Origin of the sequence: Paraburkholderia sp. RL18-085-BIA-A (assembly GCF_046027075.1) — a bacterium.
Taxonomy (GTDB): domain Bacteria; phylum Pseudomonadota; class Gammaproteobacteria; order Burkholderiales; family Burkholderiaceae; genus Paraburkholderia.
Genome location: NZ_JARESU010000052.1, coordinates 1 through 56,455 on the forward strand (window position 1 = coordinate 1; position 56,455 = coordinate 56,455).

Annotated in this window: 55 protein-coding genes and 4 pseudogenes (1 of these 59 cut by a window edge); 20 read left to right on the forward strand and 39 right to left on the reverse strand. The window is 61.5% G+C overall.

The features are described from left to right. Positions 1-368: 368 nt before the first annotated feature. The 3 genes and pseudogenes from P0D89_RS28430 to P0D89_RS28440 form a co-directional block, all read right to left on the reverse strand. Positions 369-784: pseudogene (locus P0D89_RS28430) on the reverse strand (DDE-type integrase/transposase/recombinase). A gap of 93 nt (positions 785-877) precedes the next feature. Next, positions 878-1,771 carry a LysR family transcriptional regulator gene (locus P0D89_RS28435; RefSeq protein WP_408377553.1) on the reverse strand — a complete coding sequence of 298 codons (894 nt, stop codon included), beginning with the start codon at positions 1,769-1,771 and terminating at the stop codon, positions 878-880. Positions 1,772-1,775: 4 nt separating this feature from the next. Further along, positions 1,776-2,723 carry a LysR family transcriptional regulator gene (locus tag P0D89_RS28440; protein ID WP_408363027.1) on the reverse strand — a complete coding sequence of 316 codons (948 nt, stop codon included), beginning with the start codon at positions 2,721-2,723 and terminating at the stop codon, positions 1,776-1,778. A gap of 171 nt (positions 2,724-2,894) precedes the next feature. On the opposite strand from P0D89_RS28440, the gene P0D89_RS28445 reads away from it, so the two are divergent. The 6 genes from P0D89_RS28445 (at position 2,895) to P0D89_RS28470 (ending at position 7,521) form a co-directional block, all read left to right on the forward strand. Further along, positions 2,895-3,719, forward strand: coding sequence for an ABC transporter substrate-binding protein (locus P0D89_RS28445; RefSeq protein WP_408363029.1), 825 nt, complete (start codon positions 2,895-2,897; stop codon positions 3,717-3,719). 32 nt (positions 3,720-3,751) lie between these two features. Beyond that, positions 3,752-4,450 (forward strand): amino acid ABC transporter permease, encoded by a 699-nt coding sequence (locus P0D89_RS28450; RefSeq protein WP_408363031.1) that lies wholly within the window; start codon positions 3,752-3,754, stop codon positions 4,448-4,450. A 3-nt stretch (positions 4,451-4,453) separates the two neighbouring features. Further along, positions 4,454-5,191 (forward strand): amino acid ABC transporter permease, encoded by a 738-nt coding sequence (locus tag P0D89_RS28455; RefSeq protein WP_408363033.1) that lies wholly within the window; start codon positions 4,454-4,456, stop codon positions 5,189-5,191. Next, entirely contained in the window at positions 5,169-5,894 is a 726-nt protein-coding gene (locus P0D89_RS28460; protein ID WP_408363131.1) for an amino acid ABC transporter ATP-binding protein, read from the forward strand. The genes P0D89_RS28455 and P0D89_RS28460 overlap by 23 nt, the downstream gene beginning before the upstream one ends. 147 nt (positions 5,895-6,041) lie before the next feature. Continuing rightward, entirely contained in the window at positions 6,042-7,073 is a 1,032-nt protein-coding gene (locus P0D89_RS28465; RefSeq protein ID WP_408377555.1) for an alanine racemase, read from the forward strand. Positions 7,074-7,134: 61 nt separating this feature from the next. Continuing rightward, complete coding sequence (locus tag P0D89_RS28470; RefSeq protein ID WP_408363037.1) at positions 7,135-7,521, forward strand: RidA family protein; 387 nt, start codon at positions 7,135-7,137, stop codon at positions 7,519-7,521. 230 nt (positions 7,522-7,751) lie between these two features. Here P0D89_RS28470 and P0D89_RS28475 read toward each other — a convergent pair whose 3' ends face one another. Then, positions 7,752-7,979: a hypothetical protein gene (locus tag P0D89_RS28475; RefSeq protein ID WP_408363039.1), complete on the reverse strand. Its 228-nt coding sequence runs from the start codon at positions 7,977-7,979 to the stop codon at positions 7,752-7,754. A gap of 92 nt (positions 7,980-8,071) precedes the next feature. Between P0D89_RS28475 and P0D89_RS28480 the strand changes: the two genes are divergently transcribed. Together P0D89_RS28480 and P0D89_RS28485 are read left to right on the forward strand one after the other, a co-directional pair. After that, entirely contained in the window at positions 8,072-8,305 is a 234-nt protein-coding gene (locus P0D89_RS28480) for a sigma factor-like helix-turn-helix DNA-binding protein (protein WP_408363041.1), read from the forward strand. A 248-nt stretch (positions 8,306-8,553) separates the two neighbouring features. Further along, on the forward strand, positions 8,554-8,805 hold the full coding sequence (locus P0D89_RS28485) for a hypothetical protein (RefSeq protein ID WP_408363043.1): 252 nt from the start codon (positions 8,554-8,556) through the stop codon (positions 8,803-8,805). Here P0D89_RS28485 and P0D89_RS28490 read toward each other — a convergent pair. Both P0D89_RS28490 and P0D89_RS28495 read right to left on the reverse strand, forming a co-directional pair. Beyond that, positions 8,792-9,697 (reverse strand): MurR/RpiR family transcriptional regulator, encoded by a 906-nt coding sequence (locus P0D89_RS28490; protein WP_408363045.1) that lies wholly within the window; start codon positions 9,695-9,697, stop codon positions 8,792-8,794. The genes P0D89_RS28485 and P0D89_RS28490 overlap by 14 nt on opposite strands. 266 nt (positions 9,698-9,963) lie before the next feature. Then, positions 9,964-12,114: a phosphocholine-specific phospholipase C gene (locus tag P0D89_RS28495; protein ID WP_408363047.1), complete on the reverse strand. Its 2,151-nt coding sequence runs from the start codon at positions 12,112-12,114 to the stop codon at positions 9,964-9,966. Between the two features lie 988 nt (positions 12,115-13,102). Here P0D89_RS28495 and P0D89_RS28500 point away from each other — a divergent pair. Continuing rightward, positions 13,103-13,405: a putative quinol monooxygenase gene (locus P0D89_RS28500; protein WP_408363049.1), complete on the forward strand. Its 303-nt coding sequence runs from the start codon at positions 13,103-13,105 to the stop codon at positions 13,403-13,405. Positions 13,406-13,763: 358 nt separating this feature from the next. Here the strand turns inward: P0D89_RS28500 and P0D89_RS28505 are convergent, their stop codons facing one another. From P0D89_RS28505 to P0D89_RS28575, 15 genes are all read right to left on the reverse strand, one after another. After that, positions 13,764-14,366, reverse strand: a complete 603-nt coding sequence (locus P0D89_RS28505; RefSeq protein WP_408363051.1) for an ANTAR domain-containing response regulator — start codon at positions 14,364-14,366, stop codon at positions 13,764-13,766. A 671-nt stretch (positions 14,367-15,037) separates the two neighbouring features. Continuing rightward, positions 15,038-15,874 carry a nitrilase family protein gene (locus tag P0D89_RS28510; RefSeq protein ID WP_408363053.1) on the reverse strand — a complete coding sequence of 279 codons (837 nt, stop codon included), beginning with the start codon at positions 15,872-15,874 and terminating at the stop codon, positions 15,038-15,040. Then, on the reverse strand, positions 15,871-17,268 hold the full coding sequence (locus P0D89_RS28515) for an amidase (protein ID WP_408363055.1): 1,398 nt from the start codon (positions 17,266-17,268) through the stop codon (positions 15,871-15,873). The genes P0D89_RS28510 and P0D89_RS28515 overlap by 4 nt, the downstream gene beginning before the upstream one ends. After that, positions 17,265-18,188, reverse strand: coding sequence for a DUF1028 domain-containing protein (locus P0D89_RS28520; RefSeq protein ID WP_408363057.1), 924 nt, complete (start codon positions 18,186-18,188; stop codon positions 17,265-17,267). The genes P0D89_RS28515 and P0D89_RS28520 overlap by 4 nt, the downstream gene beginning before the upstream one ends. Positions 18,189-18,208: 20 nt before the next feature. After that, positions 18,209-18,919 (reverse strand): branched-chain amino acid ABC transporter ATP-binding protein, encoded by a 711-nt coding sequence (locus tag P0D89_RS28525; protein WP_408363059.1) that lies wholly within the window; start codon positions 18,917-18,919, stop codon positions 18,209-18,211. Further along, entirely contained in the window at positions 18,916-20,748 is a 1,833-nt protein-coding gene (locus P0D89_RS28530; RefSeq protein ID WP_408363061.1) for a branched-chain amino acid ABC transporter ATP-binding protein/permease, read from the reverse strand. The genes P0D89_RS28525 and P0D89_RS28530 overlap by 4 nt, the downstream gene beginning before the upstream one ends. After that, positions 20,741-21,574 (reverse strand): branched-chain amino acid ABC transporter permease, encoded by an 834-nt coding sequence (locus tag P0D89_RS28535; RefSeq protein WP_408363133.1) that lies wholly within the window; start codon positions 21,572-21,574, stop codon positions 20,741-20,743. Before P0D89_RS28535 ends, P0D89_RS28530 begins: the two co-directional genes overlap by 8 nt. 25 nt (positions 21,575-21,599) lie before the next feature. Next, positions 21,600-22,712 carry a substrate-binding protein gene (locus tag P0D89_RS28540; RefSeq protein WP_408363135.1) on the reverse strand — a complete coding sequence of 371 codons (1,113 nt, stop codon included), beginning with the start codon at positions 22,710-22,712 and terminating at the stop codon, positions 21,600-21,602. 135 nt (positions 22,713-22,847) lie between these two features. Then, positions 22,848-23,618 carry an SDR family NAD(P)-dependent oxidoreductase gene (locus P0D89_RS28545; RefSeq protein ID WP_408363063.1) on the reverse strand — a complete coding sequence of 257 codons (771 nt, stop codon included), beginning with the start codon at positions 23,616-23,618 and terminating at the stop codon, positions 22,848-22,850. A 12-nt stretch (positions 23,619-23,630) separates the two neighbouring features. After that, entirely contained in the window at positions 23,631-24,626 is a 996-nt protein-coding gene (locus P0D89_RS28550) for an acetamidase/formamidase family protein (RefSeq protein ID WP_408363065.1), read from the reverse strand. Between the two features lie 60 nt (positions 24,627-24,686). Continuing rightward, positions 24,687-25,391, reverse strand: a complete 705-nt coding sequence (urtE, locus tag P0D89_RS28555; RefSeq protein ID WP_062086627.1) for an urea ABC transporter ATP-binding subunit UrtE — start codon at positions 25,389-25,391, stop codon at positions 24,687-24,689. A gap of 2 nt (positions 25,392-25,393) precedes the next feature. Beyond that, the gene (gene urtD, locus P0D89_RS28560) at positions 25,394-26,149 is read right to left on the reverse strand and encodes an urea ABC transporter ATP-binding protein UrtD (RefSeq protein ID WP_408363067.1); all 756 of its coding nucleotides are present in this window, start codon (positions 26,147-26,149) and stop codon (positions 25,394-25,396) included. Further along, positions 26,146-27,282 (reverse strand): urea ABC transporter permease subunit UrtC, encoded by a 1,137-nt coding sequence (gene urtC, locus P0D89_RS28565; RefSeq protein ID WP_408363069.1) that lies wholly within the window; start codon positions 27,280-27,282, stop codon positions 26,146-26,148. Before urtC ends, urtD begins: the two co-directional genes overlap by 4 nt. Continuing rightward, positions 27,279-28,889, reverse strand: a complete 1,611-nt coding sequence (gene urtB, locus P0D89_RS28570) for an urea ABC transporter permease subunit UrtB (protein ID WP_408363071.1) — start codon at positions 28,887-28,889, stop codon at positions 27,279-27,281. The genes urtC and urtB overlap by 4 nt, the downstream gene beginning before the upstream one ends. A gap of 85 nt (positions 28,890-28,974) precedes the next feature. Beyond that, entirely contained in the window at positions 28,975-30,222 is a 1,248-nt protein-coding gene (locus P0D89_RS28575; protein WP_408363072.1) for an urea ABC transporter substrate-binding protein, read from the reverse strand. Between the two features lie 404 nt (positions 30,223-30,626). On the opposite strand from P0D89_RS28575, the gene P0D89_RS28580 reads away from it, so the two are divergent. Beyond that, complete coding sequence (locus P0D89_RS28580; protein ID WP_408363074.1) at positions 30,627-31,814, forward strand: transporter substrate-binding domain-containing protein; 1,188 nt, start codon at positions 30,627-30,629, stop codon at positions 31,812-31,814. Further along, positions 31,811-32,413, forward strand: coding sequence for an ANTAR domain-containing response regulator (locus P0D89_RS28585; protein ID WP_408363075.1), 603 nt, complete (start codon positions 31,811-31,813; stop codon positions 32,411-32,413). The genes P0D89_RS28580 and P0D89_RS28585 overlap by 4 nt, the downstream gene beginning before the upstream one ends. A gap of 105 nt (positions 32,414-32,518) precedes the next feature. On the opposite strand, the pseudogene P0D89_RS28590 reads toward P0D89_RS28585, so the two are convergent. Further along, positions 32,519-32,728 (reverse strand): annotated as a pseudogene (locus P0D89_RS28590) (IS6 family transposase); the annotation flags it as partial. A gap of 487 nt (positions 32,729-33,215) precedes the next feature. Here P0D89_RS28590 and phaP point away from each other — a divergent pair. The 3 genes from phaP (at position 33,216) to P0D89_RS28605 (ending at position 35,922) form a co-directional block, all read left to right on the forward strand. Continuing rightward, a complete protein-coding gene (phaP, locus tag P0D89_RS28595; RefSeq protein WP_408363077.1) occupies positions 33,216-33,710 on the forward strand; it encodes a TIGR01841 family phasin in 495 nt (164 codons plus the stop codon). Between the two features lie 299 nt (positions 33,711-34,009). Beyond that, positions 34,010-34,537, forward strand: a complete 528-nt coding sequence (locus P0D89_RS28600; RefSeq protein WP_408363079.1) for a hypothetical protein — start codon at positions 34,010-34,012, stop codon at positions 34,535-34,537. A gap of 1,145 nt (positions 34,538-35,682) precedes the next feature. Then, positions 35,683-35,922, forward strand: coding sequence for a recombinase family protein (locus tag P0D89_RS28605; protein ID WP_408363137.1), 240 nt, complete (start codon positions 35,683-35,685; stop codon positions 35,920-35,922). A 534-nt stretch (positions 35,923-36,456) separates the two neighbouring features. Here the strand turns inward: P0D89_RS28605 and P0D89_RS28610 are convergent. From P0D89_RS28610 to P0D89_RS28620, 3 genes are all read right to left on the reverse strand, one after another. Further along, entirely contained in the window at positions 36,457-37,209 is a 753-nt protein-coding gene (locus tag P0D89_RS28610) for an SDR family NAD(P)-dependent oxidoreductase (protein WP_408363081.1), read from the reverse strand. A 19-nt stretch (positions 37,210-37,228) separates the two neighbouring features. Then, the gene (locus tag P0D89_RS28615; RefSeq protein ID WP_408363083.1) at positions 37,229-37,972 is read right to left on the reverse strand and encodes an SDR family oxidoreductase; all 744 of its coding nucleotides are present in this window, start codon (positions 37,970-37,972) and stop codon (positions 37,229-37,231) included. 751 nt (positions 37,973-38,723) lie between these two features. Continuing rightward, a complete protein-coding gene (locus P0D89_RS28620; RefSeq protein WP_408363085.1) occupies positions 38,724-39,950 on the reverse strand; it encodes a porin in 1,227 nt (408 codons plus the stop codon). A 763-nt stretch (positions 39,951-40,713) separates the two neighbouring features. On the opposite strand from P0D89_RS28620, the gene P0D89_RS28625 reads away from it, so the two are divergent. Beyond that, positions 40,714-40,944 (forward strand): hypothetical protein, encoded by a 231-nt coding sequence (locus tag P0D89_RS28625; protein WP_408377558.1) that lies wholly within the window; start codon positions 40,714-40,716, stop codon positions 40,942-40,944. 183 nt (positions 40,945-41,127) lie between these two features. On the opposite strand, the pseudogene P0D89_RS28630 reads toward P0D89_RS28625, so the two are convergent. The 8 genes and pseudogenes from P0D89_RS28630 to P0D89_RS28665 form a co-directional block, all read right to left on the reverse strand. Further along, positions 41,128-41,208 (reverse strand): annotated as a pseudogene (locus P0D89_RS28630) (IS6 family transposase); the annotation flags it as partial. A gap of 163 nt (positions 41,209-41,371) precedes the next feature. Next, positions 41,372-42,283 carry a LysR family transcriptional regulator gene (locus P0D89_RS28635; protein WP_408377559.1) on the reverse strand — a complete coding sequence of 304 codons (912 nt, stop codon included), beginning with the start codon at positions 42,281-42,283 and terminating at the stop codon, positions 41,372-41,374. Positions 42,284-42,343: 60 nt separating this feature from the next. Further along, positions 42,344-43,132 (reverse strand): enoyl-CoA hydratase/isomerase family protein, encoded by a 789-nt coding sequence (locus tag P0D89_RS28640; RefSeq protein WP_408363091.1) that lies wholly within the window; start codon positions 43,130-43,132, stop codon positions 42,344-42,346. Between the two features lie 28 nt (positions 43,133-43,160). Further along, positions 43,161-44,054, reverse strand: a complete 894-nt coding sequence (locus P0D89_RS28645; RefSeq protein ID WP_408363093.1) for an alpha/beta hydrolase — start codon at positions 44,052-44,054, stop codon at positions 43,161-43,163. A 33-nt stretch (positions 44,055-44,087) separates the two neighbouring features. Further along, on the reverse strand, positions 44,088-45,260 hold the full coding sequence (locus P0D89_RS28650; RefSeq protein ID WP_408363095.1) for an alpha/beta fold hydrolase: 1,173 nt from the start codon (positions 45,258-45,260) through the stop codon (positions 44,088-44,090). Positions 45,261-45,386: 126 nt separating this feature from the next. Then, entirely contained in the window at positions 45,387-46,097 is a 711-nt protein-coding gene (locus tag P0D89_RS28655; protein ID WP_408363097.1) for a flavin reductase family protein, read from the reverse strand. 92 nt (positions 46,098-46,189) lie between these two features. Then, on the reverse strand, positions 46,190-46,642 hold the full coding sequence (locus P0D89_RS28660) for a MaoC family dehydratase (RefSeq protein ID WP_408363099.1): 453 nt from the start codon (positions 46,640-46,642) through the stop codon (positions 46,190-46,192). A 490-nt stretch (positions 46,643-47,132) separates the two neighbouring features. Further along, positions 47,133-47,636, reverse strand: coding sequence for a tautomerase family protein (locus tag P0D89_RS28665; RefSeq protein ID WP_408363101.1), 504 nt, complete (start codon positions 47,634-47,636; stop codon positions 47,133-47,135). 838 nt (positions 47,637-48,474) lie between these two features. Here P0D89_RS28665 and P0D89_RS28670 point away from each other — a divergent pair. Beyond that, positions 48,475-48,852 (forward strand): hydroxyacylglutathione hydrolase C-terminal domain-containing protein, encoded by a 378-nt coding sequence (locus P0D89_RS28670; protein ID WP_408363103.1) that lies wholly within the window; start codon positions 48,475-48,477, stop codon positions 48,850-48,852. A gap of 162 nt (positions 48,853-49,014) precedes the next feature. Beyond that, positions 49,015-49,995: a helix-turn-helix domain-containing protein gene (locus P0D89_RS28675; protein ID WP_408377560.1), complete on the forward strand. Its 981-nt coding sequence runs from the start codon at positions 49,015-49,017 to the stop codon at positions 49,993-49,995. A gap of 39 nt (positions 49,996-50,034) precedes the next feature. On the opposite strand, the gene P0D89_RS28680 is transcribed toward P0D89_RS28675, so the two are convergent. The 5 genes from P0D89_RS28680 to P0D89_RS28700 form a co-directional block, all read right to left on the reverse strand. Next, positions 50,035-50,430, reverse strand: a complete 396-nt coding sequence (locus P0D89_RS28680; RefSeq protein WP_408363107.1) for a VOC family protein — start codon at positions 50,428-50,430, stop codon at positions 50,035-50,037. 53 nt (positions 50,431-50,483) lie between these two features. Next, positions 50,484-50,630, reverse strand: coding sequence for an SDR family oxidoreductase (locus P0D89_RS28685; RefSeq protein WP_408363109.1), 147 nt, complete (start codon positions 50,628-50,630; stop codon positions 50,484-50,486). A gap of 81 nt (positions 50,631-50,711) precedes the next feature. Beyond that, positions 50,712-51,068 carry a nuclear transport factor 2 family protein gene (locus P0D89_RS28690; RefSeq protein WP_408363111.1) on the reverse strand — a complete coding sequence of 119 codons (357 nt, stop codon included), beginning with the start codon at positions 51,066-51,068 and terminating at the stop codon, positions 50,712-50,714. 72 nt (positions 51,069-51,140) lie between these two features. After that, positions 51,141-51,578, reverse strand: coding sequence for a cupin domain-containing protein (locus P0D89_RS28695; RefSeq protein ID WP_408363113.1), 438 nt, complete (start codon positions 51,576-51,578; stop codon positions 51,141-51,143). Between the two features lie 376 nt (positions 51,579-51,954). After that, positions 51,955-52,902 (reverse strand): pseudouridine-5'-phosphate glycosidase, encoded by a 948-nt coding sequence (locus P0D89_RS28700; protein ID WP_408363139.1) that lies wholly within the window; start codon positions 52,900-52,902, stop codon positions 51,955-51,957. 167 nt (positions 52,903-53,069) lie between these two features. On the opposite strand from P0D89_RS28700, the gene P0D89_RS28705 reads away from it, so the two are divergent. The 3 genes and pseudogenes from P0D89_RS28705 to P0D89_RS28715 form a co-directional block, all read left to right on the forward strand. Then, positions 53,070-53,867 (forward strand): alpha/beta hydrolase, encoded by a 798-nt coding sequence (locus P0D89_RS28705; RefSeq protein ID WP_408363115.1) that lies wholly within the window; start codon positions 53,070-53,072, stop codon positions 53,865-53,867. 3 nt (positions 53,868-53,870) lie between these two features. Further along, on the forward strand, positions 53,871-54,212 hold the full coding sequence (locus tag P0D89_RS28710; RefSeq protein ID WP_408363117.1) for a hypothetical protein: 342 nt from the start codon (positions 53,871-53,873) through the stop codon (positions 54,210-54,212). A 486-nt stretch (positions 54,213-54,698) separates the two neighbouring features. Next, a pseudogene (locus P0D89_RS28715) lies at positions 54,699-55,355 on the forward strand (DUF2242 domain-containing protein); the annotation flags it as partial. 130 nt (positions 55,356-55,485) lie between these two features. On the opposite strand, the gene P0D89_RS28720 reads toward P0D89_RS28715, so the two are convergent. Next, positions 55,486-56,455, reverse strand: the 3' portion of a protein-coding gene (locus tag P0D89_RS28720; protein WP_408363119.1) for a YncE family protein. The gene runs 509 nt beyond the window's last position; 970 of the gene's 1,479 nt are visible here — the last part of the coding sequence; its start codon lies beyond the right edge, outside the window; the stop codon is at positions 55,486-55,488.

The following is a 56,455-nucleotide window of genomic DNA, read 5'->3' on the forward strand; positions in this document are numbered from 1 at the left end:
CTCTTCTCCGGTCGCCTTTTGCGGGACCTTCTGTGGACCACGAAGATTCCCGAAAGCTCTATGCTGAACGCGCTTTGTCCGCCCACAGTGACCTTGAAAGATGGATCAGCGGTGATCGGAATACGAATAACCCTTGGCGCCCTTCCTGATACGCGCCTCATCAAGGCCAATTGACGCGATCCGGCGATGTACGACACGCGCATAATGCCGTTTTGAAATATGCGGCGAACCTTGGATTTGGTTGGGGAAAATAAAATCCGAGAGCGCCTGCTTCGCTGACTTGATCCAGGCCTCCACACCTTCGTCGCAGATTGGTTCTGTCGCGGCAAGGCAGTTGAATCGTACAAAGCCGATATGCTGACGATAGGTTACGTCACTACCGAGTAGAACTGGCAGGCTGCAGATGGCTTGATTTTCTCTGTGTGTTTCATCTGGCCTTTGGCGATCATATGCATGATCTCAATGCCACGCAGAATGACACGTGCGCAGCGGAAGTTCTTGAACCCGAGCATCGGTCGCGTGATGCGTTTGATGGTCCGATGGTCCTGCTCACCTACGCAATTGCCTCCACTTTTGTCGATCGTCACCGTCTCGGGTACGCCGTTATGCTGGATCGATCTTTCGAAATAACGCCTGGCAGCACCCTGGTTCCACCTGGCTCGCAGAAGAAAGTCGGCAAGCCAAGCGGATAGGCGACGTACCAACGCACGCAGGTCAGGATCACCTCCAGCGGATAATGTAGCCGTTTAAGTATGCGGGCTACACCCAGGTGCAGTGTCTTCATTTCTTCACCCACGCAACCATCTTGATTCATCCAGATTACCAGAACGCCTTATTTCGACAAAACCGCTGATTGCACTTAACGCTCTTTCCGTTGTTAGGCATCCGAACTGAAGTTGCAGCAGCGCCGCGCAACATCGGCGACCGTGTATCCCAACGCGGCATGTGACTGTTTCAGGAAAACTGCATCGTAGCGAACCGCCGGTACGGCCGGGTCAGTCGTCACGATCTGCATCAATCCGCTCTGGATTTGCTGCCTGAAGAGATCGACTGGCAGCAAGCTTACGCCCACGCCGGCCGCCACCAAGCCGCCCACCGCGACGGCATTGTTGCCGCCGCAAATACGCTCGGGATCGACACCCGCGCTCTCGAAGCCCCTCGAACTCAGGATAGTCACGATGGAGAGGGGGATCTGCTCGATCACGGGGACTGTGCCCAGTTCGCGCAGCGACACCGTGCGCTGGCTGTCGAACTGGCCGGGGCGGCAAAACCAGGCGAAACAGGCGCTGCCCAGCGCTATCCGGGCGACGAACGCGGGTAGCTCCGGCTCGGGCAGGATAGCCAGGTCGAGGCGTCCGTCGATCAATTGCTCTTGCAGCGGTCCGGACATATCGACGTAGGGTCGCAGAATGAGATTCGGAAAAAGTTCGTGCATCTCCTTCAAAAATGCCGGAAACCATGTCAGCGCTACAAGCTCCGTCAGTCCGATATGCAGCACGCGGGCCATGTGCCGGTCAGTGTCCCGATAGGCTTGTAGTCGCCCGATGCTGTCCAGCAAGTTCTCGCACAGTGTCAACATCTCGTGTCCTTTCGCGGACAACCTTGCTTTCTTTCCTCCCCCTTCGAACAAAGGTGCCGCGGACTTCGCCTCGACATCCTGCAGGCGCTTGGTCGCGGCCGACTGAGTGATATGGAGCTTGTCGGCTGCCCGCTGTACCGTGCCGAGCTTCGCTACCCAATAAAACGTTTCGATCTGTTTTACGCTCAGCATCGCACTATTGATCCTCATTGCCCAGCGATTCGCGCGCATCGGCATCCTGATAGCGCGTCCCGTAGTCGCACGTCGCACGCGCGAGCGCAACGACCCTGCGGTGAAAAGGCGTCAATCCATCGTGCCGCGCGACGGCAACATATCGCACCGGCGGCATCACCGGCGTCACGTGGACTTCCCGCAACCTGCCGAGCGTCACGAGCTCGCCGGCAATGGCATTCGGCAGACAGGCGACACCCAGTCCGGCACTCGCCATGCCGCCAAGCGCAGAAAAGCTATTGCAGGTCATGATGTTGCGCGGTTGCACGCCGTTGCGCTCAAGCCATTCGCTCATCGCATGTCCGGCCGCCGAGTCCGCGGCCTGCGACAGCAGCGTCAACTGGCCAAGCTCCGACACGGCCAGCCTGCGCCCCTTCAGCTTGAACGCGGGACTGCAATACCAGCCGTTACGCACGGTGGCGAGCGGAAATCTCAGCATGTCCGTCCAGCGCGGCGTGTCGGGCAAGATTGCCAGATCCAGCTGCGCCAGCCTGAGCTTTTCGTAAAGATCCGCAGCGACGCCGCCCACTTCCAGCTCGACGTCCACCAGCGGGTAGGCAGATCGCAGGGCATCGATGAAACCAGGCAGCCAGGTTAGCGCGGCAAGCTCGGTCATCCCCAGCCTCAACGAGCGCCGCAGTACTTTCTCGCTCGCATACTGGCTCAGCAAGACGTCGCGTTGCTGAAGAATCGTGCGCGCTTGCGAGAGCACCTCGAGGCCATCGACGGTCAGCCGGGCCGATCGCGCAACGCGGTCGAACAGCGGCCGTGGGAATTGACTCTCCAGTTCGCGAACGTGGCGCGACACGCCAGACTGGACGCTACCAAGCTTGCGCCCGGCTGCCTCGAACGAACCCATGTCCGCAATCGCAACCAATGCTTCGAGCTGTAGAAAAGTGATCTGATACGCCACGCCGTCACCCTGAATTCATCTAGTTTTGGAATGAAGAATTATGCACAAATATCTCTTTATTCTGGATTTGTTTCCACCAAGAATACGGTCTCCAAGTCCCCCGCAATGCTGACCGAGCACCTCGAGGGCGCTCGCGGTGGCGTTTCGAAGCATCCTGTCTACGGAGATTGCATGAACTCGCTCAATAAACTTACCGCAGCATTGCTTGGACTTACATTAGTCCTGCTGGCGGGTACTGCACGGGCCGACCAGCTCGCCGACATCAAGGCGCGTGGAACGCTGGTGTGCGGGGTATTGGCTAATTTCGAGCCATTCGGATACCAGGACCCTGCATCGCGCGAGATCGTCGGATACGACGTGGACTACTGCAAGGGCATCGCGAAAGCGCTGGGTGTCAAGCCCGTGTTGCAGGTGGTGTCGATGGAAGCGCGCGTTCCCGAACTGCTGCAAGGCCGTATCGACGTGCTCGCCGCGGTGCTCGGCTACTCGCCGGCACGCGCCGCTCAGCTCGACTTCACCCACCAGTATTACGTCGCCAGGCAGATCCTCGCGGTCAAAAGCGGCGGCCCGTTCAAAGTACGGGACGATCTCAATGGCAAGCGCGTCAGTACGATCAAAGGCTCGAGCAACATCGCGATCATGGGTCGGGTCATGCCGAGCGTGCAGCTCGTGAGTTATGACGACGCGCCGTCCGCGTTCCTGGCCATGGTGCAGGGCAAGGCCAATGGCTTTGTGGTCTCCGAGCCGATCATGCACCGCTTCGCCGCCAAACTCGGCACTAGCGTCAATGTCGAGGCGCTGTCGCCGCCGGTCGGTCTCGAGCATTGGGGGCTTGGCATCAAGAAGGGCGAGCCCGCATTGCTCGACGCGGTCAACAACGCGCTGGACGGCATGGAGAAATCGGGCGAATCGCAGCAGATTTTCGACAAGTGGCTGGGAGCCAGGACGATCTACCAGATGCACCGCGATTTCAAGACCGGGCCGGTCCAGGGCTGATCTCGACACCGCCCGTGCAATAAGGATTACTCATGCTGGCGCATCTCAACTTCTCGAGCATCTTCGCAGCCCCAAACCTGCAGCATCTCGTGTGGGGATTGCAATACACCGCCCTGCTCACGCTGACGAGCTGGCTGCTCGCGGCCGCACTCGGCACGGCGATGGCGACGCTGCGCACGATGGGTAATCCGTTCGTCGAGAGGCTCGTTGCCGGCTACGTTGCGTACCATCAAAACGTGCCCATGCTCGCGCAGTTGTTCCTGTGGTACTTCGGATTCCCGACGCTGCTGCCGGACAGCGCGCAGACATGGATCAACGCGCATGGTGGCGAATTCATCTTCGCTTCGCTTGCGCTCGGCCTGTGCATGGCCGCGTACTACTCCGAGGATATTCGCAGCGGCTTGCGCGCGGTGCCGCATGGTCAACATGAGGCAGCCCGCTCGCTTGGTCTGAGCTATGCGAAGTCAATGCGATACGTGATCCTGCCGCAAAGCTTTCGCATTGCCATGCCGCCTTTCATCAACCACACGGTGGTGCTCTTCAAGAACACCAGCCTGGCAATGGCAATCGGCGTTGCCGAGCTGACGTACACGGTGCGCGACATCGAGAACCAGACCTTTAAAACCTTCGAAATATATCTCATTGGAACGGTCGTCTATCTGGCCATTTCTTTGAGCTTGATGGGTGCAGGCGCAGCCATTACACGGCGTACCCGTATTGCGGCGAAATGAACCATGCTCGACATACTGATCCACAACTCGCATTTCCTCCTGCTCGGGCAATATCCCGATGGCCCGATCGGCGGACTTGCGCTCACGTTGATCCTCTCGCTGACCGGTCTTGCTTTTGCCTTCCCGCTTGGCGTACTGCTCGCGCTGTGCCGGGTTTCGCCCTACAAGGCGCTCAGCGTGCCTTCGGCCGTGCTCATCTACATCGTGCGCGGCGTGCCGCTCGTGATGCTCGTGTTCTGGAGTTATTTCCTGGTGCCTGGATTGATCGGCCACCTCGTCAGCGCGTTCACGACGCTCGTGGTCACGCTGGTGATCTATCAGGCGGCCTATTTGTGCGAGATTGTCCGCGCGGGCATCGAGTCGACACCCAAAGGTCAGACCGAGTCCGCACGCTCGCTCGGACTGGGTTACGGCGCGACGATGCGCCACGTGATCCTGCCGCAGGCACTGTACAACATGCTGCCTAGCATTCTCAGCCAATGTGTATCGACAGTGAAAGACACGTCGATCGGCTATGTGATCAGCGTCCAGGAACTGACCTTTTCCGCCCAGCAAATCAACGCCAGTCTTCTTACACAACCGTTTCAGGTTTTCTCGATTCTCGCGCTGACCTATTTCGCGGTGTGCTACGCGCTCACCCGATGCGCGCATGTCATCGAACGGCGCATCGCGCGCCGGCGTGCTTCAGGAAAAATGCCAGATGTCAGGAGCGTCATCAATGATTCAGTTTTCCAGAGTTAACAAGTGGTATGGCGAGTATCAAGCGCTCGTCGATGTAACTGCAGAGGTGAAGCGAGGCGAGGTGGTGGTCGTGTGCGGCCCTTCAGGGTCGGGCAAGTCCACGCTGATCCGTACTGTCAACCGGCTGGAGGAGATTCAGGGCGGCGAGATCACAGTCGACGGTACGAGCATCCATCAGGCTTCGTTGAACCTCAACCGGTTTCGCAGCCGTGTCGGCTTTGTGTTTCAGCAGTTCAACCTGTTTCCCCATCTATCGGTACTAGACAACATATGCCTGGCGCCGCTGAAGGCGGCCGGTAAAAGCCGTGTGGATGCGAAGCGACAGGCGTTGGCGTTGCTCGACCGTGTTGGACTGGCGAGCAAGGCGAACGCCTATCCGCAGCAGTTGTCGGGCGGACAGCAGCAGCGCGTCGCCATTGCGCGAGCGTTGGCCATGGAGCCGCCAGTCATGCTCTTCGACGAACCGACCAGCGCGCTCGATCCCGAGATGGTCGGCGAAGTGCTCAACGTCATGAAGTCACTGGCGAGAGACGGCATGACCATGATGTGCGTGACCCACGAGATGGGGTTTGCGCGTGAGGTGAGCGACAGCGTCTGGTTTATGGACCGCGGCGAGATTCTCGAGGTAGCCGACCCACAAACTTTTTTCCGGTCGCCCGTCCATCCGCGCGCGCAGGCATTCCTGTCCGACCTGCGTCACTAACCAACCTTTCCCGTTTCGAAAGCCGCGCCGGGCGATGCAGCAGCCGCCCGACACGGATGCGTCGTAACCGATCACCCTATGACAACACCTAACATGATCAGCCCAATTACCGCGGACCTGGCGCCGGCGGTCGCAACACCTTGCTTCGTGGTGGCGGAAGACCGCGTCCTGCACAATCTGGCGGTCACCGCAAAAGCGTGCGGTGGCGTCGAGCGCCTGATGCCGCACGTGAAGACTCATCGCGCTGCGTGGCTCGTTCGCCTGTTGCTGGCGCATGGCGTCGGCGCGTTCAAGGCCAGTACGCTCGCTGAAGTCGAGATGGTACTGGCGGCTGGCGCCACAAGAGTCACATGGGCATTTCCGACCGTCAATCCGCAGAACATCGGCCGCTTCGTCGAACTGGCCAAAGCATTTCCGGACGCCGAACTCACGGGTCTTGTCGATTCTCGCCAAGGGCTGAACGTGTGGACCGGGCTACTGGACGGCGCCCCGCGCTCGGTCAACCTGCGTGTCGACCTTGACCCCGGGATGGGCCGCACGGGAATCCCGATGGACGAGAGCGCACTGGAACTTGCATGTGCGGTCGCCGGGCTCGGCCGACTTGCAGGCTGGCATCTCTACGATGGCCACATCCGGGGCGCTTTGGAAGAGCGCCAGGCAAAGGTGCACAGGCTTGCCGAAACACTCGAGGCGCTGCAGTCAACTCTGCGCCGGGACGGCATCGATGTGGATGCAGTCGGAGGCTGCAGCTACACATTCGACCTGTGGCCGCGCTCGGCGATGCCCTATGTCTCGCCGGGCACCTGGGTCTACTCGAACGCGCAGCACCTGCGAGAGCTCGCGCAGCACGACTGGATTGCTGCCGGATTTGTATTGACGACGGTCGTGTCGACGCGCAATGGCACGTCCACGCTGGATGCCGGCAGCAAGGCGATCTCCCCGGACAAGCCACAGGCACAACGCTTTCAGGGCGTCGGCGAGATCGTGATGATGAACGAAGAGCACACCGTCATCCGCAACAACACGCTCAATGTCGGGGACCGGCTGTTGCTGGTTCCGGAGCACACGTGCACCACGGCCTACCTGTATAGCAACGCGCTCGTTCGTTCCCTCGACGGTCGGTGGGAGTACCGGGATCAGCTCGGTAACGAGCGCTCCGTCGTACCGTTGCCCCGGTGACTGTCACGAGCCGAGCAAGCGGGAACCCCTGTCGAGATATTCTTAAAGGCTGAAATTGCAAATGATCGAGTCAAACAAACAACCGTCCCGGGGCGGTCACTACAGTCTCTGGCGTCGGGCCGGCGGCCTGATTTTCGTGGCGGGCCAAGTCCCGCGAGATTCCGAGCGGAACGTTCTCGGCGAAACGATCGAAGAGCAAACCATCGCCGTACTCAATAACTTGCGTCTTGTGTTGGAAGACGCCGGCACCGATTTCAGCCGACTGGTCCGCGTCCAGGCGTATCTGTCGGATATGGGCGATTTCCAGCGGTTCAACGCTGTCTATGCCGAAGTGATGGGCACCGCCCCCCCGGTACGGACCACTATTGGATGCGCGCTCAACGGCGTGCGTGTGGAAATCGATGCCATTGCGGAACCGGGAGACGGTTCCGTTGATCCGCAACAGTAACGAGGCCACTCGTTCTGCGAGCGGATAGAAGACGAGCCTCCAGGTACGGCCGGAACGAGATCGCGAGCATCACGTATGCGCAGATGAACAGCAGCGCGGTCATCAGGAACGGCTCGTTGTCGCGACGCCGTCTGACGCCGGTCAGGGTGCCTGCGATTGCACCGAGCGCGACCGACGGCACAAGAAAAAGACAGGGACAGACGAGCCAGCGGTGCATGATCGCGAAGTTTTCATAAAGTGCATGAAAGAACAGCACGATCAAACAGAACGAGCACCACCAGAAGCCAAGGAGCAATCGCGCGATACGCAGCGTCGCGCGCATCCGCCTCGCATTTCTTGACGACCCAGCTCGCACCGGGCAAAACATAGCCGGCGCATAACACCACACCGCGCTGTGCCGAAACGCTGCTGCACCATGTCATGACGTCGCCGGTGCGCAGCCGGTAAATGTAAAGCACGCCAAAGGCGAAAATGAAGATTTAGGTCGCACAGAAGACCAACAGCGAACGGTTCCACTCTCTCAAGAGTTGGCGCCTCCACCAAATCCGGGGTGGTACACGCGCTGCTCGCCCGCTACGTTCACGGGCGGCGCGGCGAGGTTATGGCTGCCGAGCTCGGCGTGACGGAAAGCCGCATCAGCCAGATACAGAAGGAATCGATCAGGCGGTTGCGCGAGGTGCTGGCTAAGCCACTCTCGCAGGCCGCAAGACCGTGGGACTCAAGCCTGTCTATCCAAACGTATAAGCACACGATACCTGCAGGGGACTGCAGCACCCGTTCGTAGAATGGTTTTCTTTAGGGCGTCCGTGTATCTTGATTCCATGGAAGGACGCGGCTCGATTCCGCCCTGCAACCACCATGTCTCCTCGCTCGCGTAACCCTGTCGCGAGTTTCGCCCGCCCAGCCTCGGCTGTCGCGGGCTTTTTGTTATGCTGACGCCCACCATCTGGCCCAGCGTCCTTGCCGTCCACCCATTGCGCCCAACGAGGTCGTTCGACTCACCGAAGCACCCTTGCCCCCAACGCCGTCCGCGTGCGCGGGGGCAGGCCCGAGCGCATCGTCGGCAAACCGGATTTTTGTGGAGCCGCTGCGTGGCTTGTCACGCCGTCCGCGGCCACGTCGATAATCGGCGACAACCCGGCCACCGACGCGACGGACACCGCACGGCTCTCGATGCCGCTCGTACTCGTCGGCACGCATGCGCAGGCCGACGCCGCGTCGCTTGCCGAGCTGTTCCACCCGGAGCCTGTGGCGGCGCTGCCCGTGGCCGTCAATATCGCTTGAGCGACAGAACGTCGAAGGTACGGCGGATCGTTTCCGTCGATTTCTCGTAGTCCGATAGCGCGAGGCACGCAACCAGCACGTCGATGATCGCCAGTTGTGCGAGACGGCTCGTCATGGCTTCCGTGCGAAATTTGGTCTCGCGCGCCATGGTGAACAGCACGATATCGGCAAAGGCCTGAATCGGCGAACGCCCAAAGTTCGTGAGGCAGATGGTGCGTGCGCCGGCTTCCTTGGCGAGCCGCGTCGCCGTCACTGTTTCGTGCGTGCTGCCCGAGTGGGAGATGGTGAGCGTCGCCACGGTGGGGTCGCAAAGCGACGCGCTGATGACCTGGATGTGCGGGTCGATCACCGCGCGCACGTCCAGCCCGATACGCAGCATGCGGTAGTGCGCATCTTCGGCGATCGAGGCCGCGCTGCCCACACCGTAGATTTCAATGCGGCGGGCGTTGCGGATCACCTCGACCGCCCGCTCGAGTTCGCCCACGTCAAGCGTGGACTGGGTTTCATTCAGGGCCTGCACGTTCGAGCTGAAGATCTTTGAAATGACCGCCGCCGCGTTGTCGTTGGGCTCGAGATCTTCGTGGATCAACTGTACCGGGCGCACGATTTCCTGCGCCAGCACGATCTTGAGCTGCTGAAAGCCGGTGGCGCCGATCGCCTTGCACAGGCCCACTACGCTGCCTTCGCTCGCGCCCACACACTCGGCAACCTCACTGACCGACATGTGCACCACTTCCTGCGCGCGCTGGCGGATGAAGTCGGCGATGCGTTGGCTGGTGGCGCCGAAGGTCGGATAAAGCTGCTCGATGCGCGACAGGATCGCCGACACCGAATTCGGCTGGGTTGGGGGCGGGGCCCCGGCACTCGCCGCGCCCTTCTTTGCGGGTTTCATCAAAGCTCCTGTGAAAGAATTCGTCGAGCCGCTGGCACACCGCGCGAGGCGCGACTCGAGCCACAGTGCGCGACACGCAACTGGGCCCAACAAGGTAGCGGCAAGGATAACGTGACTTCCGAGCGTGATGAAAACGGCGAGTATCGAAAGGTGAAGCAAGATCGATTACCCGCCGCGTTGACAACGACCAGTCGAATGACGTTTGCGATGTCCATGACCTGCCGGTCGGCGGAAGCCAGATGCCGCCTCCGCCGGCCGGAGCCAGTTCAGCTCAGGTGAAGCGCCATGGCCGGATCGCTAACAGTCGGCTTGCCCGTTTCGATACGCCCGGAGAAGCGTCGCATGAAGTTGTCGCCCGTTACGGTGAAGTCGTACCAGTTACCGCTGCGCGAGAGCTCCCAGTGCAGCATGCCCACATCGCCAGCAGCAACATTCATCTGCCAGGGGCCATCGGTGCGGTAGGCGTTGGACTGCACCGTCACCGTGCCGGGCGCGGTACCGGTGTTGTGCAACTTCACGTAGACCTGACCGGCATCCGTGTCGTAGCAGACCTGCACTTCCGGCATGAAGGTCGCGGCACTGGCGGCCACTGCGTTGCCCGCGAAGGTGCGCAGGAAGCCGTTCGGGCCGTAGACCCAGAGCTCGTATTTGCCCTGGTCGGTCTTTAACGTGTCGTCCCAGTAGTCCTCGAGCGTCTTACCGGCTTCGACCGTGTATCGGCGCGGGATGCGGTCCAGGTGATTCTTGTCGTACACATGGAACACTGCTCCTTGCTTGCCCGTATTGCTGAACATCAGCTTGACGAGACCGGGGCCTTCGATGCGTGCGCTGGTATGCAGTTCATAGGGCAGCGCACGTGAATAGCGCGTGCCCGGCTCCTGGAACAGCGGCTGCGGCGTGGCCGGCGGCGCTGCGATGGGCAGTGAGGATTGGGCGGCAAGCACGGCTTGGTAATTGGTCGTATCCGGCAGTTTGGGAAAGACCGGATCGTTCGGCGAAACAAAGTCAAAACACGAAGTCAGGTCGCCGCAGACCGCGCGGTGCCACGGACTGACCGCGTCGACAGTGAGATCGAAGCGCTTTTCCAGAAACAGGCTCATCGACGTGTGGTCGAAAACCTGGGAGTTGACCCATCCGCCCTTGCTCCACGGCGAGATGACGTACATCGGCACGCGCGCGCTGAGACCCCACGGCCGCACGTTGCCGCTGATGGTGTCGTTGGGGTTCAGGTACTTTCTCGCCGGATCGGAGAAGTACTCGCCGTCCAGCGGGAACGTGGCCTTGCCGGCCAGTGTGCCGTCCAGGTTGTACGACGGTGGCGCTGGCGGCGGCACATGGTCGAACAGGCCGTCGTTCTCGTCGTAGGTCAGGAAGAATGCGGTCTGGGCCCAGACGTCTGGATTGGCGGTGACCGCGTCGAGCACCTCGGCCGTGAAGTTCGCACCGATCGCCGGATTGCTGTTGCCGGAGTGCTCCGAGTTGGCGGCCGTGCACAAGATCCACGACACTTCGGGCAACGTGTTGCTCATCACATCGCTTTTCAGGTCCGCAATCGAGTAGTCCGTCAGGCCCTTCACGTACAGCGGATCGCCGGGCTTGGCGGTGCGGAAGTCCTGGAAAGCCAGGCCGCCGTGCATGGCGCCGGTCCAGTTGTCGTTGGTGTCCTGGTAGATCTTCCAGCTCACGCCGGCGTTCTCGAGCACTGACGGCAGGGAAAGCCAGGTGAGTGCATTATCCGGATAGGTATAGCCCGGTGTCGGCATCGTGCCGGTGATCCAGCAACGATCATTGTTGGGTTCGGAGGTCCGGTCGGTGCTGTTGATGCCCATCTTCGCCAGCTTCGGATCGAAGCCCGAGCCCGAGAAGAAAACCACGCGGTTCGGGTCCGTGCCGCTCGTGGTCGAGCAGAAGTTGTTGTCACAGATCGTGAACGCTTCGGCCAGCGCGAAATGGAACGGAATGTCGTTGCGGGCAAGATAGCCCATCGTGTACGGCGTCTTGTAAACGGGCCAATGGCCTGACTTGCCCTGGTTCCAGGCCGCCTGCATGTCGGAGAAGCTGTGCGGCGTGCTGGGCGATTGCAGTGCCTTAACCTTGGTCATATCCATGTGATACGGCGGGATGACGTTGCCGCTCGCGTCCTGCTGGTACCACACGTCCTTGCCGCTCTCGAGTGGAATCGGCAAGCGGTCACCATAGCCGCGTACGCCCTTCAGGGTGCCGAAGTAATGATCGAAGCCACGGTTTTCCAGCATCAGGATGACGATGTGCTTGATGTCCTTGATGGTGCCGGTGTCTACCGCAGCTGGAATGGCAAGCGCGCGGGCGATACTGGGCGGCAGCATGCCCAGCGCGAGGGCGGCGCCTGCCGACTTGGCGGCACCGGTGAGGAAACTGCGTCGATCGAGTTTTTTCATGGTCTTGGCTACGTAGGGATTAAGCACGGGACAGCACTTCGCGGCATCAGGGCGCGCAACTCAGCTTGGCGCCAGGTGCGGCGGGCGACGCCCGATTGGCGGTAGCAGAGGCGTCTGCGCCTGACGGGTTTGTCGAAGACCCGCCGCAGGCGGTTAGCGACAGGCTCAGAACGATGCAGGCCGCTACGGCACGGCCATACAACAGGAATTGGGTCATTGGCGGGAACTCATGGGGTGGTAGGACATTAGTAAAACTGATGACGAAGACAGTTGACCGCTCTAAGCGATGATCCGGTTTGGCCCGAACACGGCGCCAAGGCCTGGGCAGTAGCGGGTACCGGCACAGAGAATAAAAAATGAATGTGTCAGCAGAATGAAGACTTTTCATTTGAAAGCAATCATATTGTTGAATAAAATTCATTCTGTCGGTTCAGGCTCTGCCAGAGGCCGCTGACCACGAAAACCGTCCATTCCGGTCGCACCCGCCGCTAGGATGGCCACTGTCGATGCACCACCGAGATTGGGGCGCGCGCGGGCCCTGTCGACTTGGTGACAGTAAAATGAAGCAGCGCCAAAGGAGCTTGTCGTTCCGACACCAGTCGTCGGATTAATGAGGTGGCCACCCCGCCCCATGTGCGGGTTACGCTTGCGGAGTATCTCCTTACGAGGAGAAGCCATCATGCAAGAAGACTTTGGTTAGTACGCCTTTTTATTCTGCGCAGTCTGTGCACATGACGCCACTGTTAAGCCTACTTTCGGCTGCATTTTTTTGTGGATGAACTTGGTCGGGTGCGTTTCCTGTGTGATGGGCAGCAGTATGAAAATCACGGAAGACCCGATGGCGCAATGGCCTGATGCGTACGAAGCTCGAACGGACATCGACACATTTAAATGAACGCCATTGCGCCACTCTCGTTACAGGCTTGTAAGTCGAGCACGGATTGAAGTATGGCGCTAAACTCATGCGCTTTGCCAAGGAGAGCACCGCATGTCATCCGAAATCCGTGTAATCGCAGTCGTCCAAGGAAAACCCGGCACGGCCGACGCCATCCAGCAGGCGCTGTTGCGTTGTGTAGCGCCGAGTCGAGCCGAGACGGGGTGCCTGCTTTATACCCCGCACCGCGACCTCGATCGCACCGAGCGTTTCGTCTTCTTCGAGCGCTGGGCAAGCCGCGCAGCGCTCGCCGAGCATGAGGGCACCGAGCACTTTAAGGAACTGGTTCGCGAACTGACACCACTGCTTGCACATCCGCTCGACGTGACGGTGCTCGAAGCGCTACTGGACGATTGAGCGTGCCGGTCCGACGCTGACCACGAGTAAGCCATCCATGCGCCTGCTACGTCAGTTGCTCGGGCCAAGGCACGCGAACGAAGCCCTCCGCGACGGTATTTTCGTGCAGCGTTTGCCATGCCCGCAGGTCAAATTCGAACCAAAAGGGAATGGCGACGGGCCTCGAAACACGAGAAGCGCAGCGCGCCAGACGGAATCGTGTGGCATGCAACTCAAATCAATCGCAGCTCGGCGGCCGCTGCACCGAAATCATACGAATGCATAATCGGCTTGCGAGCCTGGCGTCGATCCGGACGCGCCACGTTAGCTGGCCTACGCACTTCATTCATGCGTAAAATAACGTGAGTATTCTTGTGGGCTAAAGCGCCAGCGTTTCGTGTGCCTTGACAATCTCGCTTGCCACCACCTCGATCTGCTCACGCTTGAGCATCGCCTTTGAGCGTAACAACTGATACGCATGTTCTTCCGACACACCGCGCCTTTCCATCACAAGCTGCGTGGCCTGCTGGATCACTCTAACCTTCGCTTGCTTCTTCTCGAGCCGCTCAATGTATCGATCGCGCATCCGCGATGCCTGACATTGCGTCAGCGCCACCGCGATCGCGGTCAACAATCCGAATGAGCGCACCGGTGACGGTATCATCGCCAGCGCATTCAGGCGCAGCACCGCTTCGATGGTGATCGGATTTTCGTAGGTCACCACGGGAATCACGGGCGGCGACATGCTGGTTCCGAGCCACGGAAAATTGATCGAGAGGGTTTCGGGGCGCATCGCCATCAGCACGAGTCCGGTTCCGACGGGCAAGCAGTCGAGTGTCGGCCAGCATACTTCCACGTCGCACCCAATGCGGTGGAGTTGCGCGAGAAGCTCGTCGCCATCCTGATCCTGCGGATGAATCACAACAACTTTCAGCGAGCTCAAATCGCGCAATATCGCAATGGTATCCGCGGTCCACGTCATCGTTCCGCCCTGGCATGTAAGCACTCACGAGGTGAATCCGCGGTCCGTTCCGGCGGGCTGCGCAAAATGACGCAGGGATGGGCATTCAGCAGTGAGTGTCGCAGGGCCGGTGAAGCGAGACTCGCAGCGTCGTGTGCGGGCCCGACCTCGCCTGGGTCGAATACATCGTCGAGGCCCGGAGGAAGCATGTCCAAAGTCGCATTGTGTTCGGCATTCAATATCGTGCCCCTCTTCAGGAAAGAGTGAAACTGCAGTCGAACAACGATAGCGGTCAAACAGGTTCTGACTTTGCGGCTATTGCATACATACTGAGGAGAAGTCGACCGTACGGCGATAAACGGTCCTGCCAGGCCACGGCACGAACGTGTACTCGCCATATGAGTTGCTTCCGATATGGATCCAGTGACGAAGAACATATGACACGACGATTCCTTGGAGACGCCAGAGAGGAAATCGGCCGGGCGGGATCCGGAGGCGTCGTGTCGTCGTGGGGCCGAACCGCGAACTTTCCGCTGGTGTACAGCGAGCGTGTAGCGATGAGAGAAGATTAGGTCGAGCCGGAGGGCGAATCTACTCTACGGTTGGATAGGCCAATGCCGCGTTAGCGTACCCCGCTTATACGGGCGTATAAGCGCAGCGAGGGGGTGAACGCTTACGATTGACCGCCCGTCTCAGTAGACATCAGGACGGCGGTCCCGCAATACGTGATTGAACGCATTCAATTGCCGGTGCCGGCGCGCGTCGGCCAGATTCACCGACGCCACCAGAATCTCTTCGTCCGTTGGGCTGGCAGGACCGGCCGCCGGCCAACCTTGCGAGTCGACAATCAGGCTGCGTCCAAGAAACGGCTGGTCGCGTTCAACGCCGACCCGGTCGGCCGCGGCCACGAACAGTCCGTTCGAATGCGCGCCGCCCATCGCCAGCAGATTCGCCATCGCGGGCAGCTCGGCCGGCTGCGCAGGCATCGGCACCCAGTTCGTCGGCACGCACAGAATATCGGCGCCCCTGGCCGCCGCCATCCGGAAAACTTCAGGGAACCAGATGTCATAACAGATCGCGCAAGCCAGCCGGCCAAACGGTGTATGAAACACAGGCATGCCGAGGTTACCCGGTTCGAAAAAGAGGTGCTCGTCACCCCATAAATGCATCTTGCGATAGCCGCCCAGCACGCCCCTCGGACCGATCACAGCCGCCGAGTTGTAGAGCGAATCGCCGTCGCGTTCGGCATACCCGGCCACCAGCGTGATGCCCAGACTCGCGGCAAGCGTGCTCCATTGCCCAATCGTGTCGCCGTCCGCCAAGGCCTCGGACAGCGCGAACGCCTCTTCACGCGACTCGAATACATAACCTGAATTGCATAGCTCCGGCAGCACGATCAGGTTCGCGCCGCGCGCATGCGCCTGCTCGATCAACTCGATCGAGTGCGCCACGTTGCGCACCTTGGCCCCCACTTCAGGGCACATCTGCACGCACGCCACCGTCACCCTGCTCTCGTTACCTGTCGTCATGGCTGCACACTCCTCGCAATCGGCGAGCGCACCGCGTCCCAGCGGTGCACGCTTTCATAGGACGCGGCTACGCGCAGAATCGTTGCTTCGTCGAACGGTCTGCCGGCAATCTGCAGGCCGATCGGCAAGCCGCGCGAATCGAAGCCGCATGGCAGGGACAGGGCCGGCAAGCCGGTCAGGTTGAATGGATAGGTAAGACGCCATGACGCCGCAAGCGGGCTCTCTTCCATGCCCCCGGTCACCACGGTTGCCTGTCCGCGCCGCCATGCGGTAACCGGCGACGCGGGCGTCACGACAACGTCGACGCGCTCGAATACCGCCTTGAAATCATCGATCAGGCACGCGCGCAACTGTTCGGCCTTCAGATAGTCCGACGCCGACACCATGCGGCCGATCTCGACGAGCGTACGCACGTCGTCGGCCATCGCGGCGGTCGCGCCGCGCTGCAGGCCGCGATCGTGATACGCGCTCGACGACGCGAGTTCGATGGCGAAGATCGCACCCAACCCGTATTGCAGATTGGGCACCTCGAAGTCGATCACCTGCGCACCGAGCGCGGCGAGCGCCGCAATGGCGCGCTCGACTTGCGCCTCGACTTCCGCCTCGTTGGCGCCGAAGAAGTGATTGCGGCACACGCCGATGCGCATGCCCGCGATGCCGCCGTCCAGCGACGCGGTGTAATCCGGCACCGGTACGTCGGCGCTGCCGGGGTCGCGCGTATCGTGTCCGGCGAGCACGTTGAGCAGCAGCGCCGCGTCGCGCACCGATAGCGTCAACGGTCCCGCATGATCGAGTGACCAACTATGCGGCACGATCCCCGCGCGGCTGACGCGACCGAACGTCGGCTTCAGGCCCACTACGCCGCACAGACTCGCCGGAATGCGAATCGAGCCGCCCGTGTCCGATCCGAGCGCGCCGTAGGCCATGCGCGCGGCCAGCGCCGCGCCCGAGCCGCCGCTCGACCCACCGGGAATGCGCGACGGGTCCCACGGATTGCGAGTGGGCGGCGTCTCCGTGCCCCACGCGAACTCGTGCGTGCGGGTCTTGCCGATCACTATCGCGCCGGCCGCCCGCAAGCGCGCAACGGCGGCCGCGTCTTCGTTCGCGAACCTATAGCCCGGCGCACGGCTGCCTGCCGTGGTCGGCATGCCGGCCGTCAGGTAGTTGTCCTTGATCGCAATCGGCACGCCATGCAGCGGACCGCGCCGCACACCGCGCTTCAGTTCCTCCGTGCATTGCTCGGCTTCGGCGCGCGCGGCCGGGTTCAGACATTCATAAGCCAGCACTTGCGGATCGAGCGCTGCGATCCGCGTGAGCAACGCGTCCATGACGTCGGTCGGCGCGACCTCGCCCGATGCAATACTCGCGGCGATGGCGGTGAGATCGTCGTTCATGTTTCGCCCGTGGTGGAAGGTCCCGCATAAGCGCGCGCCGGATCGAAGACGACCACCGGATGCACTTCTGACAGATCGAGTTCTCGCAACTTGCTAATCTCCGCGAGGATCGGCGCGTAGGTGGCGAGGTTGTGCGCCACGCGCTGCGCCGCGCACTCGACGCCGAGCCACCGGCCGAGCACCCGCATGTCGGCGTCCAACGGCTCTGTTGCGCCCGGCCTCGATTGCGGCGGCGTCAACAGCAACTCGGTTACGGCGGCTGGCGGCGCACGGCCGGGATCGCCGCGTGTGGGCATCCCTTCGACGAACGGGACGAACTGACGCTGCGCCACCTCGAACACGCGCCGCAATTCGGCAACCGGCTCGTGATGTTCGTCGACCCGCAAATCGAGGTGGGCATACGCCTCGTTGCGCACCACCTTGAGCGCCGCCGATTGGCGGCCGCGCTTGTCCCCGCCGGCGGCTTGTCCCGCTTCGAGCGCGCGCATCAGGCGCTCCTCCAGCGCGAGTTCACCGCTCGCTTCGTACGCGGCGAGCATCGCATCGAGCGTCCCGGCGCCGGTCAGCATGTTGCCCTGAATCGTACAGGACGTGCCGCTGCGCTGCCCCGCCCAACCCGTACATTGCGAACCGGTCCAGCACGCGCTTTGACCGTTGCGGTCGACAATGCCGAGTTGCCGCAGATCCGCGGCGGCATCGTCATTCAGTACCCGCGCGAGCGCCCGCTCGGCGCTCACGCCCTGATCGAGCAGGTCGAGCGCATCGAGCGCGAGATACGGATTGACCCAGGACTGCGTCGACACCGCGCCCACGCCGGTGCGCAGATACACGCACATCGCGCCGACCGCCGGCACCGCCGTGCTGACCGCCACGCCCAACGCGCCGGTCCGCGCGCAGCGCGCGACGATGGAAAACGTCATGGCAAACTTTCCCCTTTGCGTTACAGCGACAGAAAACGTGAAACCGTGGCTTGCGCCGACGTATCCGCCGTGTCACCGGCCGCCGGAATCTCACCCAGTTCGAGCACCGCGTAGCGATTCGCGACGGCAAAAGCAAAATGCACGTGCTGCTCGACCAGCAGCATCGTCGTGCCGGCGGTGTCCCGCTCGCGACTGAGAATGCCGACCAACCGTTCGATCACCGACGGCTGCATGCCCTCGGTGATTTCGTCGACCAGAATCAGCTTCGGCTGGCGAATCAACGCCCGCGCGACCAGCAACATCTTCTGCTCGCCGCCCGACAGTGTGCCGGCCTTCTGCTTGAGGCGATCCTTCAGAAACGGAAAAAGATCCTCGATTCGCTCGAAAAGCGGCTTGAAATCGCGATCGCGCATGAGGGCGAGCTTCAGGTTCTCTTCGACGGACAAGTCCTGAAACAAGGCCTTTTCCTGCGGGATGTAAGCGACGTCGCGCCGCGCGATCCGGTTCGGCGGCACGCCCGTGGTCCGCTCGCCGAACAGCGCGATGTCGCCGCTCTTCGGGCGAATGAAACCCATCAGCGTTTTCAGCAAGGTCGATTTGCCCATGCCGTTCTTGCCGAGAATCGCCACCACTTCGCCGCGCCCGAGCGTGAGGTTCAGGCCCTTGAGCACCATCGCCTCGCCGTACCCGCTGTGCAGCGCGTCGACCTGAACAATCGTCGATGCATTCATGCGTCCGCCTCCGGCTGACTGCCGGCGGGATGCGCACCGCCCGCATACACCGCACGCACGATTTCGGAGTTCACGACTTCCTCGACACCGCCGTCCATCACAATGTGCCCCTGGTGCAGCACGACGATGCGCGAACTGATCTGCTGCACGAAATCCAGGTCATGCTCCACCAGCAGCAGACACATCCGATAGCGCGACGACAGTTCGACGAAAATCTCGCCGATCTGCGTGCGTTCCTGTTTCGTCAGGCCCGCGGTGGGTTCGTCCAGCAGCACCGTACGCGGCTCCAGCGCGAGCACCATCGCCAGTTCAAGCGCCTGCTTCTGGCCGTGCGACAGATAGCGGCACTCGCGTTCGAGAATCCGGTCGAGTCCTGTCAGCCGCAGCACGTCGAGGGCCGGCTGCGGCAGTGCGAGCACCGGGTCGCGCTGCCATTTCGACGGCGGCGCCACCCGATAGCGCGCAACGCGCAACGCCTCACCGACGCTTAGCGATTCGAACACAGTCGCGGTCTGGAATTTGCGGCCGACGCCAAGCGCCACGCAGTCGTACGGGGCCAGCGTGCGGATCTCCGTGCCGCCGATCTCGACTGTGCCGCCCGAGCGCTCCGCGCCGTCCGCAATGCAGCGCATCAGCGTGCTCTTGCCCGCGCCGTTCGGTCCGATCAGACTGAGCAGCTCTCCGGCGCGCGCGTCGAAGCTGATGTCGTCAAGCACCTTGAGGCTGCCGAAATGCCTTCGCACCTGCTTGATCGATAGCGCCACACGGCTGTTGTCCCCCATGCCGTCACCGCGCGGCGGCGCTGCGGCCAGCGTCACCGGCGCGGGCGCCGCACGGCGGCGGCGTCGGGGCAACACCTGGCGCGCTGCGCCGGCTACGAGCGGCGCGAGCCCGCGCGGCATCGCCACGATCACGACGACGAACGCCACGCCCACCAGCAGCGTCCAGACATAAGGCAGATTGCCGCTGAGATAGGCGCTGCCGACGTCGATCAGCATGGCGCCGACAATTGGCCCGATCAGCGATCCGCGCCCGCCCAGCGCGACCCAGATGACCAGTTCGGTGCCGAACACAAAACCGGCGTATTCCGGCGCCACCACCATCTGCACGCAGGCAAACAGAAAGCCCGCGAACGCGGCGATGACCGCGCACGCGTCCATCAGCCGCGCCTTGTAGCGCGACACATCGATGCCGAGATACTCGCAGCGTGCTTCGTTTTCGCGAATGGCGACCAGCAGTTGCCCCGCATCGCTGCGCACGAACATCCAGGCCACCACGGCCAGCAAAACCAGCAATGCGCCCGCGATGAAGAACCAGGCTTCAAGCGGAATATCGAAGCTATCGAAGCCGGACAGGCCGCTGCTCGATCCGGTGAACTCACCGCCCGAATAGATGCACTGAACCAGCACGATCGGCAATACGAGGGTGACGACCGAGGCGTAGAGCGGCGATGCCCCGTGATAAAACGCCAGCCAGCCAATCGCGCGCGACACGATCCAGGCTGCGGCGAGGCCGGCGGCGAGCGCCGCCGCCGCAAGCGGAAACGAAAAGCCTGCATGCGTGAAAATCAGACCGGCCGCGTAAGCGCCGATGCCGAAAAATGCCGACTGCCCGAATGTGAGGATGCCTGTATACCCCCACAACAGATCGACGGTCAACGCGACTGCCGCATACAGAAACGCGCGAATCAGGTTGTTGACGAGGAAGGTCGGTAGCGTGATGCTGCATATGGCCAGAACGACGAGCGCCACGCCGCCGATCGCTGCCGGCCCCTTCCACGGCGAAGCCACCGCGGTGCGAAACGACAGGGAGGAAGCGGGATCAGCCACGTGCGAAGCCCTCCGGTCTAACGCGTAACAACAAGGCCGCCAATACCGCGATGGTCAGACCGCCGAGCACGGGATTGACGAAGGTGCTGACCAGCACTTGCGCGCCACCGAGCACCACGCTCGCCACCGCAAGACTGACCAGCGAAGAACCGGACACCAGCACCAGCATGAATGCGCCGACGATCCACGGCACGCCCATGTTCGGATCGACGCTGGCAAGCGGCGTAATCAGACAGCCCGCGGCCGACGCCAGCGCCGCGCCGGTACAGAAGGTCATGAAGCGCACCCGCGAACTGCTGATGCCGAGCCCGCGTGCGAGGGCTTCGTTCATGATCACCGCCCGGGTCTGCAAGCCGAGCCGGGTGCCGTTGAGCAGCCAGCCGAGCGCGAGCGCAACCAGCACGGCCACGCCGACCAGAATCAGCCGGTAGGCTGAGTACTGAGTACCGGCGAGCGAGATCGCGCCGTCCACCGGACTGGCCACCATCTGCACGCCGCGGCCGAAAGCCAGCGTGATAAGCTGGCCAACGATGATGCCCAGACCCCAGGTCGCCAGAATCGCGTCGAGCGGGCGCGCGTACAGCGGGCGAACGATGAACCGCTCGACCGCCATCCCCGCCACGAAGCCGATCACGAGCGCGCATGGCACGCCCCACCACCAGTTCAGGCCGGCGTGCTCGACGAGCACGCTCGCATAGCCGCCCGTCGTCAGAAACGCGCCATGCGAGAAGTTGATGATCTTCATCACGCCGAAGACCATCAACAACCCTGCCGAAACGATGAACAGAATGGCCGCCGTGGTGACGACGTCAAGGCCGAGATTCAGCATTGCCGGAACTCCATGGCACGGCTTAGTTCAAGGCCGGACACTGCGCCCCCGGATCAACGTTGCGGAAGGATTCGATCACCTTCACCGAACCGTCCGGCTGCACCTGGCCCAGATACATCGTGAGCGGCGTATGACGTTGCTTGTCCATCCGGATCTGGCCACGCGGGCCGTCGAACGAAACCTGGGCGAGCGCCGGAATCACCTTCGCCGTGTCGACCGAACCGGCTTTCTCCACCGCGGCCTTGTACAGGTAGATCGCCTCGTACTCCGGCACCGACAGATCATTCGGCGTCTTCAGATCCGCACCGAAGCGTTTTTGCATCGCGGCGAGGAACGTGTGGTTCGCCGGCGTATCGATGTTGGTCACATACGAACCGGAGATGTAGATCCCCTGCGCGTCCGCGCCCATGCTTTTGGCGGTACCCTCGTCGACGGCGAGATTACCGTACGGAACCTTCACGCCGGCCGCACGCAGTTGCTTGGTCAGGGTGACGTTCGGCGCGCCGCCCGCGGTCGAGGTGATGATCGCGTCAGGCTTGGCCGCCTGCAGCTTGCTGATGATCGATGTCCAGTCGGAACCGTCCATCGGCAGATACTCGTTGCCCACCACCTTGCCGCCGTGCTTCTCGATGTAGGTCTTCGTGAAGTCGAGCATACCGCGACCGAACGCGTAGTCGCTGCCGATCAGGAAGAACGTCTTCGCCTTCTGCTGCTTCATGAAGTAGTCGACGATCGGTGCGACCTGCTGGTCGGGCACCCATGCATCGACGTACATATAACGGTTGCAGGAGCGGCCTTCATAAAACGACGTGTAGATGAACGGCACCTTGCCGCGCGTCACGATCGGCAGGCCTGCGTTGCGCGCGGCACTCGTTTCCATCGAGATGAGCGCGTTGACCTTCTTTTCGAAGATCAGCGAATCGAAGGCCTTTTGCGCGCCCGCCGCGCCGCTGCCGTCGTCGGCCACTTCCAGGCTGACCTGACGTCCCAGAATGCCGCCTTTCGCATTGATCTCGTCGACAGCCAGTTGCGCCGCCTGAACCACTGACGGAGCAACCACGCTATTCGCGCCGCTCAGACCCACGGGCACGCCGATCCTGATCGGATCGGCGGCCATGGCCGCGTGGCTCGCCATCGAGAGCGATACCAGCAGGGCGACCGCCGCGCCGCCTGAGCGGCCGGCAGTCAGAAGGGAAGAGATTCTTTTCATTATCGTCAAGGCTCCTTGGTTTTTTGTCGAATCGACTTAAGTGACGCAGCCTTGCGGCACTTAGAGCTGCACCCCGCGCGTGAGCGCGCCATCCACTACAAGATTCGCCCCGCTCACGAAGCTCGCCGCCGGACTCGCGACGAACGCGACCGCGTTCGCGATCTCCTGCGGGCGCGCCATGCGCCCGCTGGGATTCAACGCGAGTGCTTCCGCGAACAGCTTCGGATCGTTATGTTCGATGTGATCCCACACGCCCCCTTCGAAATAGACGTTGCCCGGCGACACGGCGTTCGCGCGGATGCCCTTCGGCGCGAGGTGGTACGCGAGGCCTTGCATGTAGTGGATCAGCGCCGCCTTGAAGGTCCCGTAAGGGCCGGCGGCAAAGTCGATTTCACGGCCGGACACGCTCGATATCGCGATAATCGAGGCGGCCTTGCTCGCTTCCAGAAACGGCAGCGCGGCGTCGACCAGGTTGACCGTGCCCATCAGGTCGGTTTCGAATTCCTTGCGCCATGATTCGGGATCGTTGCCGATCGAGAGCGCGCTCACATTGGCGACCACGATGTCGATGCCGCCCAGTTGCGCGGCGGCGTCCCGTGTCCAGGCCTGCAACGCCGGACCGTTCGAAACGTCGACCGAGGCGCCGCATACCTTGACCGCACCGGCTGTGATCTGCACGATGCCGGCCACCGTCTGTTCGACCGCGGCGCCGTCACGCGCGCAGAGCGCGACGTCCGCGCCTTCGGCTGCCAGCGTTTGCGCGATGGCGCGGCCGATACCCTTGGTGCCGCCGGTTACGAGTGCCTTCAAACCTTTGAGTTTGAGATCCATGCTGGTGTCTCCTCAGGCAGCCGGTGCGAGATATTTCTTGCTGATCGCCGCGCCGACCGAATACTTCGGGTCGACGAAATTGCCCAGCCGCACCCTGCCGCACTGACTGAGCATCATGTAGGCATCCCAGCGGTCGAAGCCGTATTCCTTTTCCATCCACAGCACCAGTTCGTGGTACGCGATGCGCGTCGCGTCTTCAAGCGGGCGGGCGCTGCCAATCGCCATCAGCAGCTCATCGGTTTCGAGGCGCGGCCATTCGATGTGCCAGCCCTTGATCAGATCGACGTGGATCGTGGTTGTACTGGAGAATTCGACAGCGGTGCCGCACACTTCGCCGTCGCCCTGGCACGCGTGCGCGTCGCCGATAAAGAGCCGCGCGCCGGCGGAGCGTACGGGCAAATAGGTGATGCTGCCCGGGCCCATGTCGGGCACGTCCATATTTCCGCCGTGGTTGTCCGGTGTGAGCGAATTGATCGAGTCGATTTCCGGCGACAGGCTCAGCGTGCCGATATGCGGCTTGTACGGCAGCGTGACGCGCTTGCTCCAGTAGACGCCTTCTTCGTCCACGTCGATCTTGCGGGTGATCTCGGGCAGCGGCTCATTGAGCGTTGCGGTGTATTCCGTACCGGTCAGCGCGCCGAAGCGCGGAATCAGGCAGCAGGTGCCGCGCGGATTGTCGCCGCGCGGCAACATCGATTCGATGTACACCGCAACCACGTCGCCCTTCTCGGCGCCTTCGATCATGATCGGGCCGCTTTGCGGATTCAGGAACGGCACCCGCAACTTCTGACTCGGCAGATCCTGTTCCGTGAGGATCTTGCCGTCAAATGCATCGCGTGTCTGAACCACGACCCGGTCGCCCGGGGCGATGTTCATCACCGGCGTCGAGTACGGTCCGATGGTGTAGTGAAACGTGCCCTGACGGGATTCGCTGAGTTCATGCGTTTCGCGGACTTGGCCGCGCGCGACGCCGCGTGTGTGCATGATCGATTGTTCAAGCCATTTCATCATGGTGTTCCTGCTCAAATATGGGTTGTCGAAGTGAATTGGCGCAACGCTGACGCCGCATCACACTGAAATTAGCGCTCTGACGTTATTGGCTTCCATCTGGTCCCCAGGTCCCGCCGACACAACCTGCCCGCGAACCAGCACGACATAGTCGTCGGCTACCGCCTGCGCGAAATCGAAAAATTGCTCTACCAGCAGGATCGACAGCGATCCTTTCAGCGAACGGATCACTGCCTCGATCTCCATCACGATCGACGGCTGGATGCCCTCGGTCGGTTCGTCGAGAATCAGCAGCTTTGGATTGGTCAGAAGCGCCCGGCCAATCGCAAGCTGCTGCTGCTGTCCGCCCGACAGATTGCCCGCAATGCGCCGGCGCATCGTCTTCAGCACAGGAAAGGTATGAAAGACGTCGTCGAAGGAGAATTGCTTGCCCTTGGCGGTCTGATTGCGCTCGCCCGCGTAAGCGCCGATGCGCAGGTTTTCTTCGACGCTGAGTTGCGGAAAAATCTCGCGTCCTTGCGGTACGTAGCCGAGACCCGCGAGCACGCGTCGATGCGACGGCGTGCGCGTGAGCGGCTGACCCGCCAGTTCGATTTCACCGCCTTTGACCGGCAGCAACCCGACGAGGCACTTCAGCAAGGTCGTCTTGCCCACGCCGTTACGGCCGAGTACGACGGTGCAGGCGCCTTCGGCCACGTTCAGCGACACGTCGCGCAACGTGTGGCTGCTACCGTAAAACTGATTGAGTGCGGAAATCTTCAGCATGTTCACCGTCCGAGATAAACCTGAATCACGCGCGGATCGTTGCGCACGCTCTCCATCGATCCCTCGCCGAGCAGTTGCCCTTCATGCAACACGCTGACGAGGTCCGCGATCTCGCCGACAAAATCCATGTCGTGCTCGATCACCACCACCGCCCGCTCGGGCGACTTGAGCCGCGCGATCAATTCGGCGGTGCGTGCGGTTTCATGGTCGGTCATGCCGGCAACCGGTTCGTCGAGCAGAATCACTTGCGGATCGGCGACAAGCAGCATGCCGATTTCGAGCCACTGTTTCTGCCCGTGCGACAGTGTGCCGGCCATTCGATGCCCTTCGGACTCGAGCCCGATCGTCTCGAGCACTTCGTCGATGCGCCGGTTCTGTTGCGCGCCGAGGCGCGAGCGAACCATCTCCGCATATCCGCGACCGTTGCGAATCGCCAGTTCGAGGTTTTCGCGAACCCGCAACGCTTCGAACACGCTCGGCTTCTGGAACTTGCGGCCGATGCCCAGGCGCGCGATGGACGTTTCGTCGAGCGTCGCGAGGTCCGTGACCTTGTTCAGAAAGACCTCGCCGCCGGCCGGCCGGGTCTTTCCCGTGATGACGTCCATCAACGTCGTCTTGCCCGCACCGTTCGGACCGATGATGGCGCGGATCTCGCCGTAACGGAACTCCATCGACAGATTGGTGATCGCCGCGAACCCGGAGAACCTGACAGACAGGCCGCTGATGTAGATGGCCGTAGCCCGTTGTGGGTGATTCATCGGCCGTCTCCCTTGCTTTCGCTGCCGGCGGCCTTGAGCGTGCCCCACACCCCGTTGCTGAAGTAGACAACGATCACGAGCGTGACGGCTGCAAGAATGAAAGGCCACACCGCCGGCAGTTGCGCGGTCAGCCAGAACTTGAGTCCGTTGACCACGATCGCGCCGACGATTGCGCCGATCAGCGTGCCGCGCCCACCGATGGCCACCCACACGGCAATCTCAACGGACAGTTGCGGCGAAACGATAGTCGGGTTGACGATGCCGACCTGCGGCACGTACAGCATGCCGGCAAATGCCGCGAGGACCGCCGAGAGACACCATGCGAAGAGCTTCAGCGTATGCGTGCGGTAGCCGAGAAAACGCATCCGCGCTTCGTCGTCGCGCACCGCGATTAGCGCCCGACCGAAACTGGAGCGCGCGAGAAAGCGCACGCCGACATAGGCCACCACCAGCAGCAGGCACGAACACACCGCGAGGCCGATCTGCGTGGACGTATCGGCAAGCTTGCGGCCCGCGAGGCTCGTGAAGCCGGTCATGCCGTTGTTGCCGCCGAGGCCCACGTCATTGATGAACAACAGCAGCATCAGCGCATACGTGAGCGCCTGCGTGATGATCGACAGATACACGCCGTTGATGCGCGAGCGGAACGTGACGAAACCGAACGCGCCGGCGACCAGCACGGTGACGACGATCGTGACGACGATCGTCACGTCGAGCCGCGAGAGCATCTTCCATACGGCGGGAAAATCGTGCGCGCCCATGTATTGCATGAAGTCCGGTAATACGTGCGTCTCAGCGTAGGCGCCGTTCAACAGATAGATGGCCATCATATAGCCGCCTATGCCGAAGAAGATACCGTGCCCGAGGCTCAGGATGCCCGCATATCCCCAGACCAGATCGAGCGCCAGCGCGAGCAGCGCGAAACACATGATCTGTCCGATCAGGTTGATGCCGAACAGCGATAGATGCAGCGCATTCGACTCCGGAATCACAAAATAGGCGAAGGGCAGATAGAGCGCCACCAGGACCAGCAACGGGACGATGCTGACCTCCACGGTCTGGCCCATCCATTTCGTTGCGAGTGCCGACAGGGTGAATCTCCTGCTAGTGCGCGGATCGGGAAACGTGTTCATACGCGGGTCTTCAATGCAAAGAGTCCTTGGGGGCGCTTCTGGATAATCAGCACGATGAGCAGAAGCACGGCCACCTTGGCGGCAACCGCTCCGTAGAACGGTTCGATAAACTGGTTGATTTCGCCGAGCGCGAGCGACGAGACGACTGTCCCTGCGAGACTGCCCGCACCGCCTAATACCACCACCATGAATGAGTCAACGACGAAGCCCGTGCCCATCGACGGATTGACACTGGCGATCTGTGTCAACACTACGCCGGCCAGTCCCGCGAGACCCGCACCCAGGCCGAACGCGATGCGATCGACACGCTCGGCGGGCACGCCGAGGCAGCGCGCCATGTCGCGCAGCTGCGTGGTGGCGCGCATCAGCAATCCGAGCTTCGTGAAGCGGACCACGGCGAAGGTTGCCGCGAAGATCAACACGGCGAGCACGATTGCAAACACGCGGTTGTAGGTCACGAAAAAGCCGGGCGCGACCTGCATGCCGCCGTTGAGAAAGCCGGGCGTGATGAACTCGACGTTCTGCGAGCCGAACAACACCTGAATCAGCTTGATCAACGCGATGCTGACCGCCCAGGTGGCGAGCAGGGTCTCCAGCGGCCGGCGATACAGAAACCGGATGACGAAGAATTCGAGCAACATGCCGCACGCTGCGCAGATCATGAACGCCACGGGAATCGCAACGAAAATGTAGGCGTCGAACCAGCCCGGCAGATAGGCCTGCATGAAACGTTCGACGAGATACGTCGCGTACGCGCCGATCATGATGAATTCGCCATGCGCGAGATTGATCACGCCCATCAGGCCGAACACGATCGACAGGCCGAGCGCGGTCAGCAGCAACACGCCGGCGTAGCTCAAGCCGCTAAACAGAATCGACAAGCCCTTGCCGAGCGACAGCCACGTGTCCATGTGGCGAATCGCGCCCTGCACTGCAGCCAGCACGTCCGGATCCGAGCGCACGGAATCCTGCGCCGCAAAGTTCGCCAGCGCGGTGCGCGCGGTTTCGCTCGGCACCTCGGCGACAGCCTTGATCGCCGCCAGGCGGTCGGCCTTCACATTGCTGTTCAGCCCGCGTTTAGCCAGAGCCAGCGTGAGAATGGTCGCGATATCCGGGTCGTGCTGCGCCTTGACCGCACGGGCGACGACAGCGGGATCGAGCAATGCAAAGAACTTGTCGACTTGCCGCGCAGCCGTCGCGCGGGTGTCCTGCTGTGGCGAGAAGAGGTCCATTTCCGCCGACGCCACCGCGAGCCTGCGCATCATCACGATGCTCGGCACATAGGGCGAATCCGCCGGCGCGTTGGCGCGCGGCTGAAGCGTCGCCGCGTCGAGCGCAGGGTTTTCCTGCAGCGTCGCCTGACCGTCTGCGCCGCACACCAGCGCGCCGTTACGAATCGCATCGACGACCTGACGCGCCCACGCACGCTCATGCGTATCATCCGACACGCCGGCTTCGACGAGTTGCTGTAGTGCAGCGGCCTTATCGCCGTCCGTCGCGCAAAACGACGTGAGCATCGCAGCGCGGCCCGGCGCGGCGCTCGCGCTAGTGGCCCAGACAAGCGCCAAACAAGCGATCGCGAAAAAGATCTGCCTGAAATTGATCATGGGTGTTTCCATTCGATCCTGCTACGGGGATCGGCATGCTTGCGTATGCCGATCCCACCACTGCCTGACGATTCGACAGGGACTGTCAAGCCTTGCCGATGAACGGGCTGAATGGCACCGGCTTCTCGATGTCTTTGGACTTCCACATAACGTCGAAGCCCTGAGTCGCGTTGATCGAGCCGATCATGTCGCCACGCCACAAGTACTGCGTGGAAGCGTCCATCTTCACGGTGTAACCCGCCGGATCGACCATCGACTGACCCGCGAGCGCCTTGCGCACCGAGTCCGTGCTGATGGACTGCGCTTTCGCGGCAGCCTGCGCCCACAGATTGATGCCGAGATAGGTCGACACCATCGGGTCGATCACCATGTCCGGCCGATGCTTCAGGTTGTGGGCGCTGACGTAGTTCTTCCATTCGCTCTTGAACTGGCGGTTCTGCGGCGTATCGACGTTCTGGAAGTAGCACCAGCAGCTGAGGTGACCGACCAGCGGCTTCGTATCGAGGCCTTCCAGATCGCTGTCGACTACGTCGAGACCAAGGATCGGAATATCGGTTGCGCGCACGCCCTGATTGATCGCTTCCTTGAACATCGCCGGAATCGAATCGCCGACCACCGTCATCACAACGATGGCCTGGCCGCCCGGTTGCGCGGCGAAGTCCTTGATGTCGCGCACGATGGTCTGGAAGTTCGACTGCCCAAATGGTACGTAGTGTTCGCGCCATGCCGAGTCAGGAATGTTCTTGGTCTTCAGATAGCCCTTGAGCATCTTGTTGATCGTGCGTGGCCAGACGTAGTCGCTGCCGATCATATAGAAGCGCCTGGCGCCGCCGCCCTGATCACTCATCAGGTAATCGATCGCCGGGAGCACCGAGCTGCTCGGCGGCGAGTTCAGATAGACGACGTTCTTCGACTGCTCTTCGCCTTCGAAGTGAAGCGGATAAAACAGCAGACTGTCCTGCGACTCGACCACCGGCAACACCGATTTGCGCGACACCGAGGTCCAGCAGCCGAACAGCGCCGCGCATTTGTCGCGCAGGATCAGTTGCTTCGAGAGCTGCGCGTACATGGGCCAGTCCGACGCCGGATCGACGACGACACCCTGTAGCTTGCGCCCGAGCACGCCGCCCTTGGCGTTGATCTGATCGATCGTCATCAGTGCCGTATCTTTTAGCAGCGACTCGCCGTTGGCCATCGTGCCCGATTGCGAAAACAGCAAGCCGAGCTTGATCGGATCGCTGGCTCCCGCGGCAAACGCAGCCTTAGGTAGCGCAGTGCCCGCAGCGGTCACCAATCCGGAGCCGACTGCCGACAGGAAGGTACGTCTTTTCATTTGCTTCACTCCGCCATGGATTACAAATCGCAAACGCAAAAAGCCCGAAACCAGACAAGCTGGTTTCGGGCTTTTTTGGCCGGTGCCGCTCAAGACGCCTTTGTCTCGAACAGCGAAATAGATGCTGTGGACCCCCGTCATGCACGATGGGTCAGCGCGACTCTATAAGCAATGGCTATGCCAGCTTTTGCTATCGGTCGGGATGCGGGCCGCAAAACCCTTTTGTGACCCGGATGCGAATTGATCAGTTGCGTTCCTGCCAAAGCGGAAGGCATTATAAATAAAGCAGTCGGCGCGGCTGACTGGCTCAGCACCGCACAAATAAAGTGCGCTTGCGCACCAGCCGCGTGCCACTCGCACAAAACAGCGTACTTCCCAAACGTAACGACAATTGGTTTTATCGAATGCCCCGTATTGATGCCGGCCGTACCTCGGACCCAATCAGAATTGGCGTGCTCTACTCACGCTCAGGCGTGACCTCAGCCGCGGAGCTCACTCAACTGCAAGCCACCATGCTTGCGGTGGAGGAGATCAATCGCGCAGGCGGCGTGTCAGGACGAGAGATCGAACTCGTCTGTCTAGATCCGCAATGCCAGCCGCGGCGCTATTCCGACCTCGCCGAACAACTGATTCTCGAACACCGGGTTCGGGTCATCGTCGGCTGTTATATGTCCAGCACGCGCAAGGCGGTCATTCCGATTGTCGAACGGCATAATGCGCTGCTCTTCTATGCGACACCGTATGAAGGCTTCGAATACAGCCGCAATGTCATCTACACTGGTGCGGCGCCCAATCAGAACACCCTGCCGCTCGCCGGTTTCATGCTCACGCAGTTCGGCTCACGCGTGAGCATGATCGGTTCAGACTATGTGTGCCCATACGAGTCGAATCGCGTGATGAGCGATCTGATCCTCGAACGCGGCGGAGAAAAGGTGGACGAAACCTATCTGTCGCTCGATGCGCCGTGGGAGAGTTATCTGGACATCGCAAAGCGGATCAAGCAACTCGCACCCGACTTCATTTTCTCCACGGTAGTCGGTGAAGGTATTCCGCATCTGTACCGTGCGTTTGCGCAGGTCGGGCTCGATCCGTACCGCACGCCTATCGCCAGCCATATGACCAGTGAAGCCGAAATTGCGGTAATGGGAAACGACCTCGCACAAGGACACATCACCTCGGCCGCGTACTTCCAGAGTGTGGATACAGCAGCGAACCACGATGCCGTCGCTCGCTATCAGGCCCGTTTCGGCGAGGATCAGCCGACCAACATGTGCTGGGAAGCCTCCTATTTCCAGATGCATCTGCTCGCGGATGCGATCCGCCGGGTTGGCTCCGACGACCCGACGCTGTTGCTGCGCGTGTTGCCCGGACTCGAGTTCGACGCGCCGCAAGGCCGCGTGCGGATCGACGAGCACAATAACCACACATACCTGCATCCGTTGATTGGCCGGGTCGACGCGCATGGCCGCTTCGACATAATCGGACGCGCGCCTGAACGCGTGAAGGCGGATCCCTACGTCGTCTCTCACAGCACGCCAGCGTGGACCGCGCACGCGCATCCTGAACTCGCACGCGCGGGAGCAGATCGATGAAGCGGACCGCGCAGACGCCGGCGATCCTGCGCGACCTGCGTTCGCTAAAAGTCGTTGTGATTCATCCGCAGGATCAGGATGGCGAAGAGTTGCTCGCGCAGCTTCAGCGCATCGGCTGTGACGTGCAGGTATGCTGGCCGCGCCTCGACAGCCTGCCTTCCGACACCGGCCTCGTCATCATGGCGATGCGTCCTGAGGCGCTGTCAGTCGATTACCCGTGGCTCGGAACCAGTACGTCGCCGCCGGTGATTCCGGTCGTGACCTACGAAAATCCGATCACCATCGAAGCGGTGCTGCGGTTGAATGCGTTCGCTACGATCCCGTCGCCGGTTCGCTCGTTTGGGTTATTGACCGCCATCGCCGTCGCGCTCACGCAATTCAAGGCATCCCGCGCACGTGAGCGATACATCGAGCGGCTCGAGCAGAAGCAGGCGAAGGTTCGGGTGATCCAGCAGGCCACGCGGATCGTAATGGACTCGCGCGGCATGTCTGAAGAAGATGCGTATCAACTGCTGCGCTCAAAGGCCATGCTCAAACGCGAACAGATCGAGACGGTGGCCGGCGACATCGTCAAGGCACACGAAACCCTGAGTTTCTAACCTCGGCGCGGTGGCGTTGCGCAGGCGCAATTGGGTTCGAAGTTTGGGCGCTGGTGCCGCAGTAAGAGATGGACGGTAGAGTTTCGGGGATACAAAGTCGCTGCAGCGGCGGAACGCCTTCCCAAGCACGAGTAGAAGCTTGTTGGCCCAGCGGTGCTCTGTGGAATGATCGACCGCAATTCCACGCTCGGCCATCATTTCCTCGAGATGAAGCAAGCTAAGCGGATAGGCGACGTACCAACGCACGCAGGTCAGGATCACCTCCAGCGGATAATAATGTAGCCGTATAAGCACGCCTGCCACACCCGGTTCCATCTTATCGACGAGCTTCTGCCGTGGCACGTGGCCGACAAGCTGCACACGCCAGCCAGTCCACCGACCCCGGCTCCCTGACCCGCCGGCTTCGAACCACCATCGTGCCTCATGCGCACGCGCCTGGACGAACGGGCCGCGTGAGCCACTTACTTTTTTCCTACCTTCACATCGCGAAGCGAAGGGCTGGCACGCATGCAGCCTGTCGATGCTCAGGCAAAGCCGCTCCAGCATGAGGCCGCGAGTTTATCCGTCATCTCAAGTGGAGACGATTCCATGGCGCAACCTTGAGAGCCTCCCCTCAAAAACATACGCGAAACGCGTAGTTGCGAATGTTCCTTGCACCAACGTCCCGCGCCGAAACTGTTTGACTTCCTGAGATCGCCCCGTACAATGGACTCATGTTGCAGCGCAGCATTTAGCTTTCGGCCATCTTGGTGCGTATCTGGTTTCACTCGTAGCCCTTGACGCCTTACCTTACGGAGCAGTGATGAACACACTTACCCCTCAGCAGTTGATTGCCACCCAGCAAGCCAACCTCGACGCATTTTTCGGCGTTGCGAACAAGGCATTTGCAGGTTTCGAAAAGCTGGTCGCGTTGAATTTGCAAGTTAGCAAGGCGACTCTTGCCGAAAGCCAGGAAATCGTGACCAAATCCATTTCGACCAGCAATCCGGGCGAGCTGCTCGCATTGCAAGCAAGCCTCTCCCAGCCTGCTGCGGAAAAGGTGGCCGCATACGGCCGCAGCGTTTACGAAATCGTGTCCGAAGTTCAAAGCGAGATTTCGGCCGCCGCGACAGCACAGGGCGAGCAATTGCAGCAAGATATTCAAGGGTTCGTCGAAGGTCTCAAAAAGCGTGCGCCCGCAGGAAGTGAATCAGCTTTAGCTGCGTGGAGCTCGGTCTTCTCTGCGGCGAACGCGACCTACGAATCGGCCAACAAGGCCGCAAAGCAGTTCGTCGCTACGGTGTCCACCGTCCAGTAACACCGCTGTTGTCCCTTTGCGCTTATGTGTTCTGAAAATGCGAACTTCGGTTCGCATTTGTCCTTTCTGCATTGGACGCATTGAGAAGCGGCGAATGTCGACCGTGACTCGATTTGTTTGAAACGTTGAGGCGCCGCAAAATGGCGAGGGTGGCTCGCCGATAGCTCACAGCTCTGCCGCTTCTTGCAATCAGAATACGCCGACCTTTCGGTCAGTACACGCCGGATATGGAGCGATCGGACAAGACGTTGCGCCCATACAGGGCGTCAACCCAAGGAATGAATCAATGGACAGACTGCATGGACGACCGATTTGATAGACGGGAACTGTTGCTGCACCTTGGCGACATGCTCGACGCGTTGAGCTGTTTGGCCAGGACGAGTGACCCGGGTGTGTTGGTGACGCAGCTCGCGCAGGGAAATGATTCCTTGCAGAATTTCGAGTTCCTCCGGGCACTGTCACCAGATATGACGGTGGCAGCGTTCAGCCAGGGCGTTGCTAACGCGTTCTGCATGTGGCCACGAGAACTGTTGGAGGCGGAGCTCAACCGGGACGACTTGGCGTCAACCGTTCAGCGCCACCTTTTTCACGGTAACCCCAACGGCTGGAGCGCGTATATCAGTCACGTCCAGAAGAAAGTGACGTGGTTCGGCACGGGACTCTCGACCATGAACGAGGACTCCGTGGTCGAACCGTCCCACGATGCCGAAGATGAAGCGGGTTCGGTTGAGGCGCCGCCTTTGGCCGAGCCGGCCGCGGCGTTGGAGGTCGAGGTCCGCAACGAGAAGAGAGGGTGGCCTTGGCCCGAACCGAGGTCCACGTCGTAACGCAACAAGCTCGTGGCTAGGTCAAAGTAAATGAAAGATACCCGGCCGGCGCTACCAGGTATCTTTCCCGTTCTGACGCGGACCCATGCACCTTGCGTCGATACTTCGGGCGCCGGCAGTTGGTTTTTAACTGCCCCCGAAAAAGACGTTGCATTGCGGGTCCACTCTGCACGGCCTCATACTTTTCGCACCGCTTTGCATCTTTGTATCATGCGTGCCGCCATAGGATTCCATTCCGGCACTCGGTGAAGACGCAGCCTGAGTCGCGGTATTTTCTGCTGGCGTAGGTTGTGGCGCCTGCGGCGTGCTTTGCGCATGCGCAGACCCGATTATTACAAACAGCCCTACAGCACTAACAACCAATTGTGATTTCATGTCGGCTCCTTTATCTGACGTGGAGTTGAAATCCACGCGATTTGCAATGCACGCGTCCCTTGGTTGAAATCCAGACTCGAATTGCGGACGCGAAGATGAAACCGTATCCGCGGGACACCGTCCAGGGACCGGGTTTTAGATGTTTGGGAAGATACCAGGCGCAGTGCGCCGAGCGGGGATTGCTGGCGCAACGTGGCGTGCGAACAGGCAATGTCAACGGATTTTGTGGACCCCTCGACACGAAGTAGTCGCCCTCCAAGTACGTTATAGAGCCTGATAAGACGAAACGGAAGCGAATATTTAAATCGAATGTCTCCGTACAGCGCAGCGGTCCACTTTGGGTGGCAGATTGAGATATGAAGATTGACGCGCTAGTGCTCGTCCCTGCTTTGCCCTCAAATCACCCTTCCGAAAACATTGCCAGAATCGTTTGCTGTTTTACAACTTAGCCCCCCAAAAATCGCCAACATTCGCCGCCTCTGGCAAGGCAGATAGATCGTGGTCAAAGGCCACTCGATTCGCAAGGCAGCGAAGAGCATGTTCACGCCCGCTTGAGCTGATGCGTGCCTGGATTGCATGCAACGAGCCTGCAGCGAGACAGCCGCTTGCGTCATGAGCGAGCTTTGCAGAACTCCCCATGGCTCGCCTCGACTTCACCCGTAAAAACACCGCTACTTACGTGTGCTGCCATCGGACATTTCATATGCCGACCGTACCTCCCCCGTCGAGTAAGCCCCGGTGTGCCCCTGCGTGCCGCGCCGTACATTCGTGTGCCGACGGACCATCAGGAAAACTCTCCCGTCTTGCAAAGACAGGCCATTGCCGACTATGCGCTCGCCCATCATATAGGCATCGTGCGTGAGTACGAAGATGCTGGCATCAGTGGCTTAACGTTGCGAGAGCGTCCGCGCTCATACAGTGACTTCTGGATGTGGTTAATCCGCAGCGGAAGCTCCGCAGTGTGCTCGTGTACGACGTTAGCCGTCGGGCCGATGCCAGGACGTCGATGAAGCCGCGTTCCATGAGTATGCATGCCGTTGTGCCGGAGTCGATGTTATCTACGTTGCGGAGTCCTTTGAGAACGACGGAAGTCCGGCATCGTCAGTGCTAAAGGCGCAGAAGCGGGCAATGGCCGCGGAGTTCAGTAGGGAGATGTCTCGCAAGATTTCCCTGGGACACTGTCTCAATGTTCAGCGCGGATTTCATACGGCAGGGCCGCCCGGATACGAATCAAGGCGCACCCTCCTCGACGCAGACCGCCACGTCAGGCGCTCCCTCGACCGATACGGACACAAACGAACACAAGCGTGTCCAAACCGACCGGATCATCATCACGCCGGCACCCGAGGGCGAGGCCGCGGTAGTTCGGAAAATTCTCGAACGGTATCCTTACCATATCGCCTTTGTACGACTCAACTGCCATACCGCGACAGAACCCTCGCCCGGCTATGCTTTCACGTCAGTCGCTTGTGCTGACCGCAGTACGCATCTTGCATTCCGCGGCGAACCCGTGCCCGTGCCTCTCCCCGTGCGCGTATTGGTGCTTACGTCAACACCTGGCCGCCATCGACCACCAAGGTCTGGCCGGTGATCCAGCTCGCGTGCGAACTGGCGAGAAACAGCACCGCGCTCGCGACCTCCGCGGGCGTCCCAAGCCGTCCGAACGGAACCGAACGCTGTATCCGCTCATACAGCTTGGGATCGGAAGTCTTGCGCTGCTCCCACGCTCCACCGGGAAACTCGATCGAGCCGGGCGCAACCGAGTTGACCCGGATCCGATCCGGCGCGAGTGTCAATGCATGGGAAGCCGTGTAGTGCACGACCGCTGCCTTGATCGCCGCGTAAGACTGGGTGCGTGTCGACGGACGCAGCGCCGAGATGGACGTCACATTGACGATGGCGGCGTTGGCCGACTGCCGCAGGAACGGAAGCGCGGCATGACCCGCGCGCACCGTTGCCATGAGGTCGACCTGGATGCCGGCCTCCCAGCCGGCTTCGGTATCCCCACCCCCGAAGCCGGACGCGTTGTTGATCAAAATGTCGATACCGCCGAGCGCCTTGCCGGCGGTCGCAATGTAAGCGGTGATCGCGTCGCCGTCAGCGAGATCGCAAGGTGCGGTATGGACCGGACCGTCATAGACGGCCAACTCGGCCTCGACCGCTTTCAATCCTTCCAGGTTGCGTGCACACACGGACACGGCGGCACCTGCCTGCGCGAACCCGAGCGCGATGCTGCGGCCGATACCGCGCGAGCCCCCCGCGACAACGACGCGACTACCGTTGAAATCGAAACCCATGTTTTTGTCTCCAGAACCGTTAAACCAGCACGTGACCACCGTCGACAACAATGACCTGCCCCGTGCTAAAGCCCTGCTGCATCAGGTAAAGATACGCTTGCGCGACGTCGCTCGCCTCCCCGACCCGCTGTACCGGCATCTTCCCGGCGATATGGTCGTAGAGACTCTCGCGATCGGCTTTGCTCATGTTGTCCCACAGCGCGGTACGCAAGACGCCGGGGGCCACGGCGTTCACACGGAGCGGCGCAAGCTCGACGGCCAGTGTCCGCGTGAGTGACTCGATCGCCCCCAGGATACTGGACGGGATCGTCCACGCAGGCAACGGACGCGACGAGGCCACTCCGCTCGTAAGGGTGATGGAGCCGCCCGCGCGAAGGATGGGGGCCGCATATTTGACGGCCTTGAGCGCACCCCAATAGCGCACCTCGAAGGCCCGCTGAGCGGCTTCGATGCTAAGTTCAGCAAGGGTTTGCAGGAACAATGACTCGCCAGCGGTGTAGACGAGGTGGTCCAGCGCACCGATGCGTGCGAAAAACGCGCGCACTTGGCCCTCGTCGGTAAAATCAAGTGACTCGCCGCGCGTGCCTTGAGGTAGGCGCTCGAGTGCGGCCGCGACGCGCTCCGGCCTACTCGAGGCGATGATGACTTCGGCTCCGGAACGCGCCGCAGCTTCGGCTACGGCAAAGCCAATTCCTGACGTGCCCCCGGCCACCACGACCCGGCTTTGTTGAAGAGTAATGCTGGTAGATTGGCTGTTTGCCATGCTTGAAATTTCCGTGAGAGAGCGGTCCACGCGGCGGCGTCCAGCGTAACGCAGCAGGTGCTGCCGAACTACAGTTCGACGCGCTACCGCGGCCGCGTGTGAGTGTACGAGATTTGCGGCATTCGCGTTGAAGGCGCCGCTCGGAGAGTACATTTCTCGAGATCGTCGCATTCGGTGGACCAAGGTGACGTGGGCCTTGTCACCGTGACAATCCATCGGCGCGCTTAGTCGTGTTGAGCAGGAGACGCGTCGCCGTGCCCAATGAGCCAATCACCCTCGGGCTACGGAACATGCCCAATCATCGAGGAGCGGCTCGAGTATCGTCACGTCGAGCGCTGTGCGACCAGCGCCGACCGGTCCACCGAGACTCGCTACCTGAGCGAGCAGGTTCGATTCACCGTCATGCCTCACGCGCACGCGTATGGACGAACGGTCCAGGCGAGCCGCTCACGGACAGCACGTCGGCGCCGAAAAAAAGCCCGCCACAATGGGCGGGCTAACTGTTTCTCGGAGAACGCCTCTTGGTGACACGACTACCGGCGCCGTTGTCAGGCCTCTCGCGCCCGAACAACGCACTTGATGTAGTCTGTCACCCCTTCAATACGCGGCTCGCCCCAAGGAAGGGAATGCTCCGCTCCCACGAGTTGAGCCCCAACGTTGCAAATATCAGTGATCGTCGGTTGAAGAACGCTCCTTCTTGCCGCACGCGGATCGCGACAAGATCTGCGTCACTCAACCGTTCGATCAGGCCTTAGAAGCGGGTGCGCATGCCTGCACCCACCACCACCTGGTTCTTCGTTGCCGCAATGCCGCCGATAAACGAGCTTGCGCCTTCAAATGCAGCCAGGTTCGAACCCGCCTGTGCCGACAGACCGCCGCTCAGGTGTGACCAGTTGGCAACCGCGTACACGTCCGTGCGCTTCGACAGGTTGTAATCCGACAGCAGGCTGAGCTGATTCCACTTCGGCGATGCCGAGTTCTGAGCGTTGCTGAACTTGCCATCGGTGAAGGTGTAAGCCGCGCCCAAGGTCCATGCCGGGCTAACGTTGTAATGCGCGTTCACTTCGTAGTTCGTGAAATGAACATATGCGGAGTTCGCAAGCGACAAAGCCGCGGTGCCGCTGGTGAAACCGGTTGCATTGTCCAGCTTACTGTCCGTGATCACAAAACCAACTTTCGCCGGGCCGAACGTATAGTTCAAGCCGCCGCCGAAGATACGCTGACGTCCTGCGGTAAAGGCCGCATCAGCGCTGCTGCTGGCGGCGCTGCTATCAACCGCGCCACCGGTGTTGGTGACTACGCCCAGGCCCGCGGCGTTGTTGGTCAAGCTGTTGTTGATTTGCGTGTAGCCCAACGTCGCCAGAATCGGGCCGTTGTTGTACATGGCGCCGAAACTGTATGCACGGTTGTTCCCGAAGCCGCCGGCCTGGTTCGAGAAGCCAAACAAGCCGCCGAAGGTCAGGCCCGAGTAATTCGCGCTCTGGTATTTCACCGCGTTGTTGATGCGGAACGTACCCAGCATGTTGTCGTTGTCCAGCGCGTGCGCGAAGACATTGCCGCCTCCGCCGTTGGAGTTTTCCATCGACACACGGCTAACCCAGTCGTACATGAATTCGTTCTGACGACCCACGGTCAGGGTGCCGAGCTGGTTGCTCGACAGGCCGACATAGGCGCTACGGCCGAATTCACGGCCACCCTGGCCAAGCTTGCCGTTGCTCAGCGTGAAGCCGTTTTCCAGGACGAACAGTGCCTTGAGACCGCCGCCCAGATCTTCGGCGCCTCTCACGCCCCAACGGTTGCTTTGCATCATGGCGTTGCTCAAGGCGACATTGCTGTGGCCTGTATTGCCGACGCGAGTGTTGTTGGTGTAGCTGATGCCGGCATCCAGCAGGCCGTATAGGGTCACGCTGCTTTGCGCGTGTGCTGCGGTCGCGCCGAGAGCTGTGAGCGTCGTGGCAAACAATACTTTGTACTTCATCAAGACTCTCCGTAACTGAATGTTCCTCGCAAACAGGGGAGCGTCGCGAGAGACGGGAGTCTAGCCTTGCAAACAGCAACAATTTTCGCAATTCTGCGTTTCGTATGTTTCGCACATATATATCAAAATCGTAACCTTGAGGTCATGTGGCTGACAGCTATCGGACGTGCCGCGTGAGTTTGTTGCTCAATTGATCGATTGAACATTTGAGCAAAAGAAACGGTCCCGCCGAGGGGCCGCGCTGCGCTAGCTATGCTTGCCTCGCTGGCGATCAACGTCATTTGCTGGGTGGTGGCCAGCGTATCGGCCACTCCAAACAGCGCACGTTAGGCAATCGTCCGGGCCCCACGACCGCACGGCGTGAGAAGCGACGATCCATGAATGCGAAAAAGCGCCCAGGACGTGAAGATCTGAGCAGAGCCATCGGGAACCGACAGCGGAGGTGTCGATACGAAACTGGTCCGCTGCCGGGCATTGCCTCGATAGCGAGCCGGTCTTTGACTGCAAGCGCACAAGTGCCGCGCACGCAAACTGCTATGCCGACCTGACCCAGTTTCTCCGTGGTACTTCCGCTCTCATTGCTTTTCACTCGAACCGCTGTATGCAGCACGCTGGCGATGGACGACGTCCGAGTCGATATCAGCCGTTCCAGCCCTTGTGCGAACCGGAAATATCCGTTCCTCGCTGGATGATTTATCCCGTGATCGTTGACGACTATAGTTTTGTCACTACGACGCGGTTACCCTTTGTTCAGGAGAGGAAAATGAAATCGCTGAAGATCGCCCTCGTTGCCATGTCGCTGTGCGCTGCGGTTGCTCATGCGCAAGAAACCACCGCACCGGCCGCAGACGGGGCAGCTAAAAAAGCTGCCCCGCCCGAGGTGTCCCGCGCCGCAGGCCTCAACGCACGAGGTTCTGCTGCGCCGGCTGACGCGAGCAAAGAGGGAAAGTGTGTTGGTCCACTCACCTTCTGCGACATTTTTTCGGGCGGCTAAGCGCAAACCGAACTTTCGCAGTTGCCGGCCATCAACACTGCGTGCGGCGCGTCGTCATCGGCACGTCAGGGTTGCGCAGGCGCTATGATCGAGGCCACGAACTCCTCACCCGGCCCACCCGACCGACAGCCGGGGCGGAAGAACCACGTGTCACCCCGGCCCGTGAGTGAGCCGACTGTGCGGCCTCAGGTTCAGCGGATAGGCCACGTACCAGTGCACGCAAGTCAGGATCATATGAAGCGGACAATGATGGCGTTTGAGCACTCAGGCCACAGCTGGATTCAATGTCTTCATTGAGCTTTCAGTCGGTCGTGTCGTTCCGCACTTCATAACGGACCGCCTTATTGCAGCAGAACCTTCAAACGTCAGGTCCATCCAGATAGCTGACCTTCGCCCGTCAATCATCCACGTCGGCGCCGCGTTGGCATCACCGGCGTCTCAGGTGCTCGTCCTGCTCGAACAGGTCGACGATCCAGTCGATGAACACGCGGACTTTGGCGCTCAGATAGCGGTTCGGCCGGTAGATCACGTACACCGGGTTGACGTGCTGCTGCCAGTCCTCGAGCAGCGGCACGAGTTTTCCTGCGGCGATCGCGTCACGCACCGAGTACGTCGGCGCCTGGATTATCCCGAGGCCCGCGAGGCCCGCGGTCAGATACGCGTTCGTATCGTCCACGACTAGCCGGTGATTCAGCGCGAGATCGCCTCTCTGATCGTTGTGGGAAAACTGGAACGACAGCGAGCGCCCGCCGCGCGACGGGGTCATGCCGACGGTCGGCAGATCGCGCAATTGGTCCGGCGATGCAGCCGTGCCGTGCGCGCCGAGAAACGCGGGCGTTGCGCAGGTCGTGAAGCCGAAGCTGCCGATCTGCCGCGCGACCAGGAACTGCTCGTCGACATCGCCGGCGCGGATCGCGCAGTCGATGCCTTCGGCGACCAGGTCGGTGCGCCTGTTGCCGAGGTCGAGTTCGATCTCGATGTCCGGATACGCGCGGTAGAAGTCGGCGAGTGCCGGCACGACGACGAACGTGCCGATCGCCGTCGGGGCATCGACGTGGATCCTGCCAGACGGCTTTCTCAGCGCATGCGTGGTCGACGATTCGATGTCAGCGAGTTCCGCGAGCAGGCGCACGACGCGCTCGTAGTAGATCGCACCTTCCGGTGTGACTGTCACCGAGCGCGTCGTGCGGTGCAGCAGGCGAACCTTCAGATCTGCCTCGAGCCTCTGGATGAGCCGCGTCACCGTTGCGTTCGGCACGTCGAGGGTGTCGGCCGCCTTCGCGAACGTCCCGGCTTCGACCACACGGACGAACGTGTTCATCGCTGCGATGCGGTCCATGATGCGCGACTCCGTTCGATAGGGGGAGACGCCATTAGACCGCAATCCCGATGCCTGCTGCTAGCGACCGTTGAAATCCATCACCGGGCGCGGGCGGCCCGCTTTCAGCGCATCCACCGCGGAGCGGATCCCGCGCCGCGCGTCGTCGGTGTCGAACAGCGGCATGGCGATGTCCAACATCGCTTCGTCCGCGGCCGCGACGCCGCCGACCGCCGATGCGCGCAGCAACGCCTTGTGCGCGGCATAGGCCCGGGTGGGCCCGCGCGCGACCTTGCGCGCGAAGTCGGACGATTCCTTCAGCAGGTCCGCGTCGGCGACCACGCGGTTCACGACGCCGAAGCGTTCCATCGTCGCGGCAGGGACCTTCTCCGACGTCAGCGCCCACTCGGACGCGCGGGAGCGGCCCGCGCGTTCCGCGACCCGGTAGATGCCGCCAAGTACGGTGACGATCCCGAGCGTCTGTTCGGGATGCCCAAACGTCGCTGATTCGGCCGCGAAGATCACGTCCGCGCGCAGCGCAAGTTCGAGGCCGCCGCCGAAACACAGACCCTGCACCGCAACGACGACCGGCAGCGGCAGATGCTCGAAGCGATTGAACACGGCCATGTAATGGCCGAAGCGGGCACGCAGTTCGCGCACGCTCGCATCGGGCCAGGTCATGATGTCGCCGCCAAATGAGAAGTTTTCGCCTTCGCTGCGCACGAGCACCGCGCGCGCGTCGCTGCGTTCGATCGCGGTGACGGCCGCGGCCAGTTCATCGACCATCTGGTCGTCGATGCGATTCTGCGGAGGGCGGGCGATGACGATCGTCGCGAGGCCGTCGTCGAAGTTGACAGTCAGGTGAGACATGGGAAGTCCTTTGTCGTGAAAGTAGACGTTAGCCGAGGTGCTGCCTGAACCACTCGACTGCGGCCTCGCTGGCAAGATGGAATTGCGACTGATACGGATCGAAGTGGCCGCCTGAGATCGTCACGAGCCGCTTTGGTTGCAGCGCGCGTTCGTAGGCTGCGAGTTCGAGGTCGGTCAGCGTGATCGTGTCGCCCGTCGCGACCACCATCAAGAGCGGCGTCGGCGATACGCGCGCGATCCAGTGGCCGGGCTCGTACATGCGCGCCGCGCGCGTCGAGCGGACCGTCACGGTGTTTTCCCACGCGCCGTCCGGCAGCGGCTGCAGATAGAAGTCGATCGCGTCCTTCGCGCGATACGACGCGGGGATCGCGGGATCGGCATTGACGACCGCCTGACGCCGGGGCGGCTCGCCGCGCAATTGCGCGCGATCGTCGTCGGCGAACGCTTCCTCGATCGCCGCGACGTTCTCTGGCGGAATGCGGCGCAGCCCCTGTTCGTAGCCGCTGATGGTCGGCACCTGCGCGACGACGCAGCGCAGGCGCCGGTCGGTCGCGCCGAGCACAATCGCATGGCCGCCCGCATAGCTCGTTCCCCAGAGGCCGATGCGGGCAGGATCGACGACATCGAGACTTTCGAGGAAGCTGATTGCGCGTCGCCAGTCCGTGATCTGACGCCACGGATCGATGTCGTGGCGCGGCGTGCCTTCGCTCGCGCCGAAGCCGCGATGGTCGTGCAGCAACACGACGAAGCCGGCTTCGGCGAACGCGCGCGCGAACGGCTCGAGCGCGTGCTCCTTCAGGCCGGCGTAGCCGTGCGCCATCGTGATCGCGGGTCGCCGTCCCTCGCCGGGCGGAACGAAGAGCCAGCCGCGCAGCTTGACCCCGCCGTCCACTTCGAATTCAACGTTGGTACGTTTTACCATTTCAATCTCCTGAGATTTTGGATGGGCGCGCAATCACGCGCCACGATAGAAAGAGCTTGCGTCGACCTGCCCTTGCAGGATGCGGCCGAGTTCGGCCGAGAATTTCAGCGCGCCGTCGAGCGGGCGATGATGGATCGCCACGTGAACGATCTTGCCTTCCGCGTTCTTCGTCAGCACCGTGATCCCGCGCATCTGTTCACCACCGAATGCCTGCACTTCCCATTCGAGGTAGTCGCGTGGGTCGTTGTGCGCTTCGTGCGTGAACGACAGAGCCTCGTAGATCTTGCTCGCCGCGGTCATCACGGTCTTGACCTGATCGATGCCGACGACTGGCTTCGCGAGCACGCTCGCTTCGAGCACGACGTTCGGCGCGAACGCCTCCGAGAACGCGTCCGCGGACTTTTGCTCGAACGCGCGAGTCCATCCTTGCGGCGCGACCGGCACGTCCGGCGTATCCGAGGCCTGTTCGACGTTCGCAAGAAACGATCCGACGATGCGCGCGACCGCCTCCGGCTGCTCGACGTGCGGCCAGTGGCCCGCGCGCTCGATCGATGCGACGGTCGGCGCTTCGAAGCGCGGCGTCACACCCGACGAGATCAGCTCGGCGGTGACGAATGCGTCGCTGCTGCCGCCGATGATCAGCACGGGTCCGCGGAATCGTGCAGTTTCGGCGCCCGACGGATGGCCCTTGTTCCACAGATCGGCGAAGGTGCCGACCGCCGCGGCGTCGACGCGGTCGCCTAGCTGGCCGAGGCGTTCGAGTTGCGCGTCGTCGAGCTTCACCGACAGGTTGCGGCGCAACTCGCGTTGCGCCGCCGGATCGCCGCCGAGCGCATGGAAAGTGCGCATGGCGTCGTCGGGCAGGCCGGTGCCGCGCAGCGGCACCGGCGTCAGCAGCACGAGGCCGCGCACCCGCTCGTCCAGCCGTTGGGCGACGAGTTCGGCGATCTGCGCTCCCATGCTGTGCCCGACTAGCACGACCGGCCGCGCCAGCGCGCGGACCTGCGTCGTGACGTCCGCCGCGAAGCGGTCGAGACTGTACGGGCCGGGTTCGTCGGCGCGCGCGCCCATTCCCGGAAGATCGACGCGCAGCGCGCCGGCCGCGCGGTTGCCCAGGCGCAGGACGAGGTCGTCCCACGCGTCGGCGCCGTCCAGGAACCCGTGGATGAACACGAGCGCGGGCTGGGTCGGATGAGTCTGATTCATATGTATCCTCTGTCGATCGGAGTTAGCGCTTTAGCTGTCGGCCGGAGTTAGTGCTTCAGCACTTACTCCGGGCCCATGCAAAGCACTTACTCCGGTCCCATGCAAAGTTGTCGAGCCATTCGGAAATCAGCGCGTCGCGCCGGACGCGGACCAGTTCGCCGCGTCGATCGGCGAGTACCCGTCCTCGAACCCGTCGAGCCGGCCGATTCTCTTTTTCTGCAGCAGCGTGAGCACCTTTGGGTCGAGCGGCGTCGTGAACACGCTCTGCACGACCGTGTATTCGGCGGCGAGGCGGGCGACCGCCTGCAGGCCTGCGGTGTCGATGCGACCCCGATCGAGGTAGAGGTCGTCGCGGATCTGGAAGCGGAGCACTTCGCCGAACACCACGTGGTCGTTCTGGTCGCCGATCGGGATGATCCGGTCGACCTTGCATTCCAATGCGATCGGCGCCGCTTCCACGCGCGGCGGACGGACGGTCAGCGACTCGGCCTTCTTGAGACCGACCGCGTCGAACTCGTCGACGTCGGACGGGAATTCGAACGCCGTGCGGTGCATCGCGTCCGCGAGTTCGAGGCTCACGATGTTGACGACAAATTCACCGGTGTCGCGGATATTGATGAACGTGTCTTTCAGCGTGACGCCGTCGGAGCGCGGTTGCATCGAGATCGACACCATCGGCGGCTTGCGGCCGACCGCGGTGAAGAACGAGATCGGCGCGAGGTTCGCGACGCCGTCTTTGGAGAGCGTGCTGACCCATGCGATTGCGCGCGGCAGGATCGAGCCGATCAGCAGTTTGTAGTTCGCAGTGGCGTCCTGAGTGGAGGGGTCGACGATCATGATTTGTCTCCTGTGTCGACCGGAGTTAGCGCTTTAGCGCTTACTCCGGTCCCATGAAAGATGGTTGCTGGAAATGTATCGGGTGTTCGGCGTTACGCGGGGCGGCGCGCGACGATCAGCTTTGCGGTCAGGTTCTGCACGACTTCGCCGTGCTGATTGATCGTTCTGGAGCGCAGCACCAGCATTCCGCGATCGGTGCGCGAGCGAGACGGGATCAGATCCACGACTTCGCTTTCGACATGCAGCACGTCGCCGGGGCGCGTCGGCATCTTCCATTCGATCTCGCCGCCGGCACCGAGCACGCCGTTGGCCAGCTTCGGGCCACCAGAGACGAGCAGACCCATCGTGATCGCTGCGGTATGCCAGCCGCTCGCGGCGAGGCCGCCGAACATCGTCTCGCGCGCAGCTTCATCGTCGAGATGGAACGGCTGCGGATCGAACTCCGCGGCGAACCGCTTTATATCGGCAGCGCTGACTTCATACGTACCGGTGGTGAAGGTGTCGCCGACCTTGAGGTCGTCGAAATAGAGCGTTTCCTGACTCATGGCCCTGTCCTTTCAAGGTGGGGAAGGCGGGCCGACCGACTGATTTCGTTCGCTCTCCCGCGGGTATTGCAGCTACTTTAGGGAATGTCTCCGAGAGGAGAAAGAGAGTACGGGTGAATGCATCATTTCAAATCCATCAATGATCGGCACGGGCTGGCTGCACGCCGCTGAAATACCGCGTTTCAAGGGACAGTGCAGCTACTTCTACCGTTTGCGTATTTGCTTCGAGAGCGTGCCGACATTCAGGAAGCGCTCCAAAAAATCGGCTGTTGCAAGTTCCGCTGTGCCTCAAAGTCAGGTGGATGCACGCTCTGATAGTCATCGAGAATGGCCACGCTGACCACCGATGGATTAGACATCAGCCGCCTCCTCACGGGTAGCGTCGGTGTGGGAAGACCTGCGGCGAACGGGTAATGACGAAGATCAGGGATGTCCCGCAGATCGTTCGCGTTTGTGGCGGCCTAGTCTCCGGGGTTACCGCAGATCTCGCTTATTTCTTTGCGGTATAGGGAACATCGATACGGGGGCGCGTAGCCACGGCTTTTTCCATGGCGTCGACGCGTTCGCTATCGAGCTGCAATGTGCGAGCGGTAAACGCGGTCGTCCAGGTCTGCCCGTCGATACTCCAGGTCCCGCTCGGAATCTCCTCGATAATGCAAAATACGCGGGGGCCGCTGCCATCGCCTTTCGTTCCGTCGACTTCAAGGATCGAGTCGGTCAGCTCGCGAGCGAGACTGTCGATCCGATTTTGATCCATGAACCCGGCCATGACCCGAACATTGACTCGATAAATGTTCTGCTTCGGGGACTTTCCGGCGACGGTGACGTGATGTTGGGGGCGTTCGTCAAGGTAGACCCAGGCGACGGACGCGGACGTCTCGTTAATTTCGATTCCTTCCCAGCGAAGCGCGATGGACCACAGTTTCGCCGAGAGCCTGCTTTGGGCGTCTGTGTTCAGTGAACCTTGCGCAAAGGTAACATCCATAAGTGGCATGGCCAGTTCTCCTGAGATTGAAGGGCGGGTGCATCAAGAATTGCCTCGCGCCTGGCTTGGTGAGGCATCTCACTTCCCCCAAGGCGGGTTTCGGCCTATGGGTCGCTAGTGCGAACCCGCGCGAACCGAAGTAGTTAAGGTAGCAGTCGTGGCGGAGTGCTGTTTGCGTTTCCGTGCATGGAGGATTGCCGTATAGCGCACTCGCTGTGACGCCTTTGTGGTGCCATGTGTTTTCGTCAGAGTCGAACTGCTATAGCTTGACGATGACCGTCGCGGTTATCGCATGTCGCTGTCCGAAAGCGCCGCCTGGCACTGGCGACAGGGCTCACGTCTCCAGTAATTCGCGTCGTTCCGCTCAAGTACATGCAGTGCCGCACCAAGGTTGAAGCGAAGGCAGACAGATGAGGCACGCTCGCCGTCTTCAACGAAGCCCGAGAGATGGCGAGGTTCGCCGTGGCTGGCACGAGGAACAACAATCAACTGCCGGGAAGGCCCAAGTAGTCGAATCGGGGTTGCGAAATGGCGGTGCGCGCAAGTTCAACTCCTTTTGCACTGTGGAGCAAGGGTAGGACCACAAAGAGAACCAAAATGGAGAGAGCCCGCTCGCTCAGGTGTTACCGGCCCATGCAAGGCCGGGGTTCCATTCACGTCGGACACGGCTTTTGTGTGATGTTTAAAGAGCCGGTTTTTCAGGCGCCCGTGATGAGGTCCCGGGACACACCATGATCGCATCGCGTTTTTCGGGGCCGGTCAAAGCGTCGGGGTGCCCCATCTCTTCTGTGGCGATACGTTATTCGCAAGTGGCTGCGGAAGGCTCCCGGAAGGCACCGCGAAGCAGATGCCTGCCTCCCTGGACGAACTCGCGCAACTGCCCCAGGCGACGTGCATTCACTGCGCGCACGAGTACACGCTCGCCAGCATTGAGTTTTCACTTCGGTGTAACCCTTCGCAAACTGACGTCAGCGAGTGGTACGACAAAGCCCGCGCATACCGAGCTGGAGGAGCGCCTACGTTTTCGTCCACGCTCCGGCATGAATTGGCGATCAATCCGTTTCTTCGCGTGCATAGTCCCGAGATCCGGGCGGCTCTGATCGATCAGTTCAACGTTCCGGTGCCGAATCTGCTCGCAGCTTCATTCTGCTACGTGGCTGGAAGGATTTTTTCAGCGTCGAAGAGGCCATTCCGATCGAGCAACGTTGGTCGCCGTCGCTACTGACGTACTCCCGATACGCCCAGATCTGGCAGGGGTGCGATGCAGCAAACCTGAGCGGATGCGGGTAGCACCTCCTCCCAGGGCCGGGTCATTGCGTGTACCTTCAAGAAATGGCGCAAACGTCTCCAATGGAAGAGGCGCTGTGATTAGAGACAGGAGACAGACTTGCAAAATACTTTCACCGAATGGTCGATCGACCGGGTTCCTACGAGCGATCGCACAGACGCCTGGCAGGATGTGCTGAGCCACAGCTACAGGGATTGGCAGGTTCCGCAACGGTTGGCTGCGACGTTCTATGCGCGTGTGAAGCAACACGACTTCGCCGGCGCCGGGATTGTTGAAACGGTATGTGACCCTTGCGTCGGACAACGGACGCGCGGTCAGGTACGCCGTGACGACGAGCTGTATGTTGGTGTTCAACTGACCACGGGCGGCCGTGAGCGGTTCAAGATTGGCGATTCCGGGGTGGAGGTGACATCGGGCGACCTCGTGGTGTGGACGACCGATCAAGTGGTGCAGTTCGAAGTGCTTGAACGGCTGCACAAGGTGACGCTGATGATCCCCTGGACGTTGATGCGGGAGCGTTTGCCGGAGCGAAAACAGCCGCCCTCGGGTGGCAAGATCGAAAGCCGTACTGGCGTCGGCTCGCTGCTGGCTGTCCACCTGCTGGCGTTGTCGAACCAGATCGACAGCCTCGACCAGAGTGTTCAGGCTTCTGTGAGCCGGTCCACGCTCGAACTTCTTGGCATTGCCCTCTCGGGCCAACAGCCCTCGGCGATATTCGATGCGAGTGCAGCAATGCTGCAACGCGTGAAGGATTTCATCCTGCGGAACCTTCATGACGAAGAGTTGAATCCGACACGCATCGCGGAGGCAAACAACATCTCGCTTCGCTACTTGCACATGCTGTTCCAGCGCAGCGATCTGACCGTTTCAGAATTCATCCTGAACAATCGTCTGCGCGTATGCAGGCAGGCGCTGATTGATCCCGCCTTCCGGCGTGTGCAAATTGCCGAGATCGCGTTCCGCTGGGGCTTCAATTCAGTAAGCCATTTCTGCAGGACTTTCCGGGAGCAGTATGGCGGCTCGCCCAGCGATGTGCGCCGCGCAGCGCTGAGTGGTACGGCGGGCGCGGAGGTTGTCTGACACGCGGCGGTGTCGCGCCTGATTCGCCACCGCGCCGCATCACACGTAGTGCCCTGAGCGCTCCAGCACCTCGATCTTGTAGCCGTCGGGGTCCTGGATGAAGAAAAAGCGCGCGAGCATCTCGTCGCCACGTTTGAATTCCTTCACCGCGGTCGGATTGATGCCCAGCCCCGCCATCCGCTCGTGCTCGGATTCGACATCTGCTACGGCTACAGCGACGTGCCCGTAGCCATCGCCATGCGTGTAGGCTGGCTCGCGCCCCTTGTTCCAGGTGAGTTCGATCTCGAAGTCGTTCTCTTCGTTGCGCAGATACACGAGCGAGAAGTCGGGGAAGTCCAGGCGGTGGCTGGTCGAGAGTCCGAGCGCATCCTTGTAGAACTGCAACGACCGGTCAAGGTCGTGAACACGGATCATGGAGTGAATGATCTTGGCCAAATTTTTGCTTCCAGAATATGCGAATGCCGACGTGGACAGATCCACGTCGGCTGTTACCTTTGCACGGAGAGCCGGCAAAGCGTTTCGCCACCATCGATCCGGATCAGATCGGCGTGGATGTAGCGCGATTCGTCGGACGGGAGAAACACCGCGAGGTGCGCGATATCTTCGGTTTCTCCCCAGCGTTTCAGTTGGATCACCGCTACACTATGTAGTAATCCTCTATAACATATGAGATCGAACCAGTCCGGACGGTTCCTGCCGACTGGCGTGAGTGGCGTTTAGCCTGAGAAGGCGGTGAAGGTCTGCACCGCGATCTTTCCATCCTTGACGACCAGCGTATCGGTGGCAAGCGTCACCCACGGCTTTGCCTCCCACACCATATAAGCGACTTCGCCGGCCGTGCTCTTGCTCGTGAGCTTGAATGCTGGCCAGAATCCGGGGTCCGCGCTTTCCAGGAACGCCTTGAAGAAGGCGCGGATCTGCGCGCTGCCACGATAGGTCTTGTCCGGCGTGATGATAGTCGAGCTGTCGTCGTAGTCTTTCAGAAGCTCGTCCAGACCTTGAGCGAAGGCGCCGAGATGATGGTCGAACACCTGCTGGGTGGCACCATCGATCTGTGCTGAATCATGGCTCATGTTCAATGTCTCCAAAAAACAGGTTGCAGATCCCGCAAACGGGCTGTCGCGGGCATTCGCATCAGCGCAGGCTTAGGCCGCGTAGGCGCGCTGCGCTTCGTCCCACGTCACGACGACGATCGGCGTGCCGTCTTCCTTGATGAATGACAGCGGGCCGAGGAACGTCATGTAGAACTCGCTGTCGACGGGGAAATACGTCTTGTCGTGCCGCGCGTTCGCGGACTCGTACCCGTATGCAGGAGCGACGACGGTGTCACCACCGTGCTCGGCACCGCCGCGGACATCCATGCGGCCCTTTGTCAGAAGATATTCGCCGGGCCCGACATGCAAGTGGGCATTGAACGAGGAGCCGGCCGGGCAGTCGAAAATCGCCGTCCAGGCACCCATCTCGGGAGAGGCGTGCAGCATCTTCCAGCGGATGCCGCCTTGGGAAAGGGCATCGGGGAACGCCTTCCAGGGGATATCGTTCAGTTGAACAGATTCCTCACGAACCTTCGGCTTGATTTCCATGATCGTCTCCTGTGATATTGCCGCTCCCCAAACGGGCCGGCAGTTTTTGCGGGGCGAGACAACGATACCGCCGAGAACCCAGGCAGCGCTTGCCCGATAGCGCAGGTCCGCTTGCCTGCCAGTGCATGGATAGTATGGGCGCATTCAGCGAACCAGGGCGATGACAGGATCGCGTCGTGTGACAGGGAAGGTAACGGCCGTTTCGCGGCGTGAAGCCGCTCGTCAGCGCTCTTCGAGTGTCGGCCACGGCCGGCGAAGGAGCGCTCGTCTTTGACGGTCGAATGGCTGCTTACCGGCGCGGAGCCGACGCCTGAACGTCCGACCGGCGACGCATGTGACCGACGGCGAAGCCGGGTGGAAAGCGGACGCCCGGCGGCTACGCCGCGCTCGCCCCGCGCCCTGCCTGTGTCAGCGCTAACGCCAGCCTGGCCCCCACCTCGGCATTGTGTTTCACGAGCGCGATGTTTGTCGCCAGACTGCGTCCACCCGTCAGTGCCTTGATGCGAGCCAGCAGGAAGGGGGTCACGGCCTTACCGGTGATTCCTTGCGCCGTGGCCTCGGCGAGCGCCTGCTGAATCAGCGCGTCGATCTCTTTGCCCCTCATCGCTGCCGATTCCGGCACAGGAGTGCTCAACACCACGCCGCCCGCGAGGCCCAGGTCCCACTTGGTGCGGATGAAGCGCGCCTGCTCCGCTGCGTCGTCTAGCCTGAGGTCCGCGCGAAAGCCGCTGTCGCGCGTGTAGAACGCGGCAAAATTGTCTTGCTCGCAACTGAGCACCGGCACACCGTGCGTTTCCAGGTATTCCAACGTGAGCCCAATGTCCAGGATGGACTTCGCACCGGCACAGACCACCGCTACCGAGGTCTGCGCCAGTTCCTGCAGGTCGGCCGAGATGTCGAAGGTTTCCTGCGCGCCGCGATGCACGCCACCAATGCCCCCCGTGACGAAGACCTCGATGCCGGCCAGGGCGGCACATACCATCGTGCCAGCCACTGTCGTGGCGCCGAGCCCGCCGCCAGCCAGCACGCCCGGCAGGTCGCGGCGGCTGACCTTGTGAACCTGGTCCGAGCGGCCGAGCAGTTCCAGCTCGTCATCCGAGAGGCCGATGCGGATTCGCCCACCGATCAGGGCGATAGTCGCGGGCTCGGCTCCCACGTCCCGGATCAAGGCCTCCACTTCGCGCGCAGTGCGAACGTTCTCTGGGTAGGGCATGCCGTGGGCGATGATGGTCGATTCCAGGGCCACGAGCGGACGGCCGGCGGCCTGTGCAGCAGCCACAGGCGCGCTGCAGATCAACCAGGAGTGTGCAAGATCGGTAACCATGTCGATGCCTTCGGCGGCGTGATTCACAAGTATGCAGCACGAGGCTGATCCACGGTTCGGTATGCAAGCGTGGGGCGCCCTGCTCCCGCAGCGAGGATATGAGCGGTGGCGAATGCGCGCTAAACTAGGTGCGCTGCGGAAAAGACCGATGGATCGAACTCAAGACGATGAAATTCACCGGGATCATGCTCCGACTCACCGTTGCGTGCCTGATCGTGTTTGCCGGAGTCGCCATCTTGCAGGATCGTTTTCTCTACTTCCCTGAGAAGGCCACAATCGAGGACGTCGCTTCCGGCGGACTTCGCGCCTGGCCGACACCTGAGGCGTTCCGGGGCCTCATGGCCGAGCCGGCCGGATCCGCGCGCGCCACGGTCATCGTCTTTCATGGCAATGCGGGGCATGCCGGACACCGCTCGTTCTATGCCGCAGCGCTCACCCGGCTCGGGCTGCGCGTGATTCTCGCCGAATATCCAGGCTACGGGCCGCGGGCCGGCGCGCCAGGCGAAGAGAGTCTGGTCGACGACGCCCAACAGACCATCGCGCTGGCGCATCGCCTCTATGGGGCACCGCTGCTGCTCATCGGCGAATCGCTCGGGGCCGGCGTGGCGGCCGCGGCCGGCTCGCGTGAACGCGACAAGATCGCCGGCTTGCTGCTCATCACGCCATGGGATCGACTCGAGCACGTCGCCGCTTACCACTATCCGTGGTTGCCCGTGAAGTGGCTGCTGCGCGACCGATACGACAGCGTGACTCACCTGGCGTCGTTCGGCCGCCCTGTTCTCGTCGTGGTTGCGGAACGCGACAGCATCGTCCCGCCGCGCTTCGGCGAAGCGCTCTTCAACTCGCTGGCCGAACCGAGACAACTAATGGTGGTGAAGGCGGCTGAACATAACGACTGGATTGGCCGCGTCGACGAAACCTGGTGGCGGGAGGCGACCGACTTCCTGCTCTCGCCTTCGCATTGAAATATGAAAGCACGGTCGGTCCCGTCCAGCCCGGAACGCGTCTATGTCCTGGATGCGCAGAACAGGCCTGTCGAGGTGTTCGACCGCGAGGAGTGGTCGCGCTGGATGACTGAGAACGAACTGATCTTCCGCCGCACGCTGCTGGACGAATCCGGTGTGACGGTCACGACCCGATTCCGTGGTGTGTCCGAACCGAAAACCGCCGAGGTTTCGCTGTTCGTGACGCGCATCGCCGGACTGGAAGCGCGAGACAACAGGAGCTACGGAGCACGTACGCTCGATGAAGCGCTGGAGCAGCATGAGCGCATCGTGCAGAAAATCCTCCGGATGCTGACGGGGCGGTGATCGCCACTGCGCGACGATTCTCCGGGACCGCAACCATGCCCCGCGCTCACGCCATTTGCCTGCCCGCGCGTCCGGCCGAAAGTCGCCACGCTGCCGCGTCTGTTCCGTATTGTCTATGCATGCGGGCGTAGGCGATAGCCCGTCGGCCAGCGCGTGCCCGGAGACACGCCACGCCGCCAGCAGAACTGAAGACGTTAGTGCGCCCGACTGACATGGAAAGGCACTGCGCCCTTTTCTCGATCGTATGATCCGCACCATGCGTCCCTCGTATCCGCTCGCCACAGCCGCCGCAAACCTGACGAATCTGCGCTCACGACGGAGTCGAAGGTTGTTGTAGGGAAAGAAAATTATAATGGCGAGCCCCGTTCATTTTCAGATTGGCCGCGTGATGTGTCCCTCTCATGCCGCGCATGAGCATTCGGCGTTCTGACCTTCTGGCATCGGACCCCTTCACTGCGCGAGCCGATCCATCCACCCTATTAAGCCATGCATACCCAGTTCCGCTTTTCCTCTGCGGTTTTCGTGCTTGCGCTTGCGAGCGCACTGTCTGCGTGCTCGACGCCGAAGCCGCTCTATCAGCAAGAACAGTTCGACGCAAGCGATAGCCCCTATACGCACAAGTTCGCCTCGAAGGCGGAGCCCGCTTGCGAAGCCGCCCGCCGTGCGTTGCTCAGCCAAGGATATATCGCGAGCTCGACGAGGGCCGATTCGGTCGATGGCTCAAAAAATTTCCAGCCCACCAGCGATTCGCACGCAGTGATCGAAATCCATGTGGTCTGCACAACTGACGACCCCAAAAGCAACAGCAGCACCGCATATGTGAACGCGGTGCAAGATCGCTATGCGCTGAAGAAGAGCAATACGTCGGCGAGCGTCGGCCTGAGCGTGTTCGGATCGCTGTCGCTGCCGATCGGCTCGAGCGATGACTCGATGGTGAAGGTTGCGAGTGAGACGATTCCTGCCGGCGTTTTCTATCAGCGTTTCTTTGCGCTAGTCGAGCACTACCTGAAGGCCAACGCCGCGCAGCAAGCCGCCGTCGGGGCTGCTGCCGCGCCGAAGGACACGACGCTGCCGTCGATGAACGACGCCGTGCCGCCGATCGGCGCAGCGCAGACAGACAGTGAACCGGAGAAGGCGACGAGCGCAAGGTAAGCGTCGCGGGTATCGTGCGCTCGAACCAAAATTGCCGTATGGAGCGAAAGTTTTCTCATGCCGCCAACCGGCTGCTGAAGCGGCTTTCCGTCATTTTCCGCACGAAGGGAACCCCTCCCCCTTAAAGCGCCTGCACCTGGACCGGCGCGCCCGGCTTACCCGATACTTGCGGAGCGATCACGAGGTAACGGCGCCTGTCGCCCGCCGTGCTTACTCCCGGTGCAACCACCTGGCGAATCTGGCCCAGCGCATTGACAATCGCAGCGCCGGCCGGGTTCGTCATGAAGTTGGCCAGCGGCTCCACGTTGGCGCTGCCATCGGGTTGGTCCGAGACGCCCAGCACGTACGGCTGCTTCGGCTGCAGCCCGGTGACGGCCGCCTGAAGAACCTGCACCAGTCCCTGATCGAACAGAGTGACGGTGGTGGGGGCGCTCGCGGCGTCCGCCGGTTTGCCCGTGCCCACCGGTATCAGCGCGAGATGGGTGGTCTGCCCCGCCAACCCGAGCGGTTGGGTGTTCTGAGCGCCGTCGCCTTCCGGCACGGCGTTCGGCACGTACGTCACTGCTTGCGGCGCCTGCCCGATCGGCACGTTGGCGATGACCTTGTTGCTCAGCGTATCGATCACGGTCATCGCATCGGCGTTCTCGAGGCCCACATAAACGCGGCTGCCGTCGCCTGACGGCCAGAGGCCATGCGGCAGGTTGCCGACCGGAATCGTTGCGACCTGCGAGAAGTCGTCGGTCCGGAATACCTTCACCTGATTCAGGCCGCCCACGGTCACGTAGGCAAACATACCGTTTGCGTTATGCACGATGTTGACGTGATTGGTGATCGGACCGGTGTCGATCGTCTTCAGCAATGCAAAGGGCGGACGCGCATCGAACACCTGGGTCCTGCCCACGTCCTTCAGCGTGAACCAGACTTGCTTGCCGTCCGGCGTCGCCGCGAGGTCAGGGCAGAACGGGCTTGCCTGCGTGACCTTGCCGACGATCTTGTGGTCGGCCACCGCGACCACGTCGGTCTCCGGATTGAATGACGAACACACGTATCCATACTTGCCGTCCGGCGAAAAAATCTGCATGCCGGGCCCC

What these genes read in the sequence shown, in the direction of transcription:
- P0D89_RS28470 (WP_408363037.1), top strand. Translation starts at nt 7,135, where the DNA reads ATGATCGAGTCAAACAAACAACCGTCCCGGGGCGGTCACTACAGTCTC.
- P0D89_RS28460 (WP_408363131.1), top strand. Translation starts at nt 5,169, where the DNA reads ATGATTCAGTTTTCCAGAGTTAACAAGTGGTATGGCGAGTATCAAGCG.
- P0D89_RS28490 (WP_408363045.1), bottom strand. Translation starts at nt 9,697, where the DNA reads ATGAAACCCGCAAAGAAGGGCGCGGCGAGTGCCGGGGCCCCGCCCCCA.
- P0D89_RS28660 (WP_408363099.1), bottom strand. Translation starts at nt 46,642, where the DNA reads ATGAGTCAGGAAACGCTCTATTTCGACGACCTCAAGGTCGGCGACACC.
- P0D89_RS28690 (WP_408363111.1), bottom strand. Translation starts at nt 51,068, where the DNA reads ATGAGCCATGATTCAGCACAGATCGATGGTGCCACCCAGCAGGTGTTC.
- P0D89_RS28575 (WP_408363072.1), bottom strand. Translation starts at nt 30,222, where the DNA reads ATGAAAAGACGTACCTTCCTGTCGGCAGTCGGCTCCGGATTGGTGACC.
- P0D89_RS28625 (WP_408377558.1), top strand. Translation starts at nt 40,714, where the DNA reads ATGAAATCGCTGAAGATCGCCCTCGTTGCCATGTCGCTGTGCGCTGCG.
- urtB (WP_408363071.1), bottom strand. Translation starts at nt 28,889, where the DNA reads ATGATCAATTTCAGGCAGATCTTTTTCGCGATCGCTTGTTTGGCGCTT.
- P0D89_RS28585 (WP_408363075.1), top strand. Translation starts at nt 31,811, where the DNA reads ATGAAGCGGACCGCGCAGACGCCGGCGATCCTGCGCGACCTGCGTTCG.
- P0D89_RS28495 (WP_408363047.1), bottom strand. Translation starts at nt 12,114, where the DNA reads ATGAAAAAACTCGATCGACGCAGTTTCCTCACCGGTGCCGCCAAGTCG.
- P0D89_RS28615 (WP_408363083.1), bottom strand. Translation starts at nt 37,972, where the DNA reads ATGGCAAACAGCCAATCTACCAGCATTACTCTTCAACAAAGCCGGGTC.
- P0D89_RS28525 (WP_408363059.1), bottom strand. Translation starts at nt 18,919, where the DNA reads ATGAATGCATCGACGATTGTTCAGGTCGACGCGCTGCACAGCGGGTAC.
- P0D89_RS28655 (WP_408363097.1), bottom strand. Translation starts at nt 46,097, where the DNA reads ATGATCGTCGACCCCTCCACTCAGGACGCCACTGCGAACTACAAACTG.
- P0D89_RS28610 (WP_408363081.1), bottom strand. Translation starts at nt 37,209, where the DNA reads ATGGGTTTCGATTTCAACGGTAGTCGCGTCGTTGTCGCGGGGGGCTCG.
- urtE (WP_062086627.1), bottom strand. Translation starts at nt 25,391, where the DNA reads ATGCTGAAGATTTCCGCACTCAATCAGTTTTACGGTAGCAGCCACACG.
- P0D89_RS28650 (WP_408363095.1), bottom strand. Translation starts at nt 45,260, where the DNA reads ATGAATCAGACTCATCCGACCCAGCCCGCGCTCGTGTTCATCCACGGG.
- urtC (WP_408363069.1), bottom strand. Translation starts at nt 27,282, where the DNA reads ATGAACACGTTTCCCGATCCGCGCACTAGCAGGAGATTCACCCTGTCG.
- P0D89_RS28670 (WP_408363103.1), top strand. Translation starts at nt 48,475, where the DNA reads ATGCCTGCCTCCCTGGACGAACTCGCGCAACTGCCCCAGGCGACGTGC.
- P0D89_RS28500 (WP_408363049.1), top strand. Translation starts at nt 13,103, where the DNA reads ATGTCATCCGAAATCCGTGTAATCGCAGTCGTCCAAGGAAAACCCGGC.
- P0D89_RS28635 (WP_408377559.1), bottom strand. Translation starts at nt 42,283, where the DNA reads ATGGACCGCATCGCAGCGATGAACACGTTCGTCCGTGTGGTCGAAGCC.
- P0D89_RS28450 (WP_408363031.1), top strand. Translation starts at nt 3,752, where the DNA reads ATGCTGGCGCATCTCAACTTCTCGAGCATCTTCGCAGCCCCAAACCTG.
- P0D89_RS28455 (WP_408363033.1), top strand. Translation starts at nt 4,454, where the DNA reads ATGCTCGACATACTGATCCACAACTCGCATTTCCTCCTGCTCGGGCAA.
- P0D89_RS28520 (WP_408363057.1), bottom strand. Translation starts at nt 18,188, where the DNA reads ATGACGTTTTCCATCGTCGCGCGCTGCGCGCGGACCGGCGCGTTGGGC.
- P0D89_RS28645 (WP_408363093.1), bottom strand. Translation starts at nt 44,054, where the DNA reads ATGGTAAAACGTACCAACGTTGAATTCGAAGTGGACGGCGGGGTCAAG.
- P0D89_RS28705 (WP_408363115.1), top strand. Translation starts at nt 53,070, where the DNA reads ATGAAATTCACCGGGATCATGCTCCGACTCACCGTTGCGTGCCTGATC.
- P0D89_RS28515 (WP_408363055.1), bottom strand. Translation starts at nt 17,268, where the DNA reads ATGAACGACGATCTCACCGCCATCGCCGCGAGTATTGCATCGGGCGAG.
- P0D89_RS28505 (WP_408363051.1), bottom strand. Translation starts at nt 14,366, where the DNA reads ATGACGTGGACCGCGGATACCATTGCGATATTGCGCGATTTGAGCTCG.
- P0D89_RS28665 (WP_408363101.1), bottom strand. Translation starts at nt 47,636, where the DNA reads ATGCCACTTATGGATGTTACCTTTGCGCAAGGTTCACTGAACACAGAC.
- P0D89_RS28580 (WP_408363074.1), top strand. Translation starts at nt 30,627, where the DNA reads ATGCCCCGTATTGATGCCGGCCGTACCTCGGACCCAATCAGAATTGGC.
- P0D89_RS28620 (WP_408363085.1), bottom strand. Translation starts at nt 39,950, where the DNA reads ATGAAGTACAAAGTATTGTTTGCCACGACGCTCACAGCTCTCGGCGCG.
- urtD (WP_408363067.1), bottom strand. Translation starts at nt 26,149, where the DNA reads ATGAATCACCCACAACGGGCTACGGCCATCTACATCAGCGGCCTGTCT.
- P0D89_RS28640 (WP_408363091.1), bottom strand. Translation starts at nt 43,132, where the DNA reads ATGTCTCACCTGACTGTCAACTTCGACGACGGCCTCGCGACGATCGTC.
- phaP (WP_408363077.1), top strand. Translation starts at nt 33,216, where the DNA reads ATGAACACACTTACCCCTCAGCAGTTGATTGCCACCCAGCAAGCCAAC.
- P0D89_RS28695 (WP_408363113.1), bottom strand. Translation starts at nt 51,578, where the DNA reads ATGGAAATCAAGCCGAAGGTTCGTGAGGAATCTGTTCAACTGAACGAT.
- P0D89_RS28700 (WP_408363139.1), bottom strand. Translation starts at nt 52,902, where the DNA reads ATGGTTACCGATCTTGCACACTCCTGGTTGATCTGCAGCGCGCCTGTG.
- P0D89_RS28445 (WP_408363029.1), top strand. Translation starts at nt 2,895, where the DNA reads ATGAACTCGCTCAATAAACTTACCGCAGCATTGCTTGGACTTACATTA.
- P0D89_RS28710 (WP_408363117.1), top strand. Translation starts at nt 53,871, where the DNA reads ATGAAAGCACGGTCGGTCCCGTCCAGCCCGGAACGCGTCTATGTCCTG.
- P0D89_RS28550 (WP_408363065.1), bottom strand. Translation starts at nt 24,626, where the DNA reads ATGAAATGGCTTGAACAATCGATCATGCACACACGCGGCGTCGCGCGC.
- P0D89_RS28545 (WP_408363063.1), bottom strand. Translation starts at nt 23,618, where the DNA reads ATGGATCTCAAACTCAAAGGTTTGAAGGCACTCGTAACCGGCGGCACC.
- P0D89_RS28435 (WP_408377553.1), bottom strand. Translation starts at nt 1,771, where the DNA reads ATGCTGAGCGTAAAACAGATCGAAACGTTTTATTGGGTAGCGAAGCTC.
- P0D89_RS28510 (WP_408363053.1), bottom strand. Translation starts at nt 15,874, where the DNA reads ATGACGACAGGTAACGAGAGCAGGGTGACGGTGGCGTGCGTGCAGATG.
- P0D89_RS28540 (WP_408363135.1), bottom strand. Translation starts at nt 22,712, where the DNA reads ATGGCGAGCCACGCGGCCATGGCCGCCGATCCGATCAGGATCGGCGTG.
- P0D89_RS28600 (WP_408363079.1), top strand. Translation starts at nt 34,010, where the DNA reads ATGGACGACCGATTTGATAGACGGGAACTGTTGCTGCACCTTGGCGAC.